The sequence below is a fragment of the Mesorhizobium sp. M0633 genome (assembly GCF_040320645.1).
Taxonomy (GTDB): Bacteria; Pseudomonadota; Alphaproteobacteria; order Rhizobiales; family Rhizobiaceae; genus Mesorhizobium.
Genome location: NZ_JAMYQC010000006.1, coordinates 226,613 through 270,585, shown reverse-complemented (window position 1 = coordinate 270,585; position 43,973 = coordinate 226,613). Strand labels below are relative to the sequence as shown.

Here is a 43,973-nt window from a genome sequence, read left to right as displayed (position 1 = left end):
CGTCCGCCAGACTCAACTGACCCAGAACACGATCCGCCATCCCGAATCTCCCTGCTTCGACCATCATCACAGAATCACCAATCGGCTTCTGTGCAAAGGTCTCACAAGGGGAGAAGGAAAGGCGAAAAAGAAGCTGAAACAATTGCGCCATGCGCGCGGCATCGTGCCGACACAATCCGGGCCGATAAGCGCGCCGAAACAAGGGGTCGGGGCCATGGCCACGCTTCAGAAGTTCGACATCATCGATAGCGGCGCACGCGACGCCTCGGTCCGGCTGCGGCCGGCCGATGGTTATGCGCCGAAGACGAAGCAAATCGCCGGACCGTTCGAGATCGCGGCGCAACAGCGCAGCGGACCGACGATGCGCGACGTGCTGATGACCGGACTGCTGGTGATCTATCCGGTGTTCGCCGCGCTGGCGGCCATCCTTGCCGGGTTTTTCCTCGCCGGCGCCGGCGGCGCCTGAGCCGCTATTTCGGCCGCTTGAACGCTTTCCGTTCCGCCTCGACCGGCTCGCGGCAGACGCAGCCCTCGAGATGGTCGTTGACCAGCCCCATCGCCTGCATGAAGGCGTAGACGGTGGTCGGGCCGACAAAGCTCCAGCCGCGCTTCTTCAGCTCTTTCGAAATGCGGACCGAGACGGCCGTCGTCGGATTGGCGCGCAAATGCGCGAGGTCGACGATCTCGGGCCGCTCGTGCGGGCCGGGTTCGAACTTCCAGAACCAGGCGGCCAGCGAGCCAGCCTCGTCGATGAGTTCGCGGGCGCGCTTGGCGTTGTTGATGGTCGAAACGATCTTGCCGCGATGGCGGATGATGCCGGCATTGCCGAGCAGGCGCTCGACATCGGCGTCGGTGAAGGCGGCGATCTTGCCGACATCGAAGCCGGCAAACGCCTCGCGGAAATTGTCGCGCTTGCGCAATATGGTCAGCCAGGACAGGCCCGACTGAAAACCTTCGAGGCAGATCTTCTCGAACAGGCGGCGGTCGTCGGCGACCGGCCGGCCCCATTCGTGGTCGTGGTAGTGCAGATAATCCGGCAGGTTGCCGTGCCAGAAGCAGCGGGCGATGCCGTCGGGACCAGCAAGCAGACCTGTCTTTTCATCCATGGCGGAATTCCGTTCGTGTCTTGGCGTTAACGCGTTTTGACGCGGCCTTTACCGCGGCTTTACCAGATTCCTGAACCGGGCGGTAACCACACCAAAAGCTTTACTGACAGATCGGCATTTTACGCATTCCGATTCATGTTTCGGTTGCCGCTTCGCGCCCAATGTCGGCGAAATCGGGGAGGCTTTGCACCCCGGCATGTTCGACGATCAAGGTGCGTTGCGATGAAGACATTCTTGTTCCCCCTGTTCGGCGCCGCGGCCGTGCTTGCGGCCGGCGCCGCCAATGCCAACGACCGCTATGCCGAGAGGCCGCCGGTGGTGGTCAGCCCAGATCTTTCGGCGCCCTGGGTGCTGCAGCTCGGCCATGCGCCGGGCATCGTGCGGCAGAGCCGGCAAGAGGCGCAGCCGCAACGGCGCTACCGGCGGCTGGCCGAACCCGATCAGCTGCGCACCGCAGCGGTGCAGGCGCCGGCCAAGCGCATGGTGATGCGGCCGCAGATCGACCCGATCTATCTGCCGCAGGAAGTCGCCTATGACGGCCCGCAGAAGCCGGGCACGATCGTCATCGATACGCGAGAGAATTTCCTCTATCTGGTCGGGAAAAACGGTAAGGCGCGGCGTTATGGCGTCGGCACCGGCAAGCCGGGCTTCGAATGGTCCGGCACCCACAAGGTCACCAACAAGCGCGTCTGGCCGGATTGGCGGCCGCCGGCGGTGATGATCGCCCGCGAAGCCGCCAAGGGCCGCTATCTGCCGACCTATCTCGCCGGCGGCATGGAAAACCCGCTCGGCGCACGCGCGCTCTATCTCGGCTCGACCGAGTACCGTATCCACGGCACCAATCAGCCCTGGACGATCGGCGGCGCGGTGTCGTCGGGCTGCATCCGCATGCGCAACGAGGACGTGGTCGACCTTTACGAGCGGGTCAATGTTGGCACGACGGTTGTAGTGATGTAATCTGCGGTTGACCTCACCGATGATTCTGCTCAGAAGCCTCGGGAGCATTGAATAACGGGGGACGGGCCGTGTGGGGATGCGGCCAGTCACGAAAGGGCAGCGCGGCAAGCCGTGCTGCCCTTTTTGTTTCCGCCAGCAGGAATTGACGGGAAGATTTTGCCGGCACGTCGCGCGACCGGCATGGCGGTTCGCTTTTCGCGCTGCCTTTTCGCGGTTGCTTTGCTATGTGGCGGCTAAAATCCAGATAAAGGCCCCATCCCAATGTCCCTTTCCGATGACAGCCGCTATCTCAGAGGCGGCCCGGTTGCCCAACGCATCATCGCCGGCGTGCGCGAGGACGCGGCGATCGCCACCGCCGAAGGCTTTCCGCCCAAGCTGGTGTCGGTCACCGTCGGCGATACCGCCGCGGTCGACGTCTATGTCCGCAACCAGCGCGCCAAGGCCGGGTTGGCCGGCATCGGCTTCGAGGAAAGGCGCTTTCGCGCCGACATCACCGCCGGCGAACTGGAAGCGGCAATCCACGGGCTTAACGCCGACCCGCGCGTCACCGGCATCATCATCCAGCGGCCGGTGCCGGTGCACATTCCGATCAAGACGCTGCAGGCGGCGGTGCATCCGCTCAAGGATGTCGAGGGCATGCATCCGGCCTCGATCGGCAACATCGTCTACAACCAGCTCGACCTGGCGCCCTGCACCGCCGCCGCTTCGGTCGAACTGCTCAGGGAAACCGGCCTCGACCTCAAGGGGCTCGAGGTGGTGGTCGTCGGCCATTCCGAGATCGTCGGCAAGCCGATCGCGTTCCTTTTGATGAGCGAAGGCGCGACGGTGACCGTCTGTCACCACATGACGCGTTCGGTGGCGGCACACGCACGCCGCGCCGACGCCCTGTTCGTCGCCGTCGGCAAGCCGCGGCTGATCAAGGCCGACATGGTCAAGCCTGGTGCGGCGGTCATCGATATCGGCATCAATTCGGAAATCGGGCCGGACGGCGAGAGCCGCATCGTCGGCGACGTCGATGCCGAGAGCGTCAAGCATGTCGCGTCCTGGATCACGCCGGTGCCGGGCGGCGTCGGCCCGATCACTGTGGCGATCCTGCTGCGCAACACGATGGTGGCCCTCAGCCGGCAGCGTGCCCGCTATCAGGCGACTTATGGCGTAGTTGACAGGCTCGCGGCGGAATAAAGACCCGCAGGCGCCAAGCCCCCTCACCCAGCCTCCGCTTCGCTCGGCTGACCTCTCCCCGAGGGGAGAGGAGATCGCCAGCGTTGGTGCCACCCTCTTCTCCCCAGCGGGGAGAAGGTGGACGCGAAGCGGCCGGATGAGGGGCCTGACGCCCACGACCATCCTGTTACTCAGCCGCAACCAGCTTTTCTTCCGGAACGCCTTCCGGCTTCGGCCCGCCATAGGCCCAGGCGAGCAGCTTTATCGTATGCACCACCGGCAGCTTGGCGGCAGAAGCGATCTGGGTGATGCAGCCGATATTGCCGGTGGCGACGATTTCGGCACCGGTCGCCTCGATATTCCTGACCTTGCGGTCGCGCAGCGTTGCCGAAATCCCGGGCTGCAGGATGTTGTAGGTGCCGGCCGAACCGCAGCACAGATGCCCTTCGCGCGGCTCGCGCACGACGAAGCCGGCACGGACCAGAAGCTCCTTCGGCTGGCGGGTGATCTTCTGGCCGTGCTGCATCGAGCAGGCTGAGTGATAGGCGACGATGGTGCCCGGCTTGCGGACCGGCTCGGGCAGGTCGAGGCTTGCCAGATATTCGGTGATGTCCCTGGCCAGCGCCGAGACGCGCGCGGCCTTGTCGGCATAGGCCGGATCGAGGCGCAGCATGAAGCCGTAATCCTTGATGGTGGTGCCGCACCCGGATGCGGTGATGACGATGGCGTCGAGTCCGCCCTGCTCGACGGCGCGCGTCCAGGCGTCGACGTTCCGTCGGGCCGACGCCAAGGCAGCGTCCTCGCGCCCCATATGATGCACCAGCGCGCCGCAGCAGCCCTCGCCCTCGGGCACCACGACCTCAACGCCAAGCCGGGTCAGCAGCGAAATCGTCGTGTCGTTGATGCCGGGATCGAGCACGGATTGCGCGCAGCCGGTGAGGATGGCGACGCGGCCATTTTTCTTCGCGCCCTGCCCGGCATGGACGCCCGGCGAGGCCATCGGCGAGACTGCCGGGACCGACGCCGGGGCCAGCTTCAACATCGCGCCCAAAGGCTTCAATGCCTGGATTTTCTCAAACAGGCCGGCGAATGGCTGGCCGAGCTTCGCCAGCTTGAGCGCCGCGCGGAAACGCGAGGGATAGGGCAGCACGAAGGCCAGCATGGCGCGTGTCAGGCGATCGGCCAGCGGACGCTTGTAGGTCTCCTCGATATGGACGCGGGCGTGGTCGACCAGATGCATGTAGTTGACGCCCGACGGGCAGGTGGTCATGCAGGCGAGGCAGGACAGGCAGCGGTCGATATGGGTGACGATCTGCTTGTCGGCCGGCCGGCCGTTTTCCAGCATGTCCTTGATCAGATAAATCCGGCCGCGCGGCGAATCCAGTTCGTTGCCGAGCGTCACATAGGTCGGGCAGGTGGCGGTGCAGAAGCCGCAATGCACACATTTGCGCAGGATCTTCTCCGATTCCGCGACATGCGGATCGGCGAGCTGGGCAGCTGAGAAATTGGTCTGCACGTAAACGAATCCCTACCGTTTGAGCATGATCTTTTCCCAAAACCGGTACCCACTTTTGGGGATCATGCTCATAATCCCAGAAACCAGCTTTCCGGGTTCTTGACCGGCTCGCCGCGCTGCAGCGCCTGCAGGCCGAGAATGCAGCGGGCGATGAACCAGACCGCGACGGCAACCATCAGCACGACACCGATGACCACGATCATCAGCAGCGCCGAGATCAGTGCATAGAGCAGGCCGATCCAGAAGGTGCGGATCAGGAATGTGTAATGGCTCTCGACGAAGCCGCCGGCCTTGCCGCGATTGATATAGGCCAGGACGACGCCGACAATACCGCTGACGCCGATGGCCAGGCCGGCGAGATAGAGGATGTAGATGACCAGCGCGTTGGTCGGGCCGGGCTCCAGCCAGCGGTCGGTCTGGCGTGACGTACCGTTTTGGCCTGGATCGCTCATTGTGCTCCTCCCTCGGTTGCCGGCGCGAGAGTAGCAGAGCTTGCGCCCGGCGCCATACGGCCGGGATTGAGGATATTCTTCGGGTCGAATTCGGCCTTCAGCCGCGCCGACAGTGCTGCCAGCGGTGGCGCCTGCGGCTCGAACACCGGCACGGCGGCGCGATGTGCAGGGATTGCGCGCACCAGCGTCGCATGGCCGCCGCCATGTCTTCTGATCAGGCCGCGCAACAGGCCAGCCTCGGGATCGTCCTGCTGCATGCGCAGCCAGATCAGCCCGCCCTGCCAATCGTAGAAGGCATCGACCGGGGCCTGCATGCGCAGCGCCAGCACCATCTGGTGGCCCCGCGACGGCGCCATCGAGACGCGCCACACCGGCCTTTCGCTGCCATCGGCGAACGGCGCGCAGTCGCGGACATCGCGCCAGACCGAGTACGAGACCGAACCGGAAATCTCCTGCAGCGGCCCAGCGTTTTTCAGCAGGTCTTTCAGCGCGGCAATGCGGTAAGCGACCGACGGGCCGAAGCCCTCGATGCGCAGCAGCGTCGCGGCATCGCTGCCGAGACTGCCGCCAGCGACCCTAGCTGCGACCCGTTCGGGAAGATGGGCAGCACTCGACACTTCGGCGCTGGAACCCAGCGCCAGCGCCATGGCGGCGGCGGCGTGATCGTCGAGCAGGCCGCGGATGGCAAGCGTGACTTCGGTCTCGGCAGCAGGCAGCACCTTGAAGGTGACGTCGGTGAGCACCGCCAGCGTGCCCCAGCTGTTGGCCATCAGCTTGGACAGATCGTAGCCGGTGACGTTCTTGACGACGCGGCCGCCGGACTTGAAGGCCTCGCCGCGCCCGGAAACGGCCGCTATGCCGAGGATATGGTCGCGCGCAGCACCCACCTTCAGCCGGCGCGGGCCGGAAAGGTTCGCGGCGAGTGCGCCGCCGATCGTGCCTCGCGCTGGCTCACCGCCGAGCAGCGGGCCGTAATCCATCGGTTCGAAGGCAAGTTGCTGGCCGTTTTCGGCAAGCAGGCTTTCGATTTCGGCCAGCGGCGTGCCGGCTTTTGCCGACAGCACCAGTTCGGCCGGCTCGTAAAGCATGACGCCGGAGAGTTTGGAAAGGTCGAACGTATGCTCGCCCTGCTGCGGCCGGCCGATACCGCGCTTGGAGCCGTGGCCGAGGATTTCCAGCGGTGCGTCTTCCGCCGCGGCCCAGGCGACGGTGGAGAGGACTTCGGCTGCGGTGGTGGGGACGAAGGTGGTCATGAGGCGGATGCGCCAATGGCAAATGCAAAGACGTCGCGTTCCTTCGCGCCCCCCTCTGTCCTGCCGGACATCTCCCCCTCAAGGGGGGAGATCGGACGTCGCGTCTGGCTTCGCCAATCGTCAATATTGAAAGAAGGCTGAGGCGTGCAAGCTGCCAATCTCCCCCCTTGAGGGGGAGATGTCCGGCAGGACAGAGGGGGGTGTTCAAGCGCCAACATACCCACTCAAAACCTCGGAATGTCCGGAAACGCCACTTGCCCGCGATGCACGTGCATCCGCCCGAGCTCGGCGCATCGCCTCAATTGCGGGAAGACCTTGCCGGGATTCAAAAGATGGTTGGGGTCGAAGGCGCATTTGACGCGCATCTGCTGGTCGAGGTCGATCTGGTTGAACATTTCCGGCATCAGGTCGCGCTTCTCGACGCCGACCCCGTGCTCGCCGGTCAGCACGCCACCGACCTTGACGCAGAGCCGCAATATGTCGGCGCCGAAACTCTCCGCCTTGTCGAGTTCGCCCGGCACGTTGGCGTCATAGAGGATGAGCGGGTGCAGATTGCCGTCGCCGGCGTGGAAGACATTGGCGACGCCGAGCCCGTATTTCTCCGACAGCTCGCGCATGCCGGCGAGCACGCGCGGCAGTTCCTTGCGCGGGATGGTGCCGTCCATGCAGTAGTAGTCGGGCGAGATGCGGCCGACCGCCGGGAAAGCCGCCTTGCGGCCGGCCCAGAAGCTCAGCCGCTCCTGCTCCGATTGCGAAATGCGGCATATGGTCGAGCCGTTCCTATAGGCGATGGCTTCGACCAGGCCGATCAGGTGATCGACCTCGACACCCGGCCCGTCCAGCTCGACGATCAGCAGCGCCTCGACATCCAAGGGATAGCCGGCCTGGACGAAATCCTCGGCGGCGTGGATGGCCGGACGGTCCATCATCTCCATGCCGCCCGGAATGATGCCGGCGCCGATGATGTCGGCAACGCATTGGCCGGCCTGCTCGCTGGTCGGGAAACCGATCAGCAGGGCACGCGCCGTCTCCGGCTTTTTCAGGATGCGTACGGTGACCTCGGTTACGACGCCGAGCAGTCCTTCGGAGCCGGTCATGACGCCGAGCAGGTCGTAGCCTTCCGCGTCGAGATGGCTGCCGCCGAGGCGCACCACCTCGCCATTCATCAGCACCATCTCGATGCCGAGCACATTGTTGGCGGTGAGACCGTATTTCAGGCAGTGCACGCCGCCGGAATTTTCCGCGACATTGCCGCCGATCGAGCAGGCGATCTGGGAGGATGGATCGGGGGCGTAATAAAAACCCTCCTGCTCGACGGCGGTGGTGATGCCGAGATTGGTGACGCCGGGCTGGGCGACGACGACGCGGTTCTGAAAATCGATCTCGAGGATGCGGTTGAAGCGGCTCATTACCAGCAGCACCGCGTCTTCGAGCGGCAGCGCACCGCCGGAGAGCGAGGTGCCGGAGCCGCGTGGCACGACGCGGATGTTGCGGTCGCTGCAATATTTCAGCACCCGCGAGACCTGCGCCACGGTCTGCGGCAGCACCACGACCAGCGGCAATTGCCGGTAGGCGGTGAGCCCGTCGCTCTCGAAGGCGCGCATGGCATTGGCGGCGTCGACGACGCCCTCGCCCGGCACCATGATGCGCATATCGGCGACGATCTCGTCGCGCCGGCGCATCGTGGCGTCGTCTGGTTTCGGCATGGCAAGGCCGGACATCGACAGCCTCCTTCGATCGACTGGTAAAAATCTTTTACCAGCGACGGTGGTCGCTTGCAAATGCCGCGTTGGCCGGGATGAGAGGCCTATGGCCGAGACTGCCTTCCGCAGCGGCAATCTGCCGCTGCGCCCCACACTACTCGCCCGGCTGCTTGCCTGGTTCGGAGTGCATGCGGCGGACGCGGCGCACGCCCCACCAGACGAGCACGATGGCGAGCGGCACCGAGGCGGCGGTGACCATTTCCGGCGCGAAGGCATGGCCGAAGATCGAGGCGCCCTTGGCGACGTAGCCGATGAGGCCGACGACATAGTAGGAGACGGCGGCGACCGAGAGCCCCTCCACCGTCTGCTGCAGCCGCAATTGCAGGCGGGCGCGATTGTTCATCGATGCCAAAAGATCGCGGTTCTGCTTCTCGACCTCGACGTCGACCCAGGTGCGCAGCAGTGTGGTGGCACGGGTGAGCTTCGTCGACAGGTTGGCCTGACGCTCCTCGACCGAACGGCAGGTACGCATCGCCGGCGCCACGCGGCGCTGCAGAAAACCGCCCCAGGTGTCGTAGCCGGGCACCGCCTCTTCGTCGAGCGCCTCCAGCCGTTCGCGCACGATGCCGTCATAGGCGCGGCTGGCGCCGAAGCGGTAGAGGCTGGAGGCGGCATCGGCCTCCAACTCGGCGGCCAGTTCGGTCAAGTCGGCAAGTAGCGTCTGGCTGTCGCGGGTCTCGGCGACCTTCATTTCCAACGTGGTCTGGGCCAGCCTGTCTTCGATGCGGCGGGCGCGACCGGACAGCGTCAGGGCCAGCGGCAGCCCAAGCATGGCCAGCGTGCGGTAGGTCTCGATGTCGATCAGCCGCTGCGACAGTGCCCCGGTGCGCGCCGGGGTCAGGCCGCGGTCGAGCACCAGCATGCGGGTCAAGCCGTCGCCATCCTGACGGAAATCGGTGACGATGGCCGCGTTGCCGCGCTCGACCAGCGAATAGCACAGGCTGGTCGGGTCGAAGCCGGCGATCAGTTTTTCGTTCGCCGGCGTCCATTTGCGGATCTCCAGCCTGATGCCGGAAATCACCGTGCCCGGCGGCGAAAACCCGTTGCCGAAGGGTGTGTCTTCTTGCCCCCTGCCGTTTTCGGCGAGCGGGCCTTCCCAGAGATAGGTCGAGAATTCCGTGTGGCGTTCCCAACGCAGCGAGCCCTTGCCCCATTTCATCGCGTGGTGGCGGGCGTGAGGGTCGGGCGCGGCGATGCCGAGGCGTCGCGACAATTCGGAAAGCACGGCCTGATCGATCCCGGATCCAGCTTCGGTCATGAAGGAAAGCTGCACCAGCACGCGCGGTTTTTCGACCAGCGGCTGCGGCCGGGCGTGGACCTCGCCGAGCGCGCCCGGCCGACCTTCATGCGCCGGAAAGCCCATGACGGTGCCGCCCACGGCTTTGGCGCGCAGCTGGAATTCGAGGTTGGAAGGGTCGGCGTCTGGCACGGCTGGTCCCCCGGGCTTCTGTGAGCCCTTGGCAATGATGTCCCTCTAGAGGCAATCGCCAGGGGACGCAAACGCCCAATTTAGCTGAAGATGATATGGCGCCGCGGCTGTGAAACGGACCCGGCCACGGCGAATTGGATAAATAATTTGACCAGTTGGCGACGCTGGCTTTATCTTGCGCGACATCGGTTCAACCCCCAGGCATCCCGTTTGAGCGACATTTTCTCCCGGATCGAGCATTCGCGCACCGCCGACGAGGTGGTGCAGCAGATCGAGAGCCTGATCCTCGAAGGCGTCCTGCGCACCGGCGACCGGCTGCCGGGCGAGCGCGAACTGGCGCGCCAGTTCGAGGTGTCGCGGCCGATCCTGCGCGATGCCTTGAAAGCCTTGGAAGGGCGCGGGCTGTTGACGACACGGCCAGGCGGCGGCACCCATGTCGCCGATGTCATCGGCCAGCTGTTCACCAAGCCGGTGACCGACCTGATCTCGATGCATCGCAAGGCGGTGACCGACTATCTGGAGTACCGCCGCGAGATCGAGGCGGTGGCGGCGGAATATGCGGCGCGGCGTGCCACATCGGACGATCTGGCGCTGCTCGACCGCATCATGGCACGTATGGACGAGGCGCACCGGACCGGCAATTTCGACGACGAGGCGGAAATCGACGTCGAGTTCCACCACGCGATCTGCGAATGCGCGCACAACATCATCCTGCTGCACACGCTGCGCTCGTGCTATCGGCTGCTGTCGGAAGGCGTGTTCCAGAACCGGCGGCTGGTGTTCAGCGTGCCGGGCGCGCGCGAGACGCTGCTTTCGCAGCACCGGGCAATCTACACGGCGGTCAAGGCCGGCGATGCAGCCGCGGCGCGGCAGGCGGCGATGGACCACATCTCTTATGTCGAACGGTCGATGGCCGAGGCCGAGCGCAGCGGCGACTGGCAGCGCGTGTCGCGGCTGAGGCTCAGGCAGCGCTCCGAGCCCGGTGACGGTGAGCCGGCAAGAAAACAGCCGTAGGCACCGCCCAGAAAATTCAACGACGAACCAGCGAAGAACCAGCGGAAAAAAGATCCATGAGCAGCATTCTCACCATCGCCGACCTCAAGGACCTGGCGCGCCGCCGCGTGCCGAAGATGTTCTTCGACTACGCCGATTCCGGCGCCTGGACCGAAAGCACCTACCGGGCCAACGAAGAGGATTTCCAGAAGATCAAGTTCCGCCAGCGCGTGCTTGTCGACATGGACAACCGCTCGCTGGAATCGACCATGATCGGCGAGAAGGTGACGATGCCGGTGGCGCTGGCGCCGACCGGCATGACCGGCATGCAGCATCCGGACGGCGAGATGCTGGCGGCGCAGGCTGCGGAGGAATTCGGCGTGCCGTTCACGCTGTCGACGATGAGCATCTGCTCGATCGAGGATGTCGCGTCGGTGACCAGGAAGCCATTCTGGTTCCAGCTCTATGTGCTGCGCGACAAGGATTTCGTCTTCGATCTGATCGACCGTGCAAAAGCGGCGAAATGCTCGGCGCTGGTGCTGACGCTCGACCTGCAGATCCTAGGCCAGCGCCACAAGGATATCCGCAACGGGCTTTCGGCGCCGCCGCGGATGACGCCGAAGCACATCTGGCAGATGGCGACCAGGCCGCGCTGGTGCGTCGGCATGGCCGGGACAAAGCGCCGGAGCTTCCGCAACATCGTCGGCCATGCCAAGGGCGTCGGCGACCTCGCCTCGCTGTCGTCGTGGACGAAGGAGCAGTTCGATCCGCACCTGTCGTGGAAGGACGTCGCCTGGATCAAGGAGCGCTGGGGCGGCAAGCTGATCCTGAAAGGCATACTCGACAAGGACGACGCGCTGATGGCGGCCAGGACGGGTGCCGATGCGATTATCGTTTCCAACCATGGCGGCCGCCAGCTCGACGGCGCCTCGTCGTCGATCATGGCGCTCGAAGAGATCGCCGACGCCGTCGGCGACACGATGGAGGTGCATATGGACGGCGGCATCCGCTCCGGCCAGGACGTGCTCAAGGCGCTGTGCCTCGGCGCCAAGGGCACCTATATCGGACGGCCTTTCCTGTACGGCCTCGGCGCGCTCGGCAAGGAAGGGGTTACCAAGGCGCTGGAAATCATCCGCAAGGAGATGGACATAACGCTGGCGCTGTGCGGAAAGCGCCTGGTCACCGACATGGGCAAGGATCAGCTTCGGCGCTAAAGTCCCGTGACGGCATGATCATGGAGGCGACGCAGGCATTGACGGAGCCCGGCATCAGTTTCTACGAGGCGCGCGGACCGCAAGGCATGCGCCTTTACGCGATCGGCGATGTGCACGGCCGGCTCGATTTGCTGACCGCCATGCACCGGCGGATCGAGGCGGAGCTCAGTCAAAGACCGTCGGCCGATTGGCGCGTGATCCATCTCGGCGACTATGTCGACCGGGGCCCGGACTCCAGGGGCGTCATCGATTTCTTGATCGACGCGCAAAGACGCGATCGGCGTCACCTGATGCTGGCCGGAAATCATGATCTCGGCTTCCTCGATTTTCTCGATGTCCCCGATCCGGACGGGCTGTTCATGCGCTATGGCGGCATCCAGACGGCGCTATCCTATGGTGTGTCACTCGGTGGGGGCAGCGCCTGGTTTGGCCGCGCCGATGCGGCATTGCGGCAAGGGTACGCCGCACTGGTCGAGGCGGTGCCGCAGAACCATGTCGAGTTCCTGCGCTCGCTGCCCTTTTCAGTAACGTTCGGCGACTTCTTCTTCTGCCATGCCGGCATCCGGCCCGGCATTGCGCTGGAAAGCCAGAGCCGGCAGGACCTGATCTGGATCCGCGAGGTCTTCCACGACCACACCGGTCTTCATCCGAAGATCGTGGTGCACGGTCATACGCCGGTGCCCAAGCCCGAGATCACCGGCAACCGCGTCAATGTCGACACCCTCGCCTGGCAGTCGGGAAACCTCACCGCGCTCGTCGTGGACGGCGCTGACAAGCATATCCTGACAGTGACGGGTGAGCGGGCGTAGGTAAGGCGTGAGGTTATGTGCAGAGGGTCTAGCGAAGCGCGGCGGTGACGCCGTAGCCGTCAACGGCATTGTGGTTGTTGGCTGCGTCGGCGGAATAAATGCCGAGGCCGCACAAGACGATGGCCGACAACATGGCAAAGGACAAAAAGGCTGCTTTCACGGACGTCATCTCTTGTTGAGCTTTCTGCATCTATGCACGAGCGGGTTACCAATGCGTTGAAACGCGAAATACGTCGCAAATGTCTGACGGTTTCGCGCTTCTAGGCATGTTCTGTATCGGCGGTGTGTCGCGCGGGTCACAGGAAAGGTTCATCGCGGTTGCACTGAAGATGCAGAGCGGGCGCCTTTTAGGCTGGCGGACAGACACAGGCCAAGGATGAAACGCGTTATCCCCGGCGGATTTGCCGCCGCGTGCCAAATATGCAACGTCGCCAAATACGTTGACTATATGGGCCGTCAGATCGTCGCCACCCAGGCGCGGGCGATGGCCAGGCCGGCGGCATCGGCTTGCGGTCCGTTGCGGGCCATTTCGTCGTCGAGCCGAACGGCCCAATCCGGATGGCGTTCGGCGATCAGCGGTGCGAAGGACGTGCTCCAGTCGCGAACCATCGGCCGGTCCGCCTCGAAATGAAACTGAAAGCCATAGACGGCGCGGCCGATGCGGAACGCCTGGTTCTCGGCCACGGCATTGCCGGCCAGCCGCACGGCAGTCTCGGGCAAGACAAAGGTGTCGTCGTGCCATTCGAAGATCGGGAATTTTTCAGGCAAGGCGGCGAGCACCGGATCGGCCTGCGCCGCCGCGGTGAGCGCGACCTCGTGCCAGCCGAACTCCGACGCGCCGCCGATCTGGTTCTCGCCGCCAAAGGCGCGCGCGACCAACTGGCTGCCGAGGCAGATACCAAGCACCGCGCGATCCCTCTCGGCAAAGTCGCGTGTCAGATCGAGCAGACCCGGAAAATAAGGACAGAGCTCGTCCTCCAGCGCATTCTGGGCGCCGCCGAGCACCACCATGGCGTCATGCCCGCCGCTATCTTGCGGCAGCGCGTCGCCGCGGTAGGGACGGCGCAGGTCGATATCGGCGCCCGCCTCGACAAGGGCCGCGCCGATCTGGCCAAGGCCCTCATTGTCGAAGTTCTGGACAACCAAGACCCGCATCGAAACCTGCTGACATGAAATTGATGCAACGAGCGATATCATGGCACCAGCATTGCAGCCAACAGGGAACGCCTATGCCACTGCAAAACCGGGTCGACCCGTTCGGCGCCATCCATGCCGTGCCGGAGCGCGGCCTGTTCATGGGCAATCGCGGCATCATTCACGACCCCGAGACGAGAACGCTGTTGAAGAAGCGCTGGGCGCTGCAAGCCTGGATCATCTGCGTCTGCGAATTCGGCAACGTGCGGCGCGAGCCGATGGGGCGCAACCGGGCTGGCGGCAAGGCCGGCTGGACCGAGCTGTTTTTCCTCGACGAGGTGACGGCACTTGCCGCCGGCCACCGTCCCTGCTTCTTCTGCCGGCGCGAGCGGGCCAGGGATTTTGTCCGGCGTTTCGGCGACGCCTTCGGCATTGCCGAGCCACGCGCGCCGCAGCTCGACAAGCGCCTGCACAAGGAGCGCCTGGCATCGGGCGGGCGGGCGCCGATACTGAAACCGGAGGCGCTTGCGGACTTGCCGGACTGCACGATGATCTCGTCAAGAAACAGGGCGTACGCCCTGTTTGATGGCGCCGCGCTGCCCTGGAGTTTCGGCGGTTATGACGAACCGGTCGGGTTCGGCGGTTTTACCGACAGTCCAATCCGCCTGCTCACGCCAGCGACAACTGTTTCGGTGCTGCAGAAAGGCTACGAGCCTGTCTGGCATCCTTCCGCCGAGGCTTGACGCCGAGGGTGACGTTGCCGCATTCCTCGGCGATGCGCGCCAATTACAAGATGCAGCGGCTGTTCGTGCCGGACGGGCTTGGACCGGACATCGAGTTCGACATCGGCCCGCAGCAGAGCCATTATCTCTCGCACGTGCTGCGGCTCGGCGAAGGCGCCGAAATTCTGGTCTTCAACGGCCGCGACGGCGAATGGTCGGCGGCGATCGCGGCAAAATCGAAGAAGGCGTTGCGCCTGAAGTTGCTGGCATTGCAGCGGCCGCAGCCGCCGTTGCCCGATCTCGTCTACTGTTTCGCGCCGCTGAAGCAGGGGCGGCTCGACTACCTCGTGCAAAAGGCGGTCGAGATGGGCGCTGGCATCCTGCAGCCGGTCATCACCCAGCATACGCAGGTGGCAAAGCCCGGCATCGAGCGCCTGCGCGCCAATGTCGTCGAGGCGGCCGAACAATGCGGCATATTGGCGGTGCCGGAGCTGCGCGAAGCGGAAAAATTCGAGCGCCTGCTCAGCAACTGGGACCGTGAGCGGCGGCTGATCTTCTGCGACGAGGATGCATCGACCAACAGTCCCCTGCCGGCATTGCAGGCGGTGCGGGAGAACAAGCTCGGCCTGCTGGTCGGGCCGGAGGGCGGCTTTTCCGACGAGGAGCGCAGGATGCTGAGAGCCCTGCCCTTCGTTACCGCCATTCCGCTTGGGCCGCGCATCCTGCGGGCGGACACGGCGGCCGTAGCGGCACTGGCGCTGATCCAGGCGACAATCGGGGATTGGTGATCAATTCCAGTTACCCTCTGGCTCAGGATTTTTCGCTTGATCGGCTACTGACATTTCGTCCATCTAGCGCCGGCAGTGGCCGCGCGTCCTTTCGGGCGCGCAAAGGACGCTGTAACATATTGATTGGGCACATGATCCTTTCCGAAAATCGAAGCCGGTTTTCGGGGCCATGTGCGGAGGGCTATTATGGCGCGCGATACTACCGATTTCCGGCCGATCGAAGGCGTCGACGAACTCGTCGAGCACCTGGCCGAAGGCAACAAGCCGCGCGACAAATGGCGCATCGGCACCGAGCACGAGAAATTCCCGTTCTATGTTGACGGCAATGCCCCGGTGCCCTACGGCGGCGAGCGCGGCATCCGCGCCATCCTCGAAGGCATGCAGGACAAACTCGGCTGGGACCCGATCATGGATGCCGGCCGCATCATCGGACTGGTCGAGCCGACCGGCCAAGGCGCGATCTCGCTGGAGCCCGGCGGCCAGTTCGAACTGTCCGGCGCGCCGCTGGAGACGATCCACCAGACCTGCCGCGAAGGCAATGCGCATCTGGCGCAGGTGCGCGAGATCGCCGAACCGATGGGCATTCGTTTTCTCGGCCTTGGCGGCAGCCCGAAATGGTCGCTGGCCGAGACGCCGAAGATGCCGAAATCGCGCTACGAGATCATGACCCGCTACATGCCCAAGGTCGGCACCAAAGGTCTCGACATGATGTACCGGACCTGCACGATCCAGGTGAACCTCGACTTCGAAAGCGAAGCCGACATGCGCCGCAAGATGCAAGTGTCGCTGAAATTGCAGCCGCTGTCGACGGCGCTGTTTGCCAACTCGCCCTTCACCGAAAGCCGGCCGAACGGCTTGCAGAGCTGGCGCGGCGAGATCTGGCGCGACACCGACAATCAGCGCTCCGGCCTGCTCGAATTCTGCTTCTCGCCCGATTTCGGCTTTGCCGATTATGTCGAATGGGCGCTCGACGTGCCGATGTATTTCGTCATCCGCGACGGCCAGTACCATGACATGACGCACATCACCTTCCGCCAGTTCATGGCGGGCGCCGCCCGCAACGAACTGCCGGACGGGCTCCCGACGATGGGCGACTGGGCGAACCATCTGTCGACGCTGTTCCCGGACGTGCGGTTGAAGCGCTTTCTCGAAATGCGCGGCGCCGATGGCGGGCCGTGGCGGCGCATCTGCGCGCTGCCGGCCTTCTGGGTCGGGCTGCTCTATGATGCGGCTGCGCTCGACGCGGCCGAGGCGCTGACCTCGAGCTGGAGTTATGACGAGGTGCTGGCGATGCGCAACGCGGTGCCCGAACAGGGCATTTCGGCGCCCTTCCGCAACACGACACTGCGCGAGATAGCCCGCGACGTGCTCGTCATCTCGCGCATGGGACTGAAGAACCGCGGCCGCAAGAACCGCGACGGCTATGACGAGACCTCGTTCCTCAACACGCTGGACGAGGTCGTCGCGCGTGGCACCACCAGCGCCGAAGAGATGCTCTCGGCCTACCACACACGCTGGGGCGGCTCGATCGAGCCGGTGTTCATGGAATACGCGTATTAACGCTTCGCTATCCGCTTGGCCGATGGTCCGGCAAATTCGCTTCAATCAGTGATGGAAACGAATTAGGCTTCTCCAACGAGGATTTTCCCGGAGGAGAAAACAATGCCTTCCTTGTTCGATATTCTGGCACAGGCCCAGAACGGCAACGGCATGCAGGCGCTGGCCCAGCAGTTCGGGCTTTCGCAGCAGCAGACGCAGGCGGCGGTCGCGGCGCTGCTGCCGGCCTTTTCGCAGGGGCTGAAGCGCAACACGGCGGACCCTTATGGGCTCGGCTCCTTCATGACGGCGATGGCCAGCGGCCAGCACGCCAAATATTTCGAGGATGCAAGCCGGGCCTTCTCGCCGCAGGGCCTCGATGAAGGCAAGGGCATTCTCGGCCATTTGTTCGGCTCGAAGGACCTGTCGCGGGCCGTCGCCAGCCAGGCCGCGCAGGCGAGCGGCGTCAGCCAGCAGGTCCTGCAGCAGATGCTGCCGGCAATCGCCTCGATGATGATGGGCGGGCTATTCAAGCAGACCACCGACCAGCTAGGCGGGCAGATGCATGCGGCAGGCGGTGGCGGCAATCCGCTTGGCGAGCTCATCGAGCAGATGATGCGGCAGGCTGGCGGCGGCAGCCAGGCACCGACCCCTCAGCCTGCAGGCCCCACGGATAACCCGCTCGGCAAGGTGCTGCAGGATATGTTCGGCGGGCAGCAGCCGCAACAGACGCAGAGCCCTTACGGCGACAACCCGCTGGGCAAGGTGTTGCAGGACATGTTCGGCGGCGGGCAGCAGCCACAAAGCCAGCCGCAGCAGACACAGAACCCTTATGGTGACAATCCGCTCGGCAAGGTGCTGCAGGATATGTTCGGCGGCGGTGCACCACAGCCACAGCAGCCGCAGAACCAACCCCAGCAGACACAGAACCCTTATGGTGACAATCCGCTCGGCAAGGTGCTGCAGGACATGTTCGGCGGTGGCGCACAACAGTCTCAGCCGCGTCAGGCGCCGCAGCAACCCCAGGCGCCGCAGCCGCAGGCCAATCCGAGCGGCAGGCCGAGAAATCCGTTTGACGACCTGTTCGGCAAGATGTTCGAGACAGGCGCCCAGCAGCGCGACGACTACCAGAAAGGCATGGAGTCGATCTTCGACCAGTTCAAGCAGGGCATGGGCCGGCGGTAGACCAGACACCGGCAATCAATCATCAGTGCCGCCCAAAAAAGAAAGCCCGGTCCTGGGAGGACCGGGCAGCGCGCAGGCTGGCCGGGGGGATCCGGCAGGGAGTGGGGAGCCTGCGTAACTTAGTGGCGTCGTGCCTCAAAAAGGTTCAACGCGCCCGAACGGCGAAACCACGCGATCACACCACCTTGCGGGCAATATCCTCGATCGTTTCGGCGCGCTCGACCGCGATGACGCGAAGCCTTTCTGTCGGATCGCGGCCAAAGGGTACACCGACAGCGACGTGCAGGTCGGCGCGGGTCAGGCCGATGTCGGCGAGCTCGGCATCCGACATCTCGCCGAGGCGATAAAAGGCGCGGCGGTTTCTCCAGGCGCGGTAAACATTGGCAGCGGCATTGGCCACGCGCGTCGCAACGGCCGGACGCGAGGTGATGCGCGAGGTCTCGGTAGCGAAATCAAACGTAGCCATGTCGGTCTCCTTCACATTCGAACGGGCGAAACCGGTCGATCGGGCGCTGGCGACAGCGGCCGTTCCGGCTTCGATTCACATGCCTTCATGTGGACAATCGGAATTTGCCATGGCCCGATTGATTAATCCAACGAATGTTTCTAATCTTTAGCATCAGCATCAATGATGGATTAGGCCAATGAAAGCGCCGCTCGATCTCGATCAGTTGCAGACCTTCATCTCGATTGTCGACACCGGCAGCTTTACCCGCGCGGCGGAAGCGGTGCATCGCACCCAGTCTGCGGTGTCGATGCAGATGCGGCGGCTGGAGGAACGGATCGGCAAGCCGCTGTTCGAAAAAGACGGCCGCACCAACAGGCTGACCGAGGAAGGCGACAGACTGCTCTCCTACGCAAGGCGGCTGCTCTATCTCAACAAGGAAACACTGGCCGCCTTCGACGACCGCCGGCTCGAAGGCACCATCCGCATCGGCACGCCGGACGATTATGCCGATCGCTTCCTGCCAGAGATCATGGCGCGGTTTGCCCGTTCCAACCCGCATGTCGAACTGACCGTTATCTGCGAACCGACGCCGGGACTGGTCGAACACATCAAGCGCGGCAATCTCGACCTGGCGCTGGTGACGCACAACGACGCGCGCGGCCAGTCGGAAGTGGTGCGGCGCGAACCGCTGCTGTGGGTTACCTCGGCCAACCATGCGACGCATGAGCAGCCGATCCTGCCGATGGCCTTCGGCCGGCCGAACTGCATCTGGCGGCGGGCCGCCGCCGACGTGCTCGATCAGCAGAGCCGCGACTATCGCATCCTGTTCACCAGCTTCTCTGCCACCGTCATCGCCGCCGCGGTGCTTTCCGGTCTGGCGATCTCGGTGCTGCCGGAATGCGCGCTGCGGCCCGGCATGCGGGTGCTGGGCGAGGCCGACGGTTTCGGCGCCCTGCCCGATTGCCGCATCGGTATCATGCGCGGTCAGACCTCGCGGCCGGAGATCGTCGACGCGCTTGCGCGCCACATTTCGGAGAGCCTCGACAATATTTCCGTGCCACTCGGCGAGGAGACCGGCACGTTCGATTTCGCCGCCCTCGCCTTCGCCAAGATGAAGCGGACCAAGCCGAACCAGATCCTGCCGGGCTGGTGATCGCGCGTTTGGGGCGGACATCGAACACGGCCGCCTTGACGCCGGCCAGCAATCGTCCCCCAATCGGCCGATGAGCGACGCAGCATCCGAATCACGCACCAACGCCACCGAATATACGGTGAGCGAGATTTCCGGCGCGCTGAAGCGTACGGTCGAGGACGTCTTCGGCAATGTACGGGTGCGCGGCGAGATTTCCGGCTATCGCGGACCGCATTCCTCCGGCCATGCCTATTTCTGCCTGAAGGACGATCGCGCGCGGCTCGACGCCGTGGTGTGGAAGACCACGATGAGCCGGCTGAAATTCCGTCCAGAGGAAGGCATGGAGGTGATCGCCACCGGCCGGCTCACCACCTATCCCGGAAAGTCGAACTACCAGATCGTTATCGACAATCTCGAGCCGGCCGGTGCCGGTGCGCTGATGGCGCTGCTGGACGAGCGCAAGCGCCGGCTGCAGGCCGAAGGCCTGTTCGACGCGGCGCGCAAGCGCAGGCTGCCGTTCATGCCGTGCGTCATCGGCGTCGTCACCTCGCCGACAGGCGCCGTCATCCGCGACATCATCCACCGCATCAAGGACCGGTTTCCGCTGCACGTGCTGGTCTGGCCGGTGCGGGTGCAGGGCGAGACGGCGGGTGCGGAAGTGACCGCTGCCGTCAACGGCTTCAACGCACTGCCATGGGACGGCGCCATCGCGCGGCCCGATCTGTTGATCGTGGCGCGCGGCGGCGGCAGCCTGGAGGATCTGTGGGGCTTCAACGACGAAGCGCTTGCCCGGGCCGTCGCCGCTTCGGGCATTCCGGTGATTTCCGCGGTCGGCCACGAGACCGACTGGACATTGATCGATCTGGCGGCGGATGTGCGGGCGCCGACGCCGACAGGCGCCGCCGAGATCGCCGTGCCGGTCAAGGTCGACCTCGAAGCGACGCTTGCCGGCCTTGGCGCGCGGTTGAAGACCGCACTGTCGCGCAATTTCGAACGCAAGCGGCAGGCGGCACGCGCGGCCGCCCGTGCGCTGCCCTCGCCCGACCAGTTGCTGGCGCTGCCGCGGCGGCGCTTCGACGAGGCGACGAGCCGGCTCGGCCGGGCGCTGTCGGTCAGCGTCGAGCGCAAGCGAGCCAGGCTTCTGGGGCAGCGGCTGACGCCGGCGACTTTGTCGCGGCGCATGAACGAAGCCCGCACTCTGACCCGCCGCGACCTCGCCCGTGCGCAAGCGGCTTTCTTCGCCATCGTGCGCGAGCGTCGGGCGCGGTTTTCGCGCACGGCGACCAGACTGTCACCGGCGCCGATCGCAAGACGGCAGAAACTGCAAGGCGATGCCCTGCTGGCACTGACGCGGCGGCAGGACCAGGCGATTTCGCGGCGGCTGGACCGTCTGCGTGGAAAACTGACGCAGGCCGACCGGCTGCTGGCGACGCTCTCGCACAAGGCCGTGCTGGCGCGAGGCTTCGCGCTGGTCAAGGATGCGGACGGCGCGGTGGTCAAGCACGCGGCAGAAGTTGTGTCGGGGATGGCGCTTTCGCTGGAGTTCGCCGACGGCACCGCCGATGCAGTCGCCATCAGTGGCACGGCGCGGCCGAAGACGGTTGCCAAGCCCGCGGCCAAGCTCAAGGCGCCGGGCGGCCAAGGTTCGCTTTTCTGAGGAAAAAATGACCGACCCGCATCTTGCGACGCCCTCGGGCAAACTGCGCGCCCGCGCCTTCGCGATCCCATTCGATGGCACGCCAGGCCGCTTCAATGCCATCACCGATGTGCCCGGCGTGACGGTCGGCTATACCACGCTGATCTCAGGGGATGGGCCGCTCGTCGTCGGCAAGGGTCCGGTACGCACCGGCGTGACCGCGATCCTGCCACGGCCCAGAGACGAGTTGGCCGTCCCGGCGTTTGCCGGGATGTTCAGCGCCAATGGCAATGGCGAACTGACCGGCTCGCATCTGATAGAGGAGCTCGGAGCGTTCAATCTTCCCATCACCATCACCAACACGCATTCCTGCGGCGTCAGCCGCGACGCAACGCTGCGCTGGATGCAGACGGTGCTGCCGCAATCGCTCGACAGCGCCTGGGCGCTGCCGGTGGCGGGCGAGACTTACGACGGCTTCCTGAACGATATCAACGGCCACCATGTGAGCTTCGAGCACGTGTTTTCCGCGCTCGAAACGGCTGATAGCGGGCCGATCGAAGAGGGCAGCGTCGGCGGCGGCACAGGCATGATCACCTTCGGCTTCAAGGCAGGGTCCGGCACATCCTCGCGCAGCGTCGACTGGAATGGAAAGCGTTTAACGATCGGCTGCTTCGTCCAGTCGAATTTCGGTGCACGGCGAAACCTCGTGATCCGTGGCATCAGAGCCGGAGCGGAACTCGCCGATCCGGCGGCCCGGGACAACACGCCGCGAGCGGAGAAGAGCTCGATCATCGCGATCGTCGCCACCGATGCGCCATTCATGCCGCATCAGTTGAAACGGCTGGCGAAACGCGTGCCGCTCGGCGTGGCGCTAACCGGCGGCTATGGATACAATTCGTCCGGCGATATCTTTCTGGCCTTCAGCACGGCCAATCCCGACGCGGCGCGCGGCGCGGCCGGCAAGCTGGTCAGCGCCGGCTACATACCGGATGCCGATATCAACCCGTTCTTCGACGCCGTCGTTCAGAGCGTGGAGGAAGCAATCCTCAACGCGCTGGTCGCCAATGAAGACATGACCGGGCGCGACGGCAATTTCGTGCCGGCATTGCCGAAAGAGTGGCTCGAGGAGAGATTTGGCAAGGCTGCGCGGCGATAGGACCGCGCAACTGCATCAGACAGGCAATGTTCGCCCGGCAGGTTTTGCCGGAGGCGATCCGTCAGCCGGCAGGCTTGTTGGAATTCCGCTCGTCCTGATCGGCCTCGGCCGCCTCTTCGAGCCTCGAAGCAATGAGCTCCTGAATGTCGCCGACCTCTTCCTGGATATCCTCCAGGGGTATGCCGGCTTCGGCAGCCTTGGCCGCACATTCCCTGGCGAGGGTCTCGGCCTGCTTCTCGATTCTGGCTGGCGAGGGCTGGCAGTGGACTTTTTCGCCGATCCACCCGCGCAAGAACTCGATCGCGTGTTCACTCATACTGCTGTTTCCCTAGCGGCTATGCCGGTTGGTAATCATAAACGTCGGCATCTTCGAAAAGATGCGTGCTGCCATTCGAGCCGAGTCGGCTTCGCCCGGCAAGCCGAACTTGTCCGAGGTCCACAGAGCTGAAGGGAATGGAGGGTTCAAGGAGCACGTTCTAGTTCTTGAGGACTGATTCTCTCGACGAAACTCGTTCGACCCGCGCTATTGTTTCTATTTGCTTTTTTTCGATTTTCAAGCCGTTTTAGATCACAATAGATGTCGCAATGACTAGCACATTTACCGCGCTCTCGCCGGCACCATGTAAGAGGCGAGCCGTCAAAGCCGCCGCTATATAGTGACAACCATTTGCAATGTCGACTCTGCTCGCGGTCCTGCTTCTTTCCGCCGCGCTTGCTGGGAGATATGTGGTGTGACGGGTCTTGCAGTGCAAGCTGCCGAGCGCCTCATGCAAGGCATGCAATAGCGTCTTGTGGAAACCCTGAAGTGCTTGTCTAGGGCGGCTCTCTACCGCTGGCGGTAAAGGATCATGCCGGCATGATAGAGGACGCCTTCGACGAACTCACCATCCGCGGTGAAGCCCGTATCGTCCCAGTATTCTATGTGGTTGCCGTGCACTTCATAGCGTCCCCGGTAGGCGCTCTCGCGGTCACCGCGCGCTTCGTCATAACGGCCGTTCGGCAGGAGTTCGTGCCTGATATAGCGATCCTCGGTGACCCACATTCCGACATAGGGATGATCTTGGCGCGTCATTCGTTCCTCCGCAAGGATTGGAGTTGCAGGAAGGGTCAGGCCGGTTGGAGCTACAGCAACGGCAATACGCGTAAGCACTGCGGCCAAAGTGGATCGCATCAATGCGCCGCCTTCGTCGGACGCACGACGATCTCGTTGACGTCGACATCGTCGGGCTGTTCGATTGCGTAGCGCACTGCCCTGGCGATGGCATCGGGTTGCAGGGCAATAGCACGCCAGGTTTTCATGGCGGCGGCAGCGGCTTCGTCGGAGATCGTGTTCGCCAGCTCGCTTTCCACCACGCCAGGATGAATGCAGGTTACGCGGATATCGTCACTCTCCTGGCGGAGCCCATCGGAAATCGCGCGGACAGCGTATTTCGTTGCGCAATAGACGGCGGCCGTGGGCGAGACGGCCAGTGCGCCGATGGAACCGATATTGATGATGTGACCGGAGCCGCGTGCCGTCATCTCGGGCAGAACCGCCGCGACGCCGTACAGAACACCCTTGATGTTGACGTCCACCATCAGCTCCCACTCGTCGACCTTCATGGCTGCCATGGCTGACAGCGGCATGACGCCAGCATTGTTGACGATGACATCGACCTGGCCCCATTCGGCCCGGGCTGCGTCGGCGAATGCTGCGACATCCGCCCTCCTGGTGACGTCGAGCGCTCGCACGCGAACCGTTCCACCAGCTGCCTCGATTTCGGCCGCAAGCGCTTCAAGGCGGTCGGTGCGGCGTGCGCCGAGCATCAGCTTCGCACCTGCCGCGCCAAGCTCGCGGGCAATGCCAGCGCCGATGCCGCTGGAGGCACCGGTGATCAGAACAACTCTGTTCATGGTCATCGAGATGATCCTTTTGGTCTGTGATTATTTTCACGATGTGAAGGGATTGGGTGCGGGTGAGCTCCCGCGGCGCGCCGGCCCTATTGGGGGGCTCACTGGGCGGTGTAGCCGCCATCGACCAGAAGCAAGGCCCCGGTGATGAAGCTGGATGCCGGCGAGGCAAGAAAGGCGATGGCCTCGGCAACTTCTTGCGGCTGGCCGATCCGGCCGATTGGATGCGCGCCGCCGAAGCTGCGCAGCATCTCCCGGCCATTCTCCACCACGCCTTCCATGATGTCGGTTTCGATCACGCCAGGGGCAACGGCGTTGCAGCGAATGCCCGTGCGCCCGTATTCGATCGCGATCACCTTGGTCAGCTGTGCGACAGCCGCCTTGGAGGAGGCATAGGCCGCCTGCGTCTCGAAGGCCGCGACGGCCGAGATCGACGAGACATTGACGATCGCGCCGCTACCGCCGGCGGCCATCAATTCCACTGCGGCACGGGCAGTGACGAAGCTGCCGCGCGCGTTGATCTGCAGGATGCGGTCATAGTCGTCGACCGAGGTCTCAGTCAGTCGTTTGTTGAGCGTGCGACCGGCATTGTTCACGACAATGTCCAGTCGTCCGAAGCGCTTCGCGGCGAGTTCGACCGAGCGTCTGGCCAGATCCTCGTCGGCGACATCGCCGACCAGGGTCGCCACATCCTCGGCTTCCAATTCGCGTACGCTGTCGCTGAGATCGCTTGCCACGATCCGGGCGCCCCGCGCCCGCAGCAGTTCCGCCGTGCAGCGGCCGATGCCGCGTGCCGCGCCGGTCACGAGGGCGACTTTTCCATCCAGGTCCCAGGGGGAAGGAAGTGATGTCATGGGGGTATCTCCTTGGTCAGCCGGCATCGACTTGGATCGGGGGATCAAGCCTTTCTTGCCGTTGCGACAGAGATAGAGCCATGGCATTGTCGCGATAACCCGCCCGCCGTTAACCTAGATGGTAAGTTTGACTAACCAATGGACATCGATCTCAATGCGATTGCCGTCTTCGTCACCGTGGCCGAGGAACGCAATTTTCGCGCTGCGGCAGACCGTCTGGGCGTGACGCGCTCAGCGGTCAGCCAGAGCATCCTCAGGCTTGAACAGCGCCTTGGCATCGCATTGCTGCAGCGCACGACACGCAGCGTCAACCTGACCGAAGCGGGCGAACGCCTGCTGGCGAGCGTCGCACCGGCGATCGCCGACGTGAACGCGGCAATCGAAGCCACCACGGAGTTTCTGGACCGCCCGCGCGGCCGCCTACGGATCGCGGTTTCGTCTATCGCAGAGGCCTTTCTGTCAGGACCGCTGCTGGCGTCCTTTGCAGAAAGGTTTCCCGAGGTGCATCTGGATATTGTGGTCACCGACGAGGAATTCGACATCGTTGCCGAAGGCTATGATGCGGGAGTGAGGCTCGGCGAAGTGATCGAGCAGGACATGATTGCCGTGCCGGTATCGGGCGATCAGCGGCAGATGGCCGTCTGCGCCCCGCGCTATCTCGAGAAGTTCGGAGCACCCGCCCATCCGCGCGAGCTTGTGGCACATCGATGTATCGGCTGGCGGCCGGCGCCGGGAGTTTCGCCCTATCGGTGGGAGTTCGGCGAGGACGGGCGCGAGTTCGACGTGGCGGTTGCGCCCGAGATCACTACCAACGACATGTGGCTGATGATCCGACTGGCCGTTGCAGGCGCCGGAATCACGTTCGGCATGGCCGATACATTCCGCCCCTGGCTCGACCGCGGCGAGCTCGTGCCAATCCTCGACGGCTATTTTCCGCCGTTTGCGGGTTTCTATCTTTATTTCCCCAGCAGACGGAATATCGCGCCGAAGCTGAGGGGCCTCGTGGACCACCTGCGCGCCACGCGCCAGGCGCGGGATCGCAGGTAACCGCAACCGGATCGTAGAGATCGCTTGCGCTATTGGTCAGAAGCCTGGCTGAAAGCTGAATGGTACCGTTGGCTGGGATCGAACCAGCGACCTCCGGATCCACAATCCGGCGCTCTAACCATCTGAGCTACAACGGCACGTTTGCCTGAGCGGGATCGAGATGAAACGTTCGGGATCCGCTCTGTCGTTCGGCGATGCGTCCATACGGGCTATCGGAGTTTAATTCAAGGCTTTTGGCAAGGCAAAAGCTCGCTCCGGCATCGCGTCATTTTCCGCCGGACAAAAGAAAAGGCCGGCGGGAGGAGGTGCCGGCCTTTTCCTGTTACGAGCCAGCGGGAGGAGGTGCTGGCTGGTCACCCCGGTGAGCAGAGGGAGGAGGTTCCACCCGCCGGGTATTCACTTAAACCACTATATCGCACATCTATTTGTCTGACGAAATGCGACCTTTTGATGCATCGTCAAACTGTGCGCAAATATTAGGCGATCTTGATTTCTTTCACGGCCTTCTCGAAGGCGGTCTTGATCGGCTTGGATACGTCCTCGGCCGCCTTGGCAGCAACCGCCTGGAAGTCCTTAGCCTGCTCGACGGTCATTTCAACGCGCTTGCGCAGGAAAGCGGTCTGCAACTCGACGACTTCCGACAGCGACTTGGCGCCGATCAGGGCTTCGAAATGCGAGAAGCCGGCTTCGGCATTGGCGCGCAGGGCGGCGATGGTCTTGAGCGACAGGTCGCTGGAAACGGACTTGGCGGTCTCGTAGGTCGATTCCAGAGCCTTCTGGGTCTCCTCGGCGCCGGTCTTCAGCTTGGCGTAGGCCTCTTTCGACTGCTCAACGCCCTTTTCGGCGAAGGCACGGATCTGGTCGGTGGCCTTCGAAGCGTCGAAGCTCGGGAATTCAACGTTTTCGATCGTTTCAGCGGTCTTGGTCCTGGACATTTTCCATCCTTTTCAGCGGCAGCGGCTTTGACAAAATGCCGTCTCGTTCATCTATCATGGCAATATAAAGGCAAATTTTGTGCGTTGCAACATGTTTGTTGCATCGCACCATAAAATATTTGGTTCGCAGCGTTAACCACGCGCCTAGAGATTCCGCTGGTTGCACGCTATGACTTGTGGACCTTCGCGCCGTCGGCTTTTATTAACAAAGCGTTAACCGCAAATTGCCCGCTCTGTGAGGGTCGCCAAGCGCATGCCGGCTGAAAACTACTCCTTCCTTGACGTCGCCGTGCTCGACGCCGTCCGCCTGCGCTTCGCCGCAGGCGACGCGATCGCCATTCTGTCGGCAGATCTCGAGCAGGTGATCTGGGCCAACGGGCCCGGCGCGGCGGTATTCGGCTATCCGGACATCGGCGCTATCATCGGCGCCTCGGCAGGGTTGCCGCTGATCGCCCGGCGCCAGATCATGGCAACCAGCGGTTTTCCGCAGATCGGCCGCGACCGTGCCATCACGGTCCGGCTGGCGACCGGCCTGACCAGCCGTGCCGTCGGTTTCCTGGCCAGCGCGGTGACCATGCCCGATGGCGAGGAAGCAATCATGCTGGCGCTGCAGGCGGCGCAGACCGGCTCGCGAAGCGCCGCCGAGATCGCCGACCGCGCCATCGGTGGCTTTACGGAAGACGGCCACTACATCGCCTTTGTCGATGCCAAGGGCAATATCGACGCCGCATCGCACGGCTTTTCGGCGCTCGGCATCCGGCCTGAGACGCTGGCCGCACTTGTCGCCGATGTGGCGAACGAGAGCGACCGCATCGTCAAGCGCCTGGTTCCGGGTGGGTCCAGCTCCTATCCCGCGGGCCTTGCCCGGCTGACGGAAGAGCGGCACCTGCTGGTGGTGATCGACGAGGACCGGCTTGACGGCGAGGCCCCCGATGGCGAGCGCGCCGGCGGGGAAACCGAGGCGGCAGCGGCACTGAGCGGTGGCGATCTTCCCCAGCCAACGGACCAGGACAAAGAGCAGCCAATCGCCAGCACCGGCGCGGCGGAGATCGACCTTGCAGCGATGGAAGGCACCTCGGCATCGGCCGAGCACGAACCTGCCGACGCGGCCGACGATCACCGCACGGTTGGCGAAGCGCCGACGCAGCATGACCATTGGTACTTCAATGCCGGCGACGACGCGCAGGTCCCGCCCGGGGCAGCTGCGTCCGGCAAAGTCGAGACCAGCCCGGACGCTTCGCAGGCCGGCGCGGATACTTCGCCGGAAAGCGCCGCAAAGGCCACCAAAGCCGCCTCGCCGGCCGAACACCGCGCTTCGGCGATCGATCGCACCGCCGCGCCCATGCGTTTCGTCTGGCGTACCGACGCGGAGGGCCATTTCAGCGCCCTGTCGCCGGAATTTGCCGAGCTCGTCGGCAAGCCTGCCGCCGACGTGATCGGCCGCCGCTTCGAGGATGTTTCGGCCGCCTATGGCCTCGATGCTTCTGGCGAGATTGCCGGCCTGCTCGAACGGCGCGACACCTGGTCCGGCCGCTCCGTGCTGTGGCCGGTCGCCGGCACCGATCTGAAGATACCCGTCGATCTGGCGGCGCTCCCGGTTTACAGCCGCAGCCGCGTTTTCGAAGGTTTTCGCGGTTTCGGCGTGGCCAGGAGCGGCGATGCGGTGGTCGATCCGGATGCCGTCGGCATGGCCCTTGTCGCCGAGGAGAAACCTGCCGCGACCATCGGGCCGAAAGCCGTCGAACCTCTCCCCGAGACACCTAAACCCGCCGATCCGTTCAGGGGCGAAGTGCCGGCATTGACCATCGTGCCAAAACCCGAGCGGCGCTTTGCCGACAAGGTGATCCGGCTGGCCGAGCACCGGCAGCCGGCCAACGACAAGGGCCTGTCGACGCTGGAACGCAGCGCGTTTCGCGAGATTGGCGAGCGTCTCAAGAAGGACAGCACCCCGGCCGAAGAACAGCCCAGCGCCGGAAAGCAGAAGCCGGTTGAGAAAGTCGAGGCAGCCGGCAAGGCCGACGAGCCAAAGCTGAAAGAAGCCGGCCCGACGGACAAGGGTGAGATGCCGGAACCAGGTCCGGAAAGCGAGGCGGCTGCCGCCGAACCGCCCGAGGCCGATGCCGAGGACCAGAAGGACCTCGCCCGGCTCGACGGCGAGCAGCCGGATGAGGCGGTAGCAGAGGCGCAAGCCGGCGAACCCGTCACACGCCCTGTTTCCGGATCGCTGCTCGACTATGCCGATCGCGAACCCAGCGATGAAGCGCAGGAAGGCGTTGAGCCCAGCACGAACCGTCGAACGATCGTCGCCGAAGCGCCGCGGGATGGCGACGACGATAGCATGACGGCCGAAGATTTCCGTGACGCCGAGGATAGCGAGGATTGGTCCGAGGACAGCGCAGCCGCAGCCGACGCTGCCGGCCAGGTGCCGCCTGTCGAGCGGCCGCAGGCACCACCGCTCAAACTCGACGGCTTCGTGCCGTCGGCCTTTGCCGGAGAGGACAACAAGGGGCCGGATACCTCGATCCTCGGCAAGCTGCCAGTGCCGGTGCTTATCCATTCCGGCGATCAACTGCACTACGCGAACGACGAATTGCTCGGCTTGACCGGCTATGCGACGCTCAATGCCCTGGACGAGGCCGGCGGGCTCGGCGCGCTGTTTGCCGATCCTTATGCGGACGACGGCAGTTCCGACGGCGGCGACCGCGCTCTGCGGCTGAAAACGCGCGAAGGTCAGGAGTTTCCGATCGATGCGATTTTACGCTCCGTGCCCTGGGGAAACGGCAAGGCGCTGATGCTGGTCGTACGCCGTTCCGGCGACGACGAAGCAGCAGCCATTCCACATGGCGCCGCCGAAGACCAAACGCAGCCGGATGTTTCCGAGCTCAAGGCACGCATTGCCGAAATGCGCACCATCATCGACACCGCCACCGACGGCGTCGTGCTGATCGGCCGTAACGGAACGATCCGTTCAATTAGCCGTCCGGCGGAAGCGCTGTTCGGCTTCGACAGCGACGAGGTGACCGGCAAACCGTTCGTCTCGCTGTTTGCGATCGAAAGCCAGCGCGCGGCGCGTGACTATCTCGAGGGGTTGTCGGAGCCCGGCGTCGCAAGCGTGATGAACGATGGCCGCGAGGTGATCGGGCGCGAGGCGCAGGGGCGTTTCATTCCGCTGTTCATGACCATCGGCAGGCTGCCCAACGACAGCGGCTTCTGTGCGGTGGTGCGCGATATCACCCAGTGGAAGCGGGCCGAAGAGGACTTGACCCAGGCGCGCGCGGTCGCCGAACGCGCCTCGTCGCAGAAGACCGATTTTCTGGCCCGCATCAGCCACGAGATCCGCACGCCGCTCAACGCCATAATCGGCTTTTCCGAGCTGATGGTCGACGAGAAATTCGGGCCGGTGGCCAATGACCGCTATCGCGACTATCTGCGCGACATCAACCGTTCGGGCAACCACGTGCTCGATCTGGTCAACGACCTGCTCGACATTTCGAAAATCGAGGCCGGCCAGCAGGAGATGGCCTATGAGGCGGTGTCGCTTAACGACACGCTGGCCGAAACCGTGGCGATGATGCAGCCGCAAGCCAACCGGGAACGCGTCATCATCCGCTCCAGCTTCGCCTCGCGGCTGCCGGAAGTGGTGGCCGATCTGCGCAGCGTGCGGCAGATCGCGCTCAACATCCTGTCGAACGCCGTCCGCTACACGCAGGCTGGCGGCCAGGTGATCGTGTCGACGGCTTACGAGATCTCCGGCGATGTCGTCATGCGCGTGCGCGATACCGGCATCGGCATGAGCCAGTCCGAGATCGAGCAGGCGCTGAAGCCGTTCAAGCAGATCAATGCGCTGAAGCGCGGCCGTGGCGACGGCACGGGTCTTGGGCTGCCGCTGACCAAGGCGATGGTCGAAGCGAACCGGGCCCGGTTCACCATCAACTCGACGCCCGGCGAGGGAACCCTGGTCGAAGTCGCCTTTCCCTCGACCCGCGTGCTCGCCGGTTAGCTATGGTTGCGCAAAGAAAAAAGGCGTCCAACAGGACGCCTTGAATGATAGGATTGCTGTCACAACGGGGCTTGAGCGAATCAGATCCTCTCGGGGCTAAGAGGAACGGGATTTCTCCCTCAAGTTACGCACGACTATTGATGCCGGGCCTTAACAAATCCTTACCGGCACGCCGGAAAATTTACCAATGTGTACCACTCATGAAATCTAGGTAAATTCCGAAGAGATAATTTGTTAACGATACCTGAGACCTCAAAACGGCTCCCACCTTGGATCCCGGGGTCAGTCGGCAAGCTGCGGCAGGTTGCGGAACAGCTCGAGCGCTTCGGGATTGGCGAGCGCTTCCTTGTTCTTGATGGCGCGGCCGTGCACCATGTCGCGTACCGCGAGCTCGGTGATCTTGCCCGATTTGGTTCGCGGAATATCGCTGACGGCGACGATCTTGGCCGGCACGTGGCGCGGGCTCGCCCCGGTGCGGATTTTCGCGCGGATGCGTTTTTCCAGCTCGGCATCGAGCTCAACGCCGGCCGCCAGCCGCACGAACAGTACGACGCGCACGTCATTGTCGAAATCCTGGCCGATGCACAGCGCTTCGAGGATTTCCGGCATCTGCTCGACCTGATTGTAGATCTCCGCCGTGCCGATCCTGACACCGCCCGGATTGAGCGTGGCGTCGGAACGGCCATGGATGATCAGGCCACCATGGACGGTCCATTCGGCGAAATCGCCGTGGCACCAGACATCGTCGAAACGTTCGAAATAGGCGGCCTTGTATTTCCTGCCGTCAGGGTCGTTCCAGAAGCCGATCGGCATCGCCGGAAACGTCTTGGTGCAGACGAGCTCGCCCTTCTCCTGGCGGAGCGGGCGGCCGTCATCGTCCCAGACATCGACGGCAAGGCCGAGCCCGGGCCCTTGGATCTCGCCGGTCCATACCGGTTCGATCGGCACGCCGAGCACGAAGCAGGAGACGATATCGGTGCCGCCGGAAATCGAAGCCAGATGCACGTCCTTCTTGATGCCTTCATAGACGAAGCGGAAATCTTCCGGCGATAGCGGCGAGCCGGTCGATGAGATGGTGCGCACGCTGGAAAGATCATGCGTGCGGATCGGCTTCAGGCCGGCCTTGCGCACGGAATCGATGAATTTGGCCGAGGTGCCGAAATAGGTCATCTTTTCGGCATCGGCGAAGTCGAACAGCGCATTGCCGTCCGGGTAGAACGGCGAGCCGTCGTAGAGCAGCAAGGTGGTGCCCGATGCCAAGCCCGACACCAGCCAGTTCCACATCATCCAGCCGCAGGTGGTGAAGTAGAAGAAGCGGTCGCCGTCGAGCAGGCCGGCATGCAGCCGTTCTTCCTTGACGTGCTGGATCAGCGTTCCGCCGGCCGAATGGACAATGCATTTGGGAATGCCGGTCGTGCCCGATGAAAACAGGATGTACAGCGGATGCGAAAACGGCAGCCTTTCGTAGGCGACAGGCCTTGCGGCAAAGGGTGACAGCGCCTCTTCCAGCGCAGCCGCCTTGCCGATGGTCGCGGCGACGTCGAGCGAGGTGCCGAGATAGTCGACAATGAGGACTTTGCGGACGGTGGCGAGCTTGCCCGCCACGGCCGCGATCTTGTCGGCGACTTCGATCGCCTTGCCATTGTACCAGTAGCCGTCCGGCGCGATGAACACGACAGGCTCGATCTGGCCGAACCGGTCGAGAACCCCCTGCTCGCCGAAATCTGGGGAGCAGGACGACCAGACCGCGCCGATCGAGGCGGCCGCCAGCATCGCAGCAACGGTCTCCGGCATGTTGGGCATCATCGCGGCGATGCGGTCGCCCTTCTTCACCTTGAGCGACAGGAAAAGCCGCTGCAGCCGCGAGGTCAGCGCATGCAGCTCGTTCCAGGACAGCCGCCGCTCGACCTTGTCCTCGCCGCGAAAGACGATTGCGTCGCCAAGCCCGGTTTTCTTGAGGAGATTCTCGGCGAAATTCAGCTTTGCCTCAGGAAAGAAGGTCGCGCCGGGCATCTTGTTGCCATCGACCAGCACGCGTTCGCCCTTGTCGCCGACGATGCCACAAAAGTCCCAGACCAGGCTCCAGAAGGTCTCGCGATCATCGATCGACCAGCGATGCAGGTCGGCATAGGAGGAGAAAACCTTGCCGGCCATGTTCGCCGCGGCGTTCATGAAGGCGGTCATCGGCGCTGCGTCGATCTGCTCTTGCGTCGGGATCCAGAGCGGTGCGTCGTCAGCCATCATTGTTCCTCCTTAAAGCACGTCACGTTTGAAGAGATTCACGCGACGCGCTTTAAACTTTTGTCTTTATGCATGTCGTTTATCCCAAAACCGCTGCGCACTTTGGGCGACATGCATTGGCATCGCTTATGCATATCGCGATGCAGCAGAGCAAGATTTTGTTGGACCGCGCCGGTCAGGGTGTGCGCAAATGCCATCGCCGGGCCATAAAGACTTGAAATGCGTCAGCCGTCGGTTACACCCGTCGGGCGATTTTGTCGGAATGGAAGCATACGGGGCGATATGCCATCACCTTTGATCCGACGCGGAATATGGGCGATCGGCGCAGCCGTCATCGTCATCGCGCTGGTTGTCGCAGCCTTGCCGTTGATCGCCTCGACCCGCATCGTACGCGACCGTATCGCGTGGGAAATGAGCGCGTGGAGCGGTTTCCGGGTCACCATCGACGGCGCGCCGCGCATCGAGGTCTGGCCGAATTTCCGGGCGATCCTGAGCGACGTGACGCTGTCGCAATGGACAGAGACGGATGCGCCGCCCGTGGTCGAGGCCGAACGGGTCGAGGTCGACCTCTCGGCGATGGCGGCGCTGCGTGGCGATGTGATGTTTTCGACGGCGCGGCTGGTACGACCGACGATCCGGGTTCAGCGTACCGCGAGCGGGTTTTTCCTGCCTGCGATTCCCAGCGGCGGGCGCATTACGCGTTCGATCGATGCTGCCCGCGCGGTGATCAACACAAATCCCGCCAAGCCGGATCTCGGCAAGCTGCCGACAGATCCGTTCGGCACAGTCGAGTTCAGGGACGGCCGCGTAGTGGCTGCCATCGGCGGCAAGGACCAGGAGATATTGAGCAGCCTGAGCGGCCAGGCGAACTGGGCCGCGATGAACAGCAATGCGACGCTGTCGGCGACCGGGATATGGCGCGGCGAAAGTGTTGCCATCGACGCCGCATCGCCGAACCCGCTCGTGCTGTTTGGTGGCGGCACAGCACCGGCCACATTTTCCTTCAAGGCGGCACCGGCCAGTTTTTCGTTCGACGGCCGCGCCAGCATGTCGGAGAACGGCTATTTCGACGGCCAGGCAAAATTCGCCGCACCTTCGCTGCGACGCGTGCTCGAATGGTCGCAGGCCGGCATCGCGCCCGGTGCCGCAATCGGCTCGATCGCGGTTTCGAGCAAGATCACGGCGACGGCCGGGCGCATCAAATTCGAAAATACGGCCCTGACCCTCGACAACAACCCCGGAATGGGCGCGCTTGACTTCACCTACGGCGAGGCACTGCCGGTGATCTCCGGCACACTTGCCTTCGATACGCTCGACCTCAGATCGTTTCTCTCCGCCTTTACCCCGGTGCCATCCGCCGGCGGCGCCGGCCCGGGCGAAATCGACACAAGCTTCGCCGACCGGATCAATCTCGATCTCAGGCTATCGGCGGCGCATGCCACCGCCGGCGCCATCCAGCTTGCCGACGTCGCCGCCACCGCCCAGGTCAAGAACGGCCTTGCCGTCTTCGACATCTCGGATGCATCCGCCTTTGGCGGCAACGTCCAGAGCAGCGTCCGTTTCGACCGCAAGCCCGCCGGCACGGAAGTCGAGATCCGGCTGCTTGCTTCCGATATCGACGGCGGCGCTTTCGGCACCGCGGCCGGGATGACGCGGCTGGTGCCGATCGGCACTGGAACCGTTTCGGTCATCCTCAAAGGGCCTGGCAGAACCTGGGACTCGATTTTCGAAAACGCCAATGGCTCGCTGTCCGCGACGTTCGGCGCGGGTGCGCTGAGCCGGCTTAACCTGCCGGCGTTCCTCAAGCACACCGAACAGGGCGGATTCTTCGCGCTGGACGACGTCTCGGACGGAACGCTGCCGATCGACGGGGCCGAACTCAAGGCGAGCGTTTCGAACGGCGTGGCGCGCATCGACAAGGCCGAGGTGAATTCCGCGCAATACAAGATCTGGCTTTCCGGCATCGCATCCTATGCCGGACGCGGGTTGGCGCTGTCCGGCGGCATCGTCCAGCCGAGCCAGGCTGCCACGCAGACGAACGGCCAGCCGCCCAAGCAGTCGTCGTTCTTCGTCGGCGGCACGTGGAGCACGCCGTTCATCTCGCCGATAAGCCGCGGCGTTTCGGGAGAGTAGCGAGCCTTCAACCTCGCTGCGCCGCCTGCTCGTCGCGCTGGCGCTGCACCTCGCGGCGTTTGTTTGCGAGCGAAGCGATGATCACGCCAACTGCGACGACCGCGATCAGGATGGTGCACGCTGCGTTGATTTCCGGCGTCACGCCAAGGCGGACCTGGCTGTAGATCTTCATCGGCAGCGTCGTGGCGCCGGGTCCCGAGGTGAAGCTGGCAATAACCAAATCATCGAGCGACAGCGTGAAGGCCAGCATCCAGCCGGAGACGATAGCCGGCATGATAACCGGCAGCGTGATCTGGAAGAAGGTCTTCACCGGTGGCGCACCGAGGTCCATCGCGGCCTCTTCCAGCGAACGATCGAACGTGATCAGGCGCGACTGAACCACCACCGCAACGAAGCACATGGTTAGCGTGGTGTGGGCAAGCGTCACCGTCAGAAAGCCGCGGTCGAGGCCGACGGCGACGAAGAGCAGCAGCAGCGACAGGCCGGTGATGACTTCCGGCATGACCAGCGGCGCAAACACCATGCCGGAAAACAGAAGCCGGCCGCGAAAGCGCGTGTAGCGTGTCAAGGTGAGCGCCGCCAGCGTGCCAAGCACGGTCGCCACGCTTGCCGAGATGACGCCGACGCGGGCCGTCACCCAGGTGGCGTCCATCAGACCCCGGTTGTGGAACAGCGACACGTACCATTTCGTCGAGAAGCCACCCCAGACGGTGACCAGCTTCGATTCGTTGAAAGAGAACACAACGAGCAGGACGATCGGCAGGTAAAGAAAGGCAAAGCCGAGCACGATCGAAATGATGTTGAAGCGGCTCCAGGTCGCGTTCATTGGTCCTGCTCCTGGGCGCGCGCCTGGGCTCGCTGGAAGAGCATGATCGGCACGATCAGCAGCAGCAGCAAGATGACGGCAACGGCGGACGACACCGGCCAGTCGCGGTTGGCGAAGAACTCGTTCCACAGCGTCCTGCCGATCATCAGCGTCTGCGAGCCGCCGAGCAGGTCGGGAATGACGAACTCGCCTACGGCTGGAATGAACACCAGCAGGCAGCCGGCGATGACGCCGGGCAGCGACAGCGGAAAGGTGATCTTCCAGAAGGCGCTGGTCGGCGGACAGCCGAGATCCTTGGCGGCCTCGATCAGCGTATGGTCCATTTTCTCCAAGGACGAATAGAGCGGCAGCACCATGAACGGCAGATAGGAGTAAACGATGCCGATGAAGATCGCCGTATAGGTGTTGAGGATGATCAGCGGCTGGCTGATGATGCCGGTGGCGAGCAGCAGCTGGTTGAGCAGGCCCTCGGGCTTGAGGATGCCGATCCAGGCGTAGACACGGATCAGGAACGAGGTCCAGAACGGCAGGATCACCAGCATCAGCAAGGTCGGGCGAATCGTCGCCGGGGCGCGCGCCATGCCATAGGCTATGGGATAGCCGACCAGCAATGTCAGGACCGTCGAGATGGCGGCGACGATGACGCTCGTCACATAGGCATTGAAGTAAAGCGCATCCTGCGTCAGCCAGGTATAGTTGTCGAAATTCAGCGCGCCGAATTCCGAGATAAACCCGGAAATGCCGCTGCGGAAATCGAGCACCGGCGTGTAGGGCGGCATGGCGATCGCAGTCTGCGACAGCGAAATCTTGAAGACGATGATGAAAGGCACGAGAAAGAAGAACAGCAGCCAGAGGTAGGGGACGATGATGACGAGCCGGCTAACGAAGGCCGCTCCCAGCCTGACCAAGCCGGATTTGCCGGCAGCGCTTGCCGGAGAGCTTGTTGCGGCGGTGACAGCGGACATGATCAGTCCCTACCGTGTCAGGACGACGCCGGCGTCGGGGCGGAAAGAAACCCAGGCGCGGTCGTTCCAGGTCAATGGGTCCTCGGTGAGGCGTGCCGCGTTCATGGTGCTCGCCCGCACCACCTGACCGTCGTCCAGCCTGACGTGATAGACGGTCATGTCGCCGAGATAGGCTATGTCGTAGACCTCGCCCTCGATGGCGTTGACGGCACCGGCCGGTTTCGTGGAGGACACCTTGATCTTCTCCGGCCTGATGGCGAAGGTGACGGATGTTCCGGCGGCGGCACTGCCGGCATTTTCGGTCCGGATGGTGATGCCGTTGCCGGCGTCGATGCTTGCGCTGCCGGCCTCGCCAGCCGCGATCCTGCCGTCGAACATATTCACGTTGCCGACGAAGCCGGCGACGAAGCGCGAGCCCGGCGCCTCGTAGACCTCGGCCGGCGTCGCCACCTGCATCACCTCGCCCTTGTCGATGATGGCGATGCGGTCGGCCATCGTCATCGCCTCTTCCTGATCATGGGTGACGACGACGAAGGTGAGGCCGAGGTTCTGCTGCAGGTCCATCAGCTCGAACTGGGTTTCCTCGCGCAGCTTCTTGTCCAGCGCACCAAGCGGCTCGTCGAGCAGCAGGACTTTCGGCCGCTTGGCCACCGAGCGCGCGAGCGCGACGCGCTGGCGCTGGCCACCCGACAATTGGTGCGGTTTGCGCTTGGCGAACTGCTCGAGCTTGACCAGCTTCAGCATCTCGGCGACGCGCTTGTCGATGTCGGCCTTGGCCATGCCTTCCTGCTTGAGGCCGAACGCGATGTTGTTCTCGACCGTCATGTGCGGAAACAAGGCGTAGGACTGGAACATCATATTGACCGGCCGCCGGTAGGGCGGAATGCCGCGCAGATCCTGGCCATCGAGCAGGATGCGGCCAGCGGTCGGCTCCTCGAAGCCGGCGAGCATCCTGAGCAGTGTCGATTTCCCGCAGCCTGAGGCCCCGAGCAGGGCAAAGAATTCGCGTTCGAAAATGGTCAGCGACAGGTTGTTGACCGCTGTGAACTCACCGAATTTCTTGGTGACGTTGTCGAACTGGATGTATGGCTTGGCGTTCGGATCGTTCCATGGCGCAAAATCCCTGCGGATGCTGCCAAGCGATTTCATGTCCCACTCCGTCCTGCTGCTTGCCCCATGAGAAAGCGGCCCCGGCAACGGCTGCCGGGGCCTGGTCAGATTGCTATTGGCCGGTGACGATCTTGGTCCAGGTGCGGGTGATGATGCGCTGGGTCTTGGGATCGTAAGGCGATACGGTGTAGAGCTTCTGCAAGGTGGCTGCATCCGGATAGATCGCCGGATCTTCCAGGATCGCCTTGTCGATGAACTGCTGCGAAGCCTTGTTGCCGTTGGCATAGAGCACATAGTTCGACGATTTGGCGATCACTTCGGGCTTCATCATGTAGTTCAGGAACTCATGCGCTTCGGCGACATGCGGCGCATCGGCCGGGATCGCCATCTGGTCGAACCACATCTGGGCACCTTCCTTCGGCACGGAATAGCCGATCTCGACGCCCTGCTTGGCTTCGTCGGCGCGGTTGCGGGCCTGGAAGACGTCACCCGACCAGCCGACCGCCAGGCAGATGTCGCCATTGGCAAGGGCGTTGATGTATTCGGAAGAGTGGAACTTGCGGATATAGGGCCGGACCTTCAGCAAGGTTTCTTCGGCCTTGGCAATCTCATCGGGCGACGTGCTGTTTGGATCGAGGCCCAGATATTTCAGTGCCGCCGGTATGATGTCGGCCGGCGAATCCAGCACATAGACGCCGCAGTCCTTCAATTTGGCCAGGCTTTCGGGATTGAAGAACACGTCCCAGCTGTCGATCTTGTCGGTGCCGAGCGCTGCCTGCACCTTCTTGATGTTGTAGCCGATGCCAACCGTACCCCACATGTAGTTGATCGAATATTCGTTGCCGGGATCATATTTGGCGGTCCGTTCCATGACCGTGTCCCACATATTTGAAATGTTCGGCAGTTTCGACTTGTCGAGCTTCTGGAACACACCCGCCTGGATCTGGCGTGCAAGGAAATTGCCGCTGGGCACGACGACATCGTAGCCGCTGCCGCCGGCGAGCAGTTTCGTTTCCAGGATCTCGTTGGAATCGAAAGTGTCGTAGACGACCTTGATGCCGGTTTCCTTGGTGAAGTCGTCGATGATCGAACTGTCGATATAGTCCGACCAGTTGAAGACGTTGACGACGCGATCCTCGGCATGCGCGCCCAAGGTGAAAACTGCCAGAAACGCCGAAGTCGCCGAAAGCCAGAGCGCTTTGCGGGTCATGCTATTCTCCTTTGATGAGTGTTCCGTCGCCAGCTCGTCGCGGCGTCCGCGCGGCTGGGCATTTGCTTCAAGGTATTGGGCTTGCAGGCAGGCGACAAGCGCGAATTGCCGGCGCCATTATCGTTCGGCGGCGAGCCGACAGCGAAGACCTGGCGTGGCGTTGGTGGTGTTCCGACGCCGTCCGACGCTTTCGCTGCGGCGCGGGCAGGGAGACGACGATATTGTCCGGCCTCGATGCGGCCGGCATGGAGACTTGGCAAGATACGCCTGTCTTGTTGTTGCCGTGATCGCAGCCTGCCCGCGCGGCTGCGACGTTGTCAATGGCTCATCTCGCTTTGACGCGCGCACTGCATCAATTAGGTGACGGCACACCGGTGACGCCCGCTCGCGCGGGCCGCGTCTGACGCTTGAACTCGAGCCCGATATGGACGAGCAGCGCGGTGACCACGACCGCACCGCCGACGATGGTGCGCGCCGACGGCACCTCGGAATGGATGAGCCAGACCCAGATCGGGCCAAGGATCGGTTCGAACGTGCCGAGCAGCGCCGCGACGGCGGCCGGAACAAGCCGGGCTCCGGTGGCGAAGAAGGCGAGACCGAGGCCCAGATTGATCACGCCAAAGGCAAAGAGGAAGCCCATATCATGGCTGGAGACGCCCAGCGCCGACGCCTGCGATGCCGCAAAGGCGGCCGCCAGCATCGTGCCGAGGCAGGTCGCCGGCGTCATGCGCACATGGGCAAAGCGGCGCGTGATCACGGTGGCGATCGAGAACATGACGGCGATGAGCAGCGCCAGCCCGTCGCCGATCGGCGACACCGCGCCATCGAGCGATTCCGACACCATGATGGCGACGCCGACAATGACGGCGGCGATCGCCACCCAGGTCGCCACCGCCACCCGTTCGCGAAACAGCGCCCAGGCAAACAGCGCCGCCAGAAGCGGCACGCCGGCCTGCATCAACAGGATGTTGGCGACGGTGGTATAGGCAAGCGCCACGACGAAAGAGGTCGACGCCGTGGCGAAGCAGAACGCCACCGCAAGGCCGGCCAGGCCCATGCCGCGAAACAGCTTCAGCGTGCCACGCCAGCCGTCGCGCCAGACCATGAAGCAGAGCAGGAAGGCGGCGGCCCAGACCGAGCGCCAGAACACCACCGTCCAGCTGTCGGCGTTGTCGATGAAGCGCGCAATGCTGCCGCCGAAGCTCCACATCAACGCCGACAGGAATACCAGCAGGAAGCCGATACGCTCCTCATTTCGCGGAGGCGAAACGACGATCTGCGGTGATGATATATCGGTCATGACTCGGACTGTCGGCGATTTCGGGGCAGCACGATGCACAGCGGACGACAGAAACGTGCTTTAATCGCGTAACGCAAAGGAGGGGATCGGGCGTGATCCAGCATCGTGTTCCATTTGGCGCACCGGCCGGCGCGCAAAGATGCCCTATCATCGACAGACGCCCATGATCGACGTAAGTTGCAGATGCATGGGGCGACGCCATGGATGAGCCATTCTACAAAACGGCGGCGATCGGCTATGACGAGCTGTTCGCCCGTGCGACGAACTCGTTTATCCCGTCCTTGCTGAAGGCAGCACGGATTGCGCCTGGCCATCGTGTGCTCGACGTCGCAACGGGCACCGGAGCAGCAGCGCAAGCTGCTGCCATCATTGTCGGCCGCTCCGGCGCCGTGATTGGCGGCGACATCTCGCCGGCCATGCTCGAATCCGCCAAACGCAATTTGAAGGACCAGCCAATCACCCTCGCAACGTTTGACGCTCACGCACTTCCTTATGAGGACCGTCGGTTCGACGCGGTGACCTGTCAGCTTGGGCTCATGTTCTTCTCGGACCAGCTTGGAGCGCTTTCGGAATTTCGCCGGGTTCTGCGCCCCAACGGCTGGACTGCGGTTAGCGTGACGACGACGCCAGAGCGTTCGTTATTCGCCAGAATCGGCGCGGTAATCGCCCGCTATGCCCCTGAGAAAGCTGAAAGGCTAAATCGCTTCTTCTCCATCCCTGACGCGACATGCTTGCATAACTTGCTGCATCGCGCCGGGTTTCGAAAGATTGACGTCCAGCTCGAAACTCGGCCGATCAAGTTCGCGTCCTTCGACGACTATTTCAGCGGCATCGCCAAGGGAGCAACATTGAGCGGCCAGGAGTATGTCCAGCTTCCTCAAGATACGAAGCGCATCGTGCGCGAGGAGGTCTGGCGCGGGCTAGCTTCGCCGGGCGCTGGAGAGCCGCTGACGATTGAAATGGACGTTCTGATAGGCAGCGGTTGCCACTAGAAGAATGCGCCGGCGGCGCGATCCCGGCAATTCTGCTTGCCGTCACTGGAAATCGAACGCCGACAGTCCCGTGACCATCTCGTCGAGGCCGAGCGGACGTGTAACGGGTGGCTCGGCGCGGGCGAGGCAGCCGATGCGTTCGCACAGCCGGCAGGCAGGGCCGACCGGCGTCGCCAGCGCAGCGGCGCTCTGTCCGGTCTTGCCGATGGCGGCCGGCCCCGGCAATGCCGCTCCATAGACGACCTCGTCGCGAAAACCGATGTCGCAGCCGAGCAACAGCGCCGTGCGCCGCGGGCGCTCGGCAAACGAGCCCTGCGGCCCTTCGAGCGTGCGGGCCATGCAGAGGAACGCCGCACCGTCGGGCATTTCCACTGCCTCGACCAGGATCTGGCCGGGCTGGGCGAAGGCGGCATGGACCGGCAGCTTCGGACAGCCGCCGCCGAAGCGGCTTTGCGGAAAGCCGTGGCTGCCCGCCTTGCGGAACCGATTGCCGGCACTGTCGACCTCGAGCATGAAGAACGGCACACCCGACGCACCCGGCCGCTGCAGCGTGGTCAGCCGGTTCGCCGCCTGCTCGAAAGAGACGCCGAAGCGCGACCGCAACATGTCGATGTCATAGCGGGCACGGACCGCAGCGGCGCGAAAAGGTTGATAAGGCATCATCAGAGCGTGCGCGGCATAGCGGCCGAGCTCGAAACGCGCCAGCCGGCGGGCTTCGTCCGTGGTCAGCTTCAGCACCTGGATCTCGGCAGCTACAGCGACGCTCATGCGGATCAGGCAGGCCTCCATCGCCACCTCGCGCAGTTGATCGAATGGCGACAGCCGCTCGGACAGGAACAGGCGCTGCGAGTGACGGTCATAGCGACGCCGCCAGTTGGGCATGGTGGCGACCGGCAGTACCTTGACGACGATGCCGAATTCACGCCGCAGCCAAGCCTTCAACGCACTGAACAGATCGTCGCCGGGATCGAGCACCGACGTGAATGCCTCGGCTTCCTCTTCGAGCGCGGCAAAATGGTTCGGCCGGCGTTCGAAAATCTCATGCACCTCGTCGATCGGCAGCCTGGCACCGGAGAGGGCGGTGGCCTTGCCCTCACGCGCGAGCAGCTCGTTGATATCCGACAATCGCTCGGCCTGCTCGCGATAGGCGCGAAACAGCTTTATGACAGCGGCGGAAGCGTTTGGCGCCGCCTCGGCAAGCTCGATGAGTTCCTGGTCGCCCGGCAGTTCGCCGGCCAGCAACGGATCTGAAAACACTTCCTTCAAATCGGCGACCGACCCCCTCGCCTCGCCCTGCAATTCATGTGGGTCGACCTTGTAGACGGTTGCCAGCCTCAGGATCAGTTGCACCGTCAGCGGCCGCTGGTTGCGCTCGATGAGATTGAGATAGGACGGCGAGATGCCGAGCCCTTCGGCCATCGCCGTCTGGGTCAGCCCCTTGGCGTTGCGGATGCGACGAATGCGCGGCCCGGCAAAGATTTTGTGGTCGGCCAATCGAGTTTCCTTGACAGAAATTTACATCCGCCGATGGCATGGCTGCCTTTACAATCATGACAGATTTACAGCTCTCATCAGTCAAACACAACACAGGTTTTCCCTTATTTTATGACTGATCAGGAGGTTTACCTCGCTTGCGTCGTGCCGACGTGTAAATGGTGTCACACATATGGCGCACATATTTCCCCTCTGCGACGCCTTCCTAAACCGGCATCAAAACCGCCTGGAGTGATCAATGACCGACTTTTACAACCTCGTCCCGTCGGCGCCGCAAGGCCGCTTTGATGGCATCGAAAGGCCCTATTCGCCGGACGACGTGAAGCGGCTGCGCGGCTCGGTGCAGATCCGGCAGAGCCTCGCCGAAATGGGGGCAAACCGGCTGTGGCAGCTCATCCATGAAGAGGATTTCGTCAACGCGCTGGGTGCCATGTCGGGCAACCAGGCGATGCAGCAGGTGCGGGCCGGGCTGAAAGCGATCTATCTGTCAGGATGGCAGGTCGCCGCCGATGCCAACACCGCTTCCGCCATGTACCCGGACCAGTCGCTTTATCCCGCAAATGCCGCGCCCGAACTGGTCAAGCGC

The 43,973-nt window shown here is 63.7% G+C and carries 39 protein-coding genes and 1 tRNA gene (1 of these 40 cut by a window edge); 18 read left to right on the top strand and 22 right to left on the bottom strand.

The annotated features are described in order from the left end of the window. The first annotated feature begins 214 nt into the window (after positions 1 to 214). Positions 215 to 466, top strand: coding sequence for a hypothetical protein (locus NKI47_RS09080; RefSeq protein WP_031213141.1), 252 nt, complete (start codon positions 215 to 217; stop codon positions 464 to 466). 4 nt (positions 467 to 470) lie between these two features. Here NKI47_RS09080 and NKI47_RS09075 read toward each other — a convergent pair whose 3' ends face one another. Then, entirely contained in the window at positions 471 to 1,106 is a 636-nt protein-coding gene (locus tag NKI47_RS09075; RefSeq protein WP_352589314.1) for a DNA-3-methyladenine glycosylase I, read from the bottom strand. Positions 1,107 to 1,328: 222 nt separating this feature from the next. Between NKI47_RS09075 and NKI47_RS09070 the strand changes: the two genes are divergently transcribed. Beyond that, a complete protein-coding gene (locus NKI47_RS09070) occupies positions 1,329 to 2,063 on the top strand; it encodes a L,D-transpeptidase (RefSeq protein WP_023680452.1) in 735 nt (244 codons plus the stop codon). Between the two features lie 261 nt (positions 2,064 to 2,324). Beyond that, complete coding sequence (locus NKI47_RS09065; RefSeq protein WP_352577555.1) at positions 2,325 to 3,245, top strand: bifunctional 5,10-methylenetetrahydrofolate dehydrogenase/5,10-methenyltetrahydrofolate cyclohydrolase; 921 nt, start codon at positions 2,325 to 2,327, stop codon at positions 3,243 to 3,245. 166 nt (positions 3,246 to 3,411) lie between these two features. On the opposite strand, the gene glcF is transcribed toward NKI47_RS09065, so the two are convergent. From glcF to NKI47_RS09040, 5 genes are all read right to left on the bottom strand, one after another. Next, positions 3,412 to 4,740 (bottom strand): glycolate oxidase subunit GlcF, encoded by a 1,329-nt coding sequence (glcF, locus tag NKI47_RS09060; protein ID WP_352577554.1) that lies wholly within the window; start codon positions 4,738 to 4,740, stop codon positions 3,412 to 3,414. A 68-nt stretch (positions 4,741 to 4,808) separates the two neighbouring features. Beyond that, positions 4,809 to 5,192: a DUF4870 family protein gene (locus NKI47_RS09055; RefSeq protein WP_352577553.1), complete on the bottom strand. Its 384-nt coding sequence runs from the start codon at positions 5,190 to 5,192 to the stop codon at positions 4,809 to 4,811. Further along, positions 5,189 to 6,445, bottom strand: a complete 1,257-nt coding sequence (locus tag NKI47_RS09050) for an FAD-binding protein (RefSeq protein ID WP_352589310.1) — start codon at positions 6,443 to 6,445, stop codon at positions 5,189 to 5,191. The genes NKI47_RS09055 and NKI47_RS09050 overlap by 4 nt, the downstream gene beginning before the upstream one ends. A 224-nt stretch (positions 6,446 to 6,669) precedes the next feature. Further along, the gene (locus NKI47_RS09045) at positions 6,670 to 8,166 is read right to left on the bottom strand and encodes an FAD-linked oxidase C-terminal domain-containing protein (RefSeq protein ID WP_352589307.1); all 1,497 of its coding nucleotides are present in this window, start codon (positions 8,164 to 8,166) and stop codon (positions 6,670 to 6,672) included. 136 nt (positions 8,167 to 8,302) lie between these two features. Then, positions 8,303 to 9,637: a DUF3422 family protein gene (locus NKI47_RS09040; protein ID WP_352571607.1), complete on the bottom strand. Its 1,335-nt coding sequence runs from the start codon at positions 9,635 to 9,637 to the stop codon at positions 8,303 to 8,305. 210 nt (positions 9,638 to 9,847) lie between these two features. Between NKI47_RS09040 and NKI47_RS09035 the strand changes: the two genes are divergently transcribed. From NKI47_RS09035 to NKI47_RS09025, 3 genes are read left to right on the top strand one after another with little or no spacing between them, the layout of a single operon-like run. Beyond that, positions 9,848 to 10,651, top strand: a complete 804-nt coding sequence (locus tag NKI47_RS09035; RefSeq protein ID WP_352589305.1) for an FCD domain-containing protein — start codon at positions 9,848 to 9,850, stop codon at positions 10,649 to 10,651. A 56-nt stretch (positions 10,652 to 10,707) separates the two neighbouring features. Further along, complete coding sequence (locus NKI47_RS09030; RefSeq protein WP_352589302.1) at positions 10,708 to 11,844, top strand: alpha-hydroxy acid oxidase; 1,137 nt, start codon at positions 10,708 to 10,710, stop codon at positions 11,842 to 11,844. 38 nt (positions 11,845 to 11,882) lie between these two features. Then, positions 11,883 to 12,653: a metallophosphoesterase family protein gene (locus NKI47_RS09025; protein ID WP_352589325.1), complete on the top strand. Its 771-nt coding sequence runs from the start codon at positions 11,883 to 11,885 to the stop codon at positions 12,651 to 12,653. A gap of 28 nt (positions 12,654 to 12,681) precedes the next feature. On the opposite strand, the gene NKI47_RS09020 is transcribed toward NKI47_RS09025, so the two are convergent. Together NKI47_RS09020 and NKI47_RS09015 are read right to left on the bottom strand one after the other, a co-directional pair. Continuing rightward, positions 12,682 to 12,813: a hypothetical protein gene (locus NKI47_RS09020; RefSeq protein ID WP_280952144.1), complete on the bottom strand. Its 132-nt coding sequence runs from the start codon at positions 12,811 to 12,813 to the stop codon at positions 12,682 to 12,684. A 296-nt stretch (positions 12,814 to 13,109) separates the two neighbouring features. Continuing rightward, the gene (locus NKI47_RS09015; protein ID WP_352589299.1) at positions 13,110 to 13,808 is read right to left on the bottom strand and encodes a type 1 glutamine amidotransferase; all 699 of its coding nucleotides are present in this window, start codon (positions 13,806 to 13,808) and stop codon (positions 13,110 to 13,112) included. Positions 13,809 to 13,882: 74 nt separating this feature from the next. Here NKI47_RS09015 and NKI47_RS09010 point away from each other — a divergent pair, with 74 nt between their 5' ends. The 4 genes from NKI47_RS09010 to NKI47_RS08995 all read left to right on the top strand — a co-directional run bounded on the left by NKI47_RS09010 (position 13,883) and on the right by NKI47_RS08995 (position 18,018). Then, positions 13,883 to 14,530, top strand: a complete 648-nt coding sequence (locus tag NKI47_RS09010; protein ID WP_352589296.1) for a hypothetical protein — start codon at positions 13,883 to 13,885, stop codon at positions 14,528 to 14,530. A 32-nt stretch (positions 14,531 to 14,562) separates the two neighbouring features. Then, positions 14,563 to 15,297 (top strand): 16S rRNA (uracil(1498)-N(3))-methyltransferase, encoded by a 735-nt coding sequence (locus NKI47_RS09005; protein ID WP_023680465.1) that lies wholly within the window; start codon positions 14,563 to 14,565, stop codon positions 15,295 to 15,297. A 186-nt stretch (positions 15,298 to 15,483) separates the two neighbouring features. Next, on the top strand, positions 15,484 to 16,857 hold the full coding sequence (locus NKI47_RS09000; protein WP_023680466.1) for a glutamate--cysteine ligase: 1,374 nt from the start codon (positions 15,484 to 15,486) through the stop codon (positions 16,855 to 16,857). Positions 16,858 to 16,959: 102 nt separating this feature from the next. Further along, on the top strand, positions 16,960 to 18,018 hold the full coding sequence (locus tag NKI47_RS08995) for a DUF937 domain-containing protein (RefSeq protein ID WP_352571612.1): 1,059 nt from the start codon (positions 16,960 to 16,962) through the stop codon (positions 18,016 to 18,018). Between the two features lie 175 nt (positions 18,019 to 18,193). Here NKI47_RS08995 and NKI47_RS08990 read toward each other — a convergent pair whose 3' ends face one another. After that, positions 18,194 to 18,484: a DUF1127 domain-containing protein gene (locus NKI47_RS08990; RefSeq protein ID WP_352571613.1), complete on the bottom strand. Its 291-nt coding sequence runs from the start codon at positions 18,482 to 18,484 to the stop codon at positions 18,194 to 18,196. 178 nt (positions 18,485 to 18,662) lie between these two features. On the opposite strand from NKI47_RS08990, the gene NKI47_RS08985 reads away from it, so the two are divergent. From NKI47_RS08985 to NKI47_RS08975, 3 genes are all read left to right on the top strand, one after another. Then, positions 18,663 to 19,619 carry a LysR substrate-binding domain-containing protein gene (locus NKI47_RS08985; protein ID WP_023680469.1) on the top strand — a complete coding sequence of 319 codons (957 nt, stop codon included), beginning with the start codon at positions 18,663 to 18,665 and terminating at the stop codon, positions 19,617 to 19,619. Between the two features lie 70 nt (positions 19,620 to 19,689). Beyond that, positions 19,690 to 21,255, top strand: coding sequence for an exodeoxyribonuclease VII large subunit (xseA, locus tag NKI47_RS08980; RefSeq protein WP_352457093.1), 1,566 nt, complete (start codon positions 19,690 to 19,692; stop codon positions 21,253 to 21,255). A 7-nt stretch (positions 21,256 to 21,262) separates the two neighbouring features. Next, on the top strand, positions 21,263 to 22,390 hold the full coding sequence (locus NKI47_RS08975) for a DmpA family aminopeptidase (protein WP_352571614.1): 1,128 nt from the start codon (positions 21,263 to 21,265) through the stop codon (positions 22,388 to 22,390). 61 nt (positions 22,391 to 22,451) lie between these two features. Here the strand turns inward: NKI47_RS08975 and NKI47_RS08970 are convergent, their stop codons facing one another. From NKI47_RS08970 to NKI47_RS08955, 4 genes are all read right to left on the bottom strand, one after another. After that, complete coding sequence (locus NKI47_RS08970) at positions 22,452 to 22,706, bottom strand: DUF768 domain-containing protein (RefSeq protein ID WP_023677464.1); 255 nt, start codon at positions 22,704 to 22,706, stop codon at positions 22,452 to 22,454. Positions 22,707 to 23,216: 510 nt separating this feature from the next. After that, a complete protein-coding gene (locus NKI47_RS08965; protein ID WP_352571615.1) occupies positions 23,217 to 23,561 on the bottom strand; it encodes an Atu4866 domain-containing protein in 345 nt (114 codons plus the stop codon). Next, positions 23,561 to 24,289 (bottom strand): SDR family oxidoreductase, encoded by a 729-nt coding sequence (locus tag NKI47_RS08960; RefSeq protein ID WP_352541770.1) that lies wholly within the window; start codon positions 24,287 to 24,289, stop codon positions 23,561 to 23,563. The genes NKI47_RS08965 and NKI47_RS08960 overlap by 1 nt, the downstream gene beginning before the upstream one ends. A 92-nt stretch (positions 24,290 to 24,381) precedes the next feature. Then, the gene (locus tag NKI47_RS08955) at positions 24,382 to 25,134 is read right to left on the bottom strand and encodes an SDR family NAD(P)-dependent oxidoreductase (protein WP_352571617.1); all 753 of its coding nucleotides are present in this window, start codon (positions 25,132 to 25,134) and stop codon (positions 24,382 to 24,384) included. A gap of 138 nt (positions 25,135 to 25,272) precedes the next feature. Here NKI47_RS08955 and NKI47_RS08950 point away from each other — a divergent pair, with 138 nt between their 5' ends. Next, on the top strand, positions 25,273 to 26,181 hold the full coding sequence (locus NKI47_RS08950) for a LysR family transcriptional regulator (protein WP_352571618.1): 909 nt from the start codon (positions 25,273 to 25,275) through the stop codon (positions 26,179 to 26,181). A gap of 60 nt (positions 26,182 to 26,241) precedes the next feature. On the opposite strand, the gene NKI47_RS08945 is transcribed toward NKI47_RS08950, so the two are convergent. Further along, positions 26,242 to 26,318 (bottom strand) — tRNA-His (locus NKI47_RS08945). 339 nt (positions 26,319 to 26,657) lie between these two features. Beyond that, positions 26,658 to 27,116: a phasin gene (locus NKI47_RS08940; protein WP_254819298.1), complete on the bottom strand. Its 459-nt coding sequence runs from the start codon at positions 27,114 to 27,116 to the stop codon at positions 26,658 to 26,660. Between the two features lie 253 nt (positions 27,117 to 27,369). On the opposite strand from NKI47_RS08940, the gene NKI47_RS08935 reads away from it, so the two are divergent. After that, positions 27,370 to 31,116: a PAS domain S-box protein gene (locus NKI47_RS08935; RefSeq protein WP_352589288.1), complete on the top strand. Its 3,747-nt coding sequence runs from the start codon at positions 27,370 to 27,372 to the stop codon at positions 31,114 to 31,116. Positions 31,117 to 31,398: 282 nt separating this feature from the next. On the opposite strand, the gene NKI47_RS08930 is transcribed toward NKI47_RS08935, so the two are convergent. Next, a complete protein-coding gene (locus tag NKI47_RS08930) occupies positions 31,399 to 33,357 on the bottom strand; it encodes an acetoacetate--CoA ligase (protein ID WP_023677456.1) in 1,959 nt (652 codons plus the stop codon). A 282-nt stretch (positions 33,358 to 33,639) separates the two neighbouring features. Here NKI47_RS08930 and NKI47_RS08925 point away from each other — a divergent pair, with 282 nt between their 5' ends. Continuing rightward, entirely contained in the window at positions 33,640 to 35,490 is a 1,851-nt protein-coding gene (locus NKI47_RS08925; protein ID WP_352589285.1) for an AsmA family protein, read from the top strand. A gap of 7 nt (positions 35,491 to 35,497) precedes the next feature. Here the strand turns inward: NKI47_RS08925 and NKI47_RS08920 are convergent, their stop codons facing one another. From NKI47_RS08920 to NKI47_RS08900, 5 genes are all read right to left on the bottom strand, one after another. Then, complete coding sequence (locus NKI47_RS08920) at positions 35,498 to 36,316, bottom strand: ABC transporter permease (RefSeq protein WP_023677454.1); 819 nt, start codon at positions 36,314 to 36,316, stop codon at positions 35,498 to 35,500. Next, positions 36,313 to 37,281: an ABC transporter permease subunit gene (locus NKI47_RS08915; protein WP_031211982.1), complete on the bottom strand. Its 969-nt coding sequence runs from the start codon at positions 37,279 to 37,281 to the stop codon at positions 36,313 to 36,315. Before NKI47_RS08915 ends, NKI47_RS08920 begins: the two co-directional genes overlap by 4 nt. A gap of 9 nt (positions 37,282 to 37,290) precedes the next feature. Beyond that, positions 37,291 to 38,430: an ABC transporter ATP-binding protein gene (locus NKI47_RS08910; protein WP_352589282.1), complete on the bottom strand. Its 1,140-nt coding sequence runs from the start codon at positions 38,428 to 38,430 to the stop codon at positions 37,291 to 37,293. A gap of 73 nt (positions 38,431 to 38,503) precedes the next feature. Further along, positions 38,504 to 39,601, bottom strand: a complete 1,098-nt coding sequence (locus tag NKI47_RS08905; RefSeq protein ID WP_352571624.1) for a polyamine ABC transporter substrate-binding protein — start codon at positions 39,599 to 39,601, stop codon at positions 38,504 to 38,506. A 352-nt stretch (positions 39,602 to 39,953) separates the two neighbouring features. Beyond that, a complete protein-coding gene (locus NKI47_RS08900) occupies positions 39,954 to 40,901 on the bottom strand; it encodes a DMT family transporter (protein WP_352577540.1) in 948 nt (315 codons plus the stop codon). Between the two features lie 200 nt (positions 40,902 to 41,101). On the opposite strand from NKI47_RS08900, the gene NKI47_RS08895 reads away from it, so the two are divergent. Beyond that, entirely contained in the window at positions 41,102 to 41,893 is a 792-nt protein-coding gene (locus tag NKI47_RS08895) for a class I SAM-dependent methyltransferase (protein WP_352577539.1), read from the top strand. 42 nt (positions 41,894 to 41,935) lie between these two features. On the opposite strand, the gene NKI47_RS08890 is transcribed toward NKI47_RS08895, so the two are convergent. Further along, entirely contained in the window at positions 41,936 to 43,387 is a 1,452-nt protein-coding gene (locus tag NKI47_RS08890) for a helix-turn-helix domain-containing protein (protein WP_352577538.1), read from the bottom strand. Between the two features lie 238 nt (positions 43,388 to 43,625). On the opposite strand from NKI47_RS08890, the gene aceA reads away from it, so the two are divergent. Then, on the top strand, positions 43,626 to 43,973 hold the 5' end (the start) of the coding sequence (aceA, locus tag NKI47_RS08885; protein ID WP_352589277.1) for an isocitrate lyase. It continues 942 nt past the right edge of the window; 348 of the gene's 1,290 nt are visible here — the first part of the coding sequence; its start codon is at positions 43,626 to 43,628; its stop codon lies off the right edge, out of view.

Coding starts and splice junctions, on each gene's coding strand:
- NKI47_RS09080 (WP_031213141.1), top strand. CDS start 215: ATGGCCACGCTTCAGAAGTTCGACATCATCGATAGCGGCGCACGCGAC.
- NKI47_RS09075 (WP_352589314.1), bottom strand. CDS start 1,106: ATGGATGAAAAGACAGGTCTGCTTGCTGGTCCCGACGGCATCGCCCGC.
- NKI47_RS09070 (WP_023680452.1), top strand. CDS start 1,329: ATGAAGACATTCTTGTTCCCCCTGTTCGGCGCCGCGGCCGTGCTTGCG.
- NKI47_RS09065 (WP_352577555.1), top strand. CDS start 2,325: ATGTCCCTTTCCGATGACAGCCGCTATCTCAGAGGCGGCCCGGTTGCC.
- NKI47_RS09055 (WP_352577553.1), bottom strand. CDS start 5,192: ATGAGCGATCCAGGCCAAAACGGTACGTCACGCCAGACCGACCGCTGG.
- NKI47_RS09050 (WP_352589310.1), bottom strand. CDS start 6,445: ATGACCACCTTCGTCCCCACCACCGCAGCCGAAGTCCTCTCCACCGTC.
- NKI47_RS09045 (WP_352589307.1), bottom strand. CDS start 8,166: ATGTCCGGCCTTGCCATGCCGAAACCAGACGACGCCACGATGCGCCGG.
- NKI47_RS09030 (WP_352589302.1), top strand. CDS start 10,708: ATGAGCAGCATTCTCACCATCGCCGACCTCAAGGACCTGGCGCGCCGC.
- NKI47_RS09015 (WP_352589299.1), bottom strand. CDS start 13,808: ATGCGGGTCTTGGTTGTCCAGAACTTCGACAATGAGGGCCTTGGCCAG.
- NKI47_RS09010 (WP_352589296.1), top strand. CDS start 13,883: ATGCCACTGCAAAACCGGGTCGACCCGTTCGGCGCCATCCATGCCGTG.
- NKI47_RS09005 (WP_023680465.1), top strand. CDS start 14,563: ATGCGCGCCAATTACAAGATGCAGCGGCTGTTCGTGCCGGACGGGCTT.
- NKI47_RS09000 (WP_023680466.1), top strand. CDS start 15,484: ATGGCGCGCGATACTACCGATTTCCGGCCGATCGAAGGCGTCGACGAA.
- NKI47_RS08995 (WP_352571612.1), top strand. CDS start 16,960: ATGCCTTCCTTGTTCGATATTCTGGCACAGGCCCAGAACGGCAACGGC.
- NKI47_RS08990 (WP_352571613.1), bottom strand. CDS start 18,484: ATGGCTACGTTTGATTTCGCTACCGAGACCTCGCGCATCACCTCGCGT.
- NKI47_RS08985 (WP_023680469.1), top strand. CDS start 18,663: ATGAAAGCGCCGCTCGATCTCGATCAGTTGCAGACCTTCATCTCGATT.
- xseA (WP_352457093.1), top strand. CDS start 19,690: ATGAGCGACGCAGCATCCGAATCACGCACCAACGCCACCGAATATACG.
- NKI47_RS08975 (WP_352571614.1), top strand. CDS start 21,263: ATGACCGACCCGCATCTTGCGACGCCCTCGGGCAAACTGCGCGCCCGC.
- NKI47_RS08970 (WP_023677464.1), bottom strand. CDS start 22,706: ATGAGTGAACACGCGATCGAGTTCTTGCGCGGGTGGATCGGCGAAAAA.
- NKI47_RS08965 (WP_352571615.1), bottom strand. CDS start 23,561: ATGCGATCCACTTTGGCCGCAGTGCTTACGCGTATTGCCGTTGCTGTA.
- NKI47_RS08960 (WP_352541770.1), bottom strand. CDS start 24,289: ATGACCATGAACAGAGTTGTTCTGATCACCGGTGCCTCCAGCGGCATC.
- NKI47_RS08955 (WP_352571617.1), bottom strand. CDS start 25,134: ATGACATCACTTCCTTCCCCCTGGGACCTGGATGGAAAAGTCGCCCTC.
- NKI47_RS08950 (WP_352571618.1), top strand. CDS start 25,273: ATGGACATCGATCTCAATGCGATTGCCGTCTTCGTCACCGTGGCCGAG.
- NKI47_RS08940 (WP_254819298.1), bottom strand. CDS start 27,116: ATGTCCAGGACCAAGACCGCTGAAACGATCGAAAACGTTGAATTCCCG.
- NKI47_RS08935 (WP_352589288.1), top strand. CDS start 27,370: ATGCCGGCTGAAAACTACTCCTTCCTTGACGTCGCCGTGCTCGACGCC.
- NKI47_RS08930 (WP_023677456.1), bottom strand. CDS start 33,357: ATGGCTGACGACGCACCGCTCTGGATCCCGACGCAAGAGCAGATCGAC.
- NKI47_RS08925 (WP_352589285.1), top strand. CDS start 33,640: ATGCCATCACCTTTGATCCGACGCGGAATATGGGCGATCGGCGCAGCC.
- NKI47_RS08920 (WP_023677454.1), bottom strand. CDS start 36,316: ATGAACGCGACCTGGAGCCGCTTCAACATCATTTCGATCGTGCTCGGC.
- NKI47_RS08915 (WP_031211982.1), bottom strand. CDS start 37,281: ATGTCCGCTGTCACCGCCGCAACAAGCTCTCCGGCAAGCGCTGCCGGC.
- NKI47_RS08910 (WP_352589282.1), bottom strand. CDS start 38,430: ATGAAATCGCTTGGCAGCATCCGCAGGGATTTTGCGCCATGGAACGAT.
- NKI47_RS08905 (WP_352571624.1), bottom strand. CDS start 39,601: ATGACCCGCAAAGCGCTCTGGCTTTCGGCGACTTCGGCGTTTCTGGCA.
- NKI47_RS08900 (WP_352577540.1), bottom strand. CDS start 40,901: ATGACCGATATATCATCACCGCAGATCGTCGTTTCGCCTCCGCGAAAT.
- NKI47_RS08895 (WP_352577539.1), top strand. CDS start 41,102: ATGGATGAGCCATTCTACAAAACGGCGGCGATCGGCTATGACGAGCTG.